Below are 57,671 nucleotides of genomic sequence, written 5' to 3' on the forward strand. Positions count from 1 at the left end.
GCAATTCTGGGAGCTGATCAACCGCATTCGCGGCCAGCGCCCGCAGATGAGCGTGATCGTGGCCACGGCCTATATGGACGAAGCCCAGCGCTTTGACTGGCTGGCCGCCATGGATGACGGCCGGATTCTGGCCACCGGCACACCCGCCGAGTTGCTGGAGCGCACCGGCATGGCCACGCTGGAGGCTGCCTTCATCGCCCTGCTGCCCGAGGAGAAAAAGCGCGGCCATGCCGCCGTGGAGATCCCGCCGCTGCAGACCAGCGATGACGATATCGCCATCGAGGCGCGTGATCTCACCATGCGCTTTGGCGACTTTGTGGCCGTGGACCATGTGAATTTCCGCATTCGTCGCGGCGAGATCTTCGGCTTTCTGGGCTCCAACGGCTGCGGCAAATCGACCACCATGAAGATGCTGACCGGGCTGCTGCCCGCCAGCGAGGGCGATGCCTGGCTGTTTGGCAAGAAGATCGATCCGCATGACGTGGCCACGCGCCGGCGCGTGGGCTATATGTCGCAGGCCTTCTCGCTCTACGGCGAGCTGACCGTGCTGCAGAACCTGGTGCTGCACGCCGAACTCTTCCACGTGGATCCAGCCGATATCCCCGCGCGGGTCGAGGAAATGCTCACCCGCTTCGGCCTTGCCGAAGTGCGCGAGACGCTGCCCGGCAATATCCCGCTGGGCATGCGCCAGCGCCTGTCGCTGGCCGTGGCGATGGTGCACAAGCCGGAGCTGCTGATTCTCGACGAGCCCACCTCGGGCGTGGACCCCGTGGCTCGCGATCAGTTCTGGCGCCTGCTGATCGAGCTCTCGCGCCGCGACCGGGTGACGATCTTCATCTCCACGCACTTCATGAATGAAGCCGAGCGCTGCGACCGCATGTCCATGATGCATGCGGGCAAGGTGCTGGACAGCGACAGGCCGGCAGCCCTGACCGCCAAGCGCGGCGCTGCCACGCTGGAGGAGGCCTTCATCGGCTATCTGGTGGAGGCCTCGGGCGAGGCAGCGCCCGTGCTTGATATCAAAAAAGAAGCTGCTATCGCTTTCTCTGACTCACTTTCAACATCAAAAGTATCTGATATTGATACAGATAAAGCGCAACAAGCTCCTGTTTCCGTAGCACACTCTGGCAGCACCGGCTTCAGCCTGCAGCGCCTGTGGAGCTATCTGTGGCGCGAGTCGCTGGAGCTGCAGCGCGATCCCGTGCGCGCCACGCTGGCCCTGGTGGGCTCGCTGGTGCTGATGGTGGTGATCGGCTTCGGCATCAGCATGGACGTCGAAGACCTGAAGTTTGCCGTGCTCGACCGCGACCAGAGCACCATCAGCCAGAACTATGTGAACAATCTCGCAGGCTCGCGCTATTTCATTGAAATGCCTCCCATCCAGGACTACGCGGACCTGGACCGGCGCATGAAGAGCGGCGAGCTGGCGCTAGCCATCGAGATACCGCCTGGTTTTGGCCGTGACGTGCTGCGCGGCTCGCAGGTTGCCGTGGGCGCCTGGTTCGACGGCGCCATGCCCCAGCGCGGCGAAACCGTCAAAGGCTATGTCCAGGCCATGCACCAGCTGTGGCTGGTGCAGCAGGCGCGCGAGCGACTGGGCGTGCAGCTGGGCAGCCAGGTCAGCCTGGAAACCCGCTTTCGCTACAACCCCGATGTGAAAAGCCTGCCCGCCATGGTGCCGGCCGTGATTCCGCTGCTGCTGATGATGCTGCCGGCCATGCTCACGGCCCTGGCCGTGGTGCGCGAAAAGGAGCTGGGCTCCATCGTGAATCTGTACGTCACTCCCGTGACCCGCATCGAGTTTTTGCTGGGCAAGCAGCTGCCCTATGTGGTGCTGGCCATGCTGAACTTCTTTCTGATGTGTGCCATGGCGGTGTTCGTGTTTGGCGTCCCGATGACCGGCAGCTTCCCGCTGCTCATCGTGGCCGCCCTGCTCTTCAGCGTCATTGCCACGGGCATGGGCCTGCTGGCCTCTGCCGTCACCAGCAGCCAGATTGCCGCCATGTTCTTTGCCATGCTGGGCACGCTGATTCCTGCCACGCAGTTCTCGGGGCTGACCGATCCGGTGTCCTCGCTCGAAGGCGCCGGTCGCTGGATTGGCGAGATCTACCCGGCCACCTATATGTTCGCCATCAGCCGCGGCGTCTTCAACAAGGCGCTGGGCCTGCACGATCTGGCGCCGACCTTGCTGCCGCTGCTGATTGCCATTCCCGTGATCATGGGCGTGGCCATCTGGGCCTTGCCCAAGCAGGAAAAATAATGAAGCGCCTCCTGAGTCGCTACGCGCCTTCCCCCTCTCTCTTCGGGAGGGGGACGACACCTTCGCTGCGGGGCGGCCCTTGCTCGGTGTCCTGGGTGCGGCTATCCCTCTTTTTCGCGGTGGAGAAACGCCATGTGGCATAGCCTGAAAAATATCTGGCGCCTGGGCGTCAAGGAACTGTGGAGCCTGTGGCGCGACCCGGTGATGCTGGTGCTCATCGTCTACACCTTCACGGCCTCGGTGTACACGGCGGCCACGGCCATGCCCGATACGCTGCACAAGGCGCCGATCGCCATCGTCGATGAAGACCAGTCGCCACTGTCCGCACGCATCACCTCGGCTTTCTACCCGCCTCAGTTCATGCCGCCGCAGATGGTCGATTTCAGCCATGTGGATCCCGGGCTGGATGCAGGCGACTTCACCTTCTCGCTGACCATTCCTCCCAACTTCCAGCGCGATGTGCTGGCTGGCAGAAAGGCCGAGCTGCAGCTGAACGTGGATGCCACGCGCATGAGCCAGGCGTTCTCCGGCAGCGGCTATGTGCAGCAGATCGTGCTGGCCGAAGTCAACGAGTTCGTGCAGCGCCACCGGGGAGCCAGCGCACTGCCCGTAGACCTGGAGCTGCGCGCCCGCTTCAACCCCGGACTCAACAAGATCTGGTTCGGCGGACTGATGCAGATCATCAACAACGTCACCATGCTCTCCATCATCCTCACGGGCGCGGCGCTGATCCGCGAGCGCGAGCATGGCACCATCGAGCATCTGCTGGTCATGCCTGTGACGCCTACCGAGATCATGCTGGCCAAGGTCTGGTCCATGGGCGCCGTGGTGCTGCTGGCGGCAGGTGTCTCGCTCAATCTGGTCGTGCGCGGCGCGCTCAAGGTGCCCATCGAAGGCAGTCTGCTGCTGTTCATGGCAGGCTCGGCCCTGTGCCTGTTCGCCACCACGGCCATGGGCATCTTTCTGGCCACCGTGGCGCGCAGCATGCCGCAGTTCGGCCTGCTGATGGTGTTGACGCTGCTGCCGCTGCAATTGCTGTCCGGCGGCATGACACCCCGCGAATCCATGCCCCAACTGGTGCAGGACGTAATGCTGTTGGCCCCCACCACGCATTTTGTGGAGCTGGGTCAGGCGATTTTGTATCGCGGCGCCGGCATAGAAACCGTATGGAAGCCCTTTGTGTGGCTGGCGGGAATCGGCGCCGTGCTGTTCTGGCTGTCGCTGATGCGGTTCAGAAAAACCTTGTCGAGCATGGCCTGAGTTCTGGCCGGGCGCCGCGGCAACCACGGAGGGCGTATCGCCTCTGTTTTTGCTGAAAGTTTTTTCCTTCCCACCTCAAGGCCTCGACCCATGCCATTCACCACTGAAGAACGCCAATCACTGCTTGCCCTCAAGGGCGTCGGCCCAACGGTACTGAGCCGGCTGGAATCCCTGGGCTACGGCTCCTTTGCGCAGTTGCGTCAGGCCAACGCCCTGGACATCGTCGCCAAGGCCTCGGCCCTCACCGGCTCCAGTTGCTGGAAGAACAGCCCTCAGGCACGCGCCGCCATCCAGGCAAGCATCGATGCGGCCAGGCAGTGTCCTGCGCAAGAGAGCGAGGCCATTCGGTAAAGCGCGCAACTGCCGAGCGTCTGCTTGGGGCCGCCATGAATATCTGCATGGCGCCTTCTAGCCCGGCCGCCAATCGGTGCGTGTCAAAAAGACTATGAATCCGCGAGAAGCCGTACCGTATCTCGGGCGGCCACCCACTCCTCGTTCGTGGGCTCCACGCCCACCAGTACCCGGCTGTCTGCAGATGAGATGACCGGTGCATGGGCTGCATTGGCCTGCTCATCCAGCGCCAGGCCCAGCCATGCCAGATCGGCGCAGACGCGGGCGCGGATCTCCTCGCTGTGCTCGCCAATGCCCGCCGTGAACACCAGCATGTCCACCCCACCCAGCGCCGCGACCACAGAACCGATCTCGCGCACAATGCGGCGCACAAAGAGGTCCAGCGCGATGCGCGCCCGCTCGCCAGCCTCACCTGAATCCCGGACATGGCGCAGGATCACGCGCGGCTCGGACGAGATGCCCGACACGCCAAGCAGCCCCGAGTCGTGATAGAGCAGATGCCCCACCTCTTGAAGCGTCAGTTTCTCGATCTCCATCAGATAAAGCACGGCCCCCGGGTCCAGCGCCCCGGTGCGCGTTCCCATCATCAATCCGTCCAGGGCCGAGAAGCCCATGGTGGTCGCCATGCTCTGGAGCTGGTGCATGCCGCACAGACTGGCTCCGCTGCCCAGATGGGCGACGATGGTACGGCCCCTGGCCCTTTCACCATGACGCTCAGCCAAGGCAGTCGCCATATAGGCATACGAGAGCCCATGAAAGCCATAGCGGCGCACGCCGCGCTGCCACCATTCGTAGGGCAGTGGCAGGATCTGCTCCACCTTGGGCAAGCTGTGATGAAACCCAGTATCAAAGCAGGCAATCTGCACGATGTCGGGCCGCTCGCGCAACAGGATCTCGATGGCCTCCAGCGCAAACGGCTGATGCAGCGGTGCCAGCGGCACATAGCTGCGCAAGTCTCGCAACACGCCTGCATCGATGCGCGTGGACTCGAAATACTTGCTGCCGCCATGCACCACCCGATGGGCGATCGCCGCCACGGGCCGATCCTCGAGCCGAGCCGTGATGCGCTCGCGGATGATACGCAGCGCATCGCGATACGGGTGCTCTGCACCCAGCTCGATGGCAAAGGGCGGGACGCCGGTTTCGCCGAAGTCGGGAGCGGGCCCGCCAATGCCCTGCACCTTGCCGTTCCACAGGGGTTTGCGCGGCAGGGGGCTGGCGGCCTCGAAGACGGCGAACTTGATGCTCGACGAGCCGCAGTTCAGGACGATGATGACGGAATTGCTCATGTCAGTGCCTTTGTCTGCCGAAAGAGCACAGACCGCAGCAACTGCCAGCCTGGCGCCATCGGCCATGCTTTTCAGGGCGGCGTCTGCCGGTAGTGATGTGCGAGCAACAGCGCAATCGCACAGGATGCAATGCGGGACTCGCGCGAATCCGCGCGGCTGGTCAGCACGATGGGCACCTTGGCGCCAAGCACGATGCCTGCGCTGGCTGCGCCGCCCAGGTACATGAGCTGCTTGGCCAGCATGTTGCCGCTTTCCAGATCGGGCACCAGCAGGATGTCGGCCTGACCGGCCACTGGCGAAGTGATGCCCTTGGTGCGCGCGGCCTCGATGGAGACTGCATTGTCGAAAGCCAGCGGTCCGTCCAGCACGCCTCCGGTGATCTGGCCCCGGTCTGCCATCTTGCACAGTGCGGCTGCATCCAGTGTCGCGGGCATGTTGGGGTTGACCGTCTCGACGGCGGCGAGGATGGCGAGCCTGGGCCTTGCCACACCCAGAACCTGCGCCAGCTCGATGGCATTGCGCGCGATATCGGCCTTCTGCAGCAGATCGGGGGCCAGGTTGATGGCCGCGTCGGTGACGATGAAGGGGCGTGGGTAGCTGGCCGTCTGCAACACAAAGCAATGGCTTACACGCCTCTTGGTGCGCAACCCGGCACTGCCGGCAACGACAGCCGCCATCAGCTCGTCGGTGTGCAGGCTGCCTTTCATCAGTGCCTCGACTTCGCCGCTGGCGGCGAGTCTGGCGCCAAGCTCGGCTGCTGCATGACTGTGCGGCACGTCTTCGATGCGCAGGCCCTGCAGCTCGAGCCCCTGCGCAAGCGCAACCGCCTCCAGCCTGGCGCGCGGAGCGATCAGGACCGGCTCGATCAGCCCCAGCCGATGTGCGTCAAGCGCGGCGGACAGGCTGGTGGCATCGCAGGGATGAACGACCCCCACGCGAACCGGCGGCAGTTCCTTGACAGCCGCCAGCAGCCGGGTCAGACCGTGATGGGAGGCAACGTCAAGCGGCTGCGCTGCGCCGCCTGATGACATGCAAGCCGCTTGCTGCGAGGCCGGCTGCCGGGGCTGTGCATCGTGGGCGCAGAGCAGCGTCAGCGTGCTCGCGTCACGGGAAGCAACGGTGACGCGCAGGCTGTCGCCGACGGCTATGCCTTCAAACGGCTGCTGCATCATGTCTGGGCTCGGTTGACTCATCGCACTCCTTTCTTGCCGCGTGGTGCGGCCGGTTTACGTCGCGCAGCAGCCGCAGCCCGCTGGGGGGCTGCAGGAGTCTGTACCGGAGCCGGCGCCAGCTCCAGAGGTGCCTGGATCCGGGGCTGCTGCGCCAGCGCGGCCTGCTCGAACAAGGCCTGCACCTGCTGCAAGGCATGTCTCACGGCCTCATCCTCCGCGCCAGGCTCCTTATCGATGGCGGCCATCTGGGTGATGGCCTCGCCGGCCTTGCGGATGGTGTCGGCTGGCGTGCTCTTCAGCAGGCCGGGAATGGCTTCGATGGCGGCGCTGCCGCATTGCCTCATCACCAGGGTCTGCTCGCGGATGGCGGCTCGCAGCTCGGCCAGACTCCAGCTCCCAGGTGCTTGCTGCTCCAGCAATTGCGCAGCCAGGTGGTAGTAGCGCTCGTCCACAGCGCGACGCTGGGACAGCACGCTCAGCAAGCCGCGCAGCGTGGCTTCGAGCACGCCCCCTTGATCCACACTGCTCTCGATCTGTCGCTGCCTGCCCGCCATCAGTGCCAGATGCTCGGGGGTGGAGCCTGGATGCTGGCGCACTGCTGCGCTCTCGCCATAAGCATGCCCTGCCAGCGCCTGCATGAGCGGCAAGCCATAGAGCATGTCGAACCACAAGGCATAGATATGGTCGCGCCGGTCGCGGAAATCATCGAGAGCGCGATCCAGTGCGGCCGAGCACTGCTGCTGCATGTGCAGCCAGGGATTGGCCTCATCCACGGGCTGGCGATGTTCGCGTATGTATTGGGCGCTGCTGCGTATCAGGCAAGCCAGCGGGTGCTGGCTGCTCCAGGCCTCGAATTGCAGGCGCATGGGATGCAAGGTCTGCAACCAGTGCGCCGATTGGGAAGTGCTGAGCGCACGCACCCAGGGTTGCCATATGCTGCGATACAGAGCCAGGTTGATATCGGATACCCGGGCCGCTGCGTCGAAACGGCGATCGGACTCCGGATCGGGCTTGACGATATCGCGCACTTCATCGATGCCGCTGGCACGGATGCTCAACAGATAAGGGTCATGGAGCAGCTTTTGCTCCTGCTTCGTGGCATCGTCAACGCTGGCGCGATAGATGCCTGCCGGCAGCAGATTGATCTGCTCGATGGCACTGGCGAACTTGCGGTGCTGCTTGCTGCCGACGGCGCCCGAAACAAAGATGCCCAGATGCCCGATGCTGTCGTGCGTGCTGAAGATGATGGTCTGGTCATGAGCGCGCACGTCGTCGTCGCTGGCGTACAAGTCGGTGATCCAGCCCAGAGCCTGGGCCGGCGGCGTGATGTTGTCGCCATAGGAGCAGAACACGAGGATGGGCGAGCGGATATTGCGCAGATCGATGCGCACCCCGTCCGATGTCAGCAACTGGGCCGTCGACAGCCTGTTGCCTATGAACAGATTGTCGACGATGTACTGCATCTCCACATCGTTGAGGAAGACATAGCCGCCCCAGTATTTCTCGAAGTCTATATAGCGCTCAGCTTCGGTGTCGACATTCGCATAGACCTTGTACTGCTTGCTCCACAGCGTGTTGGCCGGATCGAGCTGCTCGAAGTTCTGCACCAGATGGGCGCCGTCGAAGCGGCCATTACCCAGATCGCTGGCCAGAGCCGTCATCCAGCTGCCCCCGAGAAGCCCGCCCGAATAACGCATGGGATTGTCACCGGCCCAGTACGACAGGGGCGCTCCGGCAACAATGATGGGCCCGAACAGCTCGGGCCAGACAGCGGCCGTCATCAGGATCTGCCAGCCCGCCTGGCAGTTGCCAATGACCGCAGGCTTGCCCTCACTGTCGGGGTGAAGCTCGGCCACGCGACGCATGAACGCGGCCTCGGCACGCATCACATCCTCCACCGTCTGACCAGGTACGGGATCAGGCAGAAAGCCGACGAAGTAGCAAGGGTGACCGGCCTCCAGCGCCGCACCGATCTCGCTATGGGGCTTGAAGCCACCTATGCCCGGGCCATGCCCGGCGCGTGGATCTATCACGACGAATGGACGCTTGGCAGGGTCGGCAGGCCGGTCTTCGGACGCCTGAATGCGCACCAGGCCATAGTTGACAGGTCTTGGGAGGTCCAGCCCCGACATCACGAGTTCCGCGGGGAAATGCAGCACGTTGGGCATCCTGGCCTCACGCTGGGTCCGGTACTGGTCGCCCACCTGCCGCTCGATGTCGGCATACAGCACGGCACGTTGAGCGGCATCGACCGCATAGGCCCCGGCGGCTCGCCACCATGCAAAAGGATCAACAGACCCGTTGATCGACGGACCGCCCCCGCTGGGTTTGCTCATGTCGTGCTCCCGAAGTCACAATCTTCTTGCTCAAGAAGATTCAAAAACAATAGCTTCCCGCGCTTTATGGATCGCCACAAAACGCCGGAAACATCGGATTTTTTGCAATGGAGAGCCAGCTGACCAGCCGGCCCGCAGGCGGCAGCGCCGCCATCTTTAGCTGAAGCTGTGCCAGCCTGTTGCCTACTTCTGCGCCGCTTTGCCGCTCTTGGCCTGAGCGGGGTCCTCAGTGGCCGGCGTCCAGGCAGACAGCCATTGCTTGAAGATGTCCTGCAGCGGCAAAGCGGGCAGATTGGGCGCGCCGTCTGCACGCAGGGCCTCGGCCACAGATTTTTGCCAGGCCTCCAGGGCCTGCTGCAGACCGCTGGCAAAAGCCTGCTGGTTCTTGATCGCGATATCGCTGGCGCTCTTGGCATCACTCATGCGGTCTTCGAGCCTGCGCATGAGCGCCTCGGCGGGCAGGCTGGCCAGTGATTGCCAGTCTTCGGCACGCAGCAGGCTTTGCAGCTCCGCCGTGGTTTCACTGATGCCAGCAGCACTGGTCTGCTGCGCGGCTGCCAGCCAGCGATGGCCACTTTCACGCATAAGCTGAGCGATGCGCAGTTGCAGCTCGGCATTGGCCTTGAACAGATTCAGGGGGGTCGCTTGAATGCTCATATCGTTCTCCCTATGGTGATGGTGGTGCCTATCGAGAGGCTGGCAGACCGTCCGGCATATCACCGTGACCAAACGGCTTTTGAAAACTCAATGCCCGAGCACGTACTGACCCGGAGCGTCATACAAGGGCCCGACGCCAGTGCCGCCCATGCGCGGCGGAGCTATCGGTGTGCCGGATCTGTTTTTGAGCCACTCGTCCCATGCCGGCCACCAGGAGCCTTGGCGCTGCTCGGCCTCTTGCTGCCACTGCTGGGCGACAATGTCCTGAGCGCCGACAGAGCGCGTGAGCAACTGGTAGCGGCGTCGCGGATGGCCGGGCTCGCTGACAATACCGGCGTTGTGGCCGCCACTCGTCAGCACAAAGGTGATTTCAGCCGCAGTGTGGTGGTGCAGCTTGAATACCGATTGCCAAGGCGCTACATGATCGGTGAGCGTTCCCACACAGAAGATGGGCACTTGCAGATTGAGGAGCGAGACCGGCTTGCCATCGACCGGATAGCGGCTTTCACTGAGATCGTTATTCAGAAACAGACGGCGCAGGTATTGCGAGTGCATCCTGGCTGGCATGCGCGTGGCGTCGGCATTCCAGGCCATGAGATCGCTCATCGGTGCCCGCTCGCCCAGCAGGTATTGATCGACCATGCGCGACCACAGCAGATCATGGGAGCGCAGCATCAGGAACGCGCCTGCCATCTGATCGGCACGCAGATAGCCTTGCTGGGCCATCTGGGCCTCAAGCAGGCTGATCTGCGCTTCGTCGATGAACAGAGCCAGCTCGCCCGGTTCGGTGAAATCGGTCTGCGCGGCCAGCAAGGTCATCGATGCCAGACGCTCGTCTCCATCGCGCGCCATCGCGGCGGCTGCAATGGCCAGCAAGGTTCCCCCCAGACAATAGCCTGCAGCATGCACCTTCTGCCCCGGGACGATGGCCGTGACGGCATCCAGTGCAGCACGCCAGCCCAGCTCGACATAGTCGTCCATGCCCAGATCTCGATCTGCGGCATCGGGGTTCTTCCAGGAGACGCAGAACACCGTATGCCCCTGATCGAGCAGATACTTGATCAGCGAATTGTGTGGCGAAAGATCCAGGATGTAGTACTTCATGATCCAGGCCGGCATGATCAATACCGGCTCGGGATGGACCTTGTCGGTGGTCGGTGCGTACTGGATCAGCTCCATCAGCTGGTTGCGCAGCACCACCTTGCCAGCTGTGACGGCCACATCGCGCCCCACCTGAAACCCCTCGCAGCCCGCAGGCAGCTTGTTTGTGAGCTGCGCATGCACATCTTCCATCAGGTACTGGAAGCCACGCACCAGATTCGCCCCCCCCTCTTTGGCGGTACGTTCCAGAACTATCGGGTTGGTGGCAAAAAAGTTCGCGGGCGAAAGCATATCCAGCCACTGCCTGCCCCAGAACCCGACCAGACGCTCGTGATGCTTTTCAACACCGGCAACGCCTTGGCTGGCAGCCTGCCACCAGCGCTGCTGGGCGACAAATCCCGCACTCATGACCGTGAACGGCCATTGCTTCCATTCAGGAGCCTGAAAGAGACGCTCCGCCTCCTGAGGCTGTGGCCCGCCATAACAAAGCCTGACCCATTCCTCCAGCGCCAGCCTTGCCAGATCCAGACGCTTTGCCGGGCTGATGGCAAGATTGCCGGCCCAATCCATCCAGGCCTGCCATTGGGACTCGGGAGAAACCGACAGCCACTGCTGCGCCCACATCGCACGCACAGCTTGATCAAGCTGCTGGCTGGAACTGAACTGAGCTTCGGCCTTGCGGTCAACCATAGCGGCCCCTTTTTGCTGCATGGCAATAACGCAACATCTTATGCGCTGCAGAAATTGTTGCATAGTCACGAACTGCCGGGAGTTGAGCCACATCAAGCTCCCGCAGCCGGAAGCGATCCGGCATGCGGCAGCTGGCCCCAAATACCGGGCTGCTGCAGCTAAAAGAACTCTGCAGCCTTGCCTGGATCAGGCCTGCCACCGAAGCTATTGGCCATGATTTGCAAGCTGAACGCACACCACCGCCTGCCGACGCGAGCGGCGCAGTTTTCTCATTGTGTGCAATAATGGAGAGCTTTTATGCGGAAAGTACACCGGACAGGCTGGTGCGGCTCCCGCACTTGACCAAAGGAAAGATCATGAAAGAAGGCATTCACCCCAATTACCGCGAAGTTCTGTTCGTTGACATGTCCAACGGCTTCAAGTTCGTGACACGTTCTTGCGTTTCCACCAAGGAAACCGAAAACTTCGAAGGTAAAGAGTACCCTCTGTTCAAGCTGGATACCACTTCTGAATCGCACCCCTTCTACACTGGCACACAAAAGTCGGTGGACAACATGGGTGGCCGCGTGGAGAAGTTCCGCAACCGCTTCGGCAAGAAGTAAATCTTACTTTTTTGCTGAAAAGGCAGCTCGGGCAACCGTGCTGCCTTTTCTTTTTGGGAGCTGACCCGCAGTATCCCAATGCTCCTATCATCGGAGCACCGAGCGCTCCGAACCCGGTCGCTCCCGCCTGATCAGGCCGTGCAGATACGCACCGCCGCTACCGGATTGATTGCGTGAACCAGCCCACACCTGCCATCGTTGCCCAAAGCGCCGTGCGCCGACTGCCGCGCTGGGCCCTGCTTTTGCTGTGCCTGGCCTATGTGATTCCCGGCTTTGTCATGCGCGGCCCCTGGCGCTCCAACGATATGGAGGCCTTTGGCTATATGCGCGAGCTGGCGCAGGGTCATACCGACTGGCTGTCCCCCACGCTTTCGGGTCTGGCTCCCAGCATGGACGGCCTGCTGCCCTACTGGCTGGGTGCCTTGTCGCTGCTGGGCTTCGAGTGGCTGCTCGGCGCTGAAATGGCGGCGCGCCTGCCGTTCATCGCCTTGCTGATCGTGACCCTGGGAGCCACCTGGTGGGGCGCTTACTACCTTGCACGCACGCCCGGTGCGCAGCCCGTGGCCTTTGCCTTTGGAGGGGAAGCCCAGCTGATCGACTATGCCCGCGCCATGGCCGATGCTGCCTTGCTGGCCCTGGTTGCCTGCCTGGGCCTGGCCCAGCTCTCGCATGAAACCACCAGCTATGTCACGCAGCTGGGCTGCACGGCGCTGCTGTTTTTTGCAGCTGCGGCAATGGCCTATCATCCCTGGAAGTCAGCTGCGGCACTGCTATTCGGCCTGCTGGGATTGGCCCTGAGCGGCGCCCCCACTCTTTCCGTGCTGTTCGGACTTGGCGGCAGCGTGATCGCCTTCACCCAGCGCAGCTGGGGCGACAATCCCGGCCGCGCCCACCGCCAGGCCCGCATCTGGGCCGCAGCCTGGCTGGCCGCCACGGTACTGGCAGCCAGCCTGACCACGACCCTGGATCAGTGGGTCTGGCATCTGGTGGACTCGTTCAAGGACTGGGATGCCCTGCTGCAACTGCTGCTGTGGTTCTGCTGGCCCGCCTGGCCCCTGGCCTTGTGGACGCTGTGGGTCTGGCGCCGGCAGATTGCACACCCCGGCCACAACCCGCATCTGTCCATCGCCCTGCTGTTTGCCACTGTCCCTGTGGCGGCCTGCCTGAGCAGCACCCCGGCCGATCGGGCGCTGCTGCTGGGGCTTCCCGCCATCGCCACCCTGGCCGCCTTCGCCCTGCCCACTTTCCGCCGCAGCATCAGCGCACTGATCGACTGGTTCACGTTGCTGTTCTTTACAGCATCCGCGATTGCCATCTGGGTGGTCTGGCTGGCGTTCCAGACCGGATTTCCACCCAAGATCGCTGCCAATATTGCGCGCCTCGCTCCTCAATTCGAAGCAAACATCTCCTGGCCCACGGTCATCGTGGCGCTAATCGCGACTGCCGGCTGGTTTGTACTGGTGATCTGGCGCACCTCGCGCAATCGCGCAGCCATCTGGAAGAGCCTGGTGCTCCCGGCCGGCGGCGCCACACTGAGCTGGGTGCTGCTGTCCACTCTCTGGATGGAGCCGCTGGATCATGCTCGCAGCTATCAATTCCAGATGACACAGCTGGGCGGCGAACTCAAGCACAACGGCGCCACAAGCTGCGTGCTGACCTACGGCCTGGGCCGTTCGCAAATTGCTGCCGTGCGCTACTACACCCACGTGGATACGGCACTATTGCGCCGCAGCAATCCCCGCGACTGCGGCTGGGCACTGGTCGACGCAGACCGCTGGGCGGGCGATCACAATCGCAAACTGCGCCAAGGCTGGAATGAAGTCAGCCGCATCACCCGTCTGGCGGGCCAAAAGGAAGTCCTGGTACTGCTCAAGTACACCGACCCCAAAGCCCCATGAAGGGCGAATTGCAGTACATAGGCCGACATGCAGGCACCGTGCTGGCCGGGCAGCTGGCCGTCATGGCCTTTGGCACCACCGATACCATCGTGGCCAGCCGCTACTCCAACGATGCCGTGGCCGCCCTCTCCGTAGGGTCGGCCATTTTCATCAGTGTCTATGCCTCGCTGATGGGCATTTTTCAGGCTCTGCTGCCCTTGTGGTCCGAACAGCGGGGGGCCGGTCAGGTCCAGGCAATCGGCCATTCGCTGCGCCAGTCCATGTATCTGTGTGCGCTGGCCTGCGTGCTTGGCATGGCGGTGCTGCTCATGCCCGACGCACTGCTGCGCTGGACCGATGTGCCCGACGCGCTGCAGCTGGAGGTCAAGCGCTATCTCGCCGTACTGGCCTGGGGCTTGCCACCGGCGCTGCTGTTTCGCATCTTCAGCGCGCTCAACCAGGCGCTCGGCCACCCCAAGCTGGTCACCTGGCTGCAACTGGTCTCGCTGCTGATCAAGATCCCCTTGTCCATCTGGTTCACCTTTGGTGGACTCGGCCTTGCCCCCTTGGGAGCAGTGGGCTGCGCACTGGCCACGCTGCTGGTCAACTACACCATGTTTGCCGTGGCCCTGTGGCTGATGCGCACCCAGGATTTCTATGCTCCGCTGGCGCTTTGGCAAAGGCTGGAGCGCCCAGACTGGCTGCAACTGGGCCGTTTCTGCCGCCTTGGCATCCCTGCAGGCCTGGCCATTTTGGTGGAAGTCACCTCCTTCACCCTCATGGCCCTGTATGTGGCAAGACAGGGCTCGCTCTCGTCTGCCAGCCACCAGATCGCCGCCAATCTGGCCGCCATCTGCTATATGGTGCCGCTGTCTCTGGCCATTGCCACCAGCGCCCGCGTCAGCTACTGGCGCGGCGCCGGTGATGAAGCCCAGGCCAGCACGCTGATTCAGCAGTGTTTCAAGCTTGCTTTGCTCATCGGCATTGCGACAGCAGCCACGCTTTTAATCGCTCGCACCTGGATTGCAGACATCTACACCGACTCCCCGCAGGTGCTGGCCATGACGTCCTGGCTGCTGATCTGCGTGGCCGCCTACCATGTGGCCGACTGCGTGCAGACCTATTGCATTTTCGTGCTGCGCTGCTATCGCGTGACCGTGGCGCCTTTGGTGATCTATTGCCTGCTGCTGTGGGGCGGCGGCCTGGGTCTTGGCTATTGGCTGACCTACCGATGGCAGGGCGCCGAAGGCTGGCGGGACTGGCAGGCCACGCCCATGCCCTTGTGGGTTTGCAGCGCGGCAGCCCTTTTTGTCACGGCCATGGCCTTCAGCAGCATTTTGCACAGAGCCATACGACCTCTAAAGCCGCAGGCCCGGCCCAGGACCGCCTAATGAGAAAGTGCCTTGGCGGGTAGTTCGGCAGCCGCCCGCACTCGGCTGGGCGGGAAGGTGACGGCGAATTCCGAGCCCTTGCCCAGCTCACTCTCGATACTGAGCCTGGCGCCATGGCGCTGCAGCACATGCTTGACGATGGCCAGCCCCAGGCCGGTTCCGCCCGTGTCGCGTGAGCGGCTGCGATCCACGCGATAAAAGCGCTCCGTCAGACGCGACACATGCTTTTCGTCGATGCCGGGGCCGGAGTCCTTGACGGCAAAGCGGGCCGATCCATCGGGCAGCAGTTGCCAGCGCACATCAATCTGCCCGCCTGCCGGCGTGTAGCGCATGGCATTGGCCAGCAGATTGGAAAACGCACTGTGCAGTTCTGCGCTCGCACCTGCCAGATCTCCGGCCTGCCTGAGCGCCTGCTCATCAGGAAAGTTCAGCACATGAGGTTTGGCCTGCTTGCGCGTCAAGGCATTGGACAGGCCACGAGCCTCGTTCTCACAGCGATTGAGCAGTTGCGCCACCGACACCCAGTCATTGTTGCTGGGCAGCGGGCTTCCCTCCAGGCGCGACAAGGTCAGCAAGTCCTCGACCAGATGCTGCATGCGCTCGGCCTGCTGGGCCATCAGCTCCAGATAGCGCCTTCGCTCGTCTTCCTCAAGCGGCAGGTTCTGCAGGGTCTCGACAAAACCGGCCAGCACGGTCAGAGGCGTGCGGATTTCGTGGGAGACATTGGCCACGAAGTCACGGCGCATGGCTTCGGCCTGCTCCAGCGCCGTCACATCGCGCGCCAGCAGCAGCTTGCGTCCCTCGCCATAGCCATAGAGCTGCACCGACAGCTTGACCGGCCGCGAAGGCGTGCTTTCGCGCCCCTGCATGACCAGATCATGGCTGAAGTCCTGCGCTGCAAAATAGGCACTGAACTGGGGATCTCGCACCAGGTTACCGATGCTTTGCAGCACATCGCGCTCGGCGTCAAAGCCGAATTGCTTGGCGGAAATCTGATTGCACCATTCGATGCGGCCCTGTGCATCGAGCAGCACCACACCATTGGGACTGGCCTGCAAGGCAGACAGAATGTCATTGAGCCGCTGGTCGCCCTGCTGCACCTGCTGCACGCTCTGACGAATCCAGCGGCGCATGCGCACGCTGGCCTCGCCCCAGATACCTGCCAGGTTGGGCACTGCGCCCAGCTCCGACTGACGCAGCCAGTGCAGCAGACGCGCGCCATTCCAGCTGTCCACCAGCCACCATATCCAGCCGCCGATCAAGGCTCCCGTCATGGCCGCCACGCATTGCTGCAGCGCCGTCGCACCGGGTGCAACGAGATAGGCCCACAGCAGCCATACCACCACGGCTGCCGCGAGCTGAGAAGCCAACAATCGAAAACCACGCCACCCCATATTTGCTTTCAGTTGTGATTTTTGACGACCCAGCCAGGCCGGGCCGAGGTTCGGGGGGAAGTGCTGTCAGGCCATGGCCTGGGCGCTGAAACGGTAGCCCGCACCGCGCACGGTCTCAATCAGAACACCCGCCACACCCAGCGATTCTCGCAAGCGCTTGACGTGCACATCCACGGTGCGCTCTTCAATGAAGACATGATCGCCCCAGACCTTGTCGAGCAACTGCGCACGGCTGTGCACACGCTCGGGGTGCTTCATCAGATAGTTGAGCAGCTTGAACTCGGTGGGACCGATCTTGAGCAGATCGCCCTGCCAGCTCACACGGTGGGCCGCGGCATCCAGCACCAGCTCGCCAATGCTGACCTTGTCCTGCACCTGCTCAGGCGCACGGCGGCGCAGCACGGCACGAATTCGGGCCAGCAGCTCCTGAGTGGAGAAAGGCTTGGTGATGTAGTCATCCGCTCCGGCATCCAGGCCCGCCACCTTGTCGGGCTCATCGCCACGCGCCGTCAACATGAGAATGGGCACGGCCTTGGTGCGGCTGTCGGCACGCCATTTGCGGGCCAGAGACAGACCGCTGGCCCCGGGTAGCATCCAGTCGAGCAAGATCACGTCGGGCAGCACGGCATCAAGCTCGCGCTGCGCCGAAACACCGTCTTCCGCCCAGACGGGCTGGAAGCCGTTATGCCTCAAATTGACCGCGATCAACTCTGCAATCGCAGGTTCGTCCTCCACGATGAGGACCATGGGCATCTTCTTCATCCCTGAGTAGCCTCCGTTTTACAACACCGCAGATTCGATTTCAGCCATGGTCTGATGGCGCACATCCTTGCCCTCGACCAGGTAGATGATCAGCTCGGCCACGTTCTTGGAGTGGTCGCCGATACGCTCGATGGCCTTGGCCAGGAACAGCAGGTCCAGACTGGCGGAGATGGTGCGCGGATCTTCCATCATGTAGGTGATGAGCTTGCGCACAAAACCATCGAACTCCTCGTCGATCAGATCGTCTTCACGCAAGATGGCAACCGCCGCCTTGGTGTCCAGTCGGGCAAAGGCATCCAGGGTCTTGCGCAGCAGCTCGGAAGCCATCTGGGCAGCCATGCGCAACTCGCCGCTGGGCAGCGAACGGGCAGCACCGCTTTCGATGATGGACTTGACCATACGGGCCATCTTGCAGGCTTCGTCGCCCATGCGCTCCAGGTTGGCCGTGGCCTTGGAGAAGGCGATCAGCAGGCGCAGGTCGCGGGCCGTGGGCTGGCGGCGCGCAATGATGGACGACAGCTCATGGTCGATCTCGACCTCCATGGCGTTGACGCGCTGCTCGGTGCTGATGACCTGCTCAACCGCCTCGGTGCTGAAACTGGTCAGTGCATAGACGGCATTGCTGATCTGCGACTCGACCAGACCGCCAAGCTCCATGACGCGGGCCGAGACACGATTGAGTTCGGAGTCGAACTGCGTGGACAAATGTTTTTCTGTCATTTTTAAGTCCTTAGCCGAAGCGGCCTGTGATGTAGTCTTCCGTTTCCTTGCGCTGGGGCTTGAAGAACATTTTTTCGGTGTCGCCGAACTCCACCAGATCCCCCAGATACATATAGGCCGTGTAATCGCTGCAACGGGCGGCCTGCTGCATGTTGTGTGTCACGATGACCACGGTGTAGTCGTTCTTCAGCTCCGCAATCAGCTCCTCGATCTTGGCCGTGGAGATGGGGTCCAGCGCCGAGCAGGGCTCGTCCAGCAGCAGCACCTCGGGCTTGATGGCAATGCCGCGCGCGATACACAGACGCTGCTGCTGACCGCCAGACAAGCCCGATCCGCTTTGCTGCAGCTTGTCCTTGACTTCATTCCACAGCGCAGCCTTGCGCAGTGCCCACTCCACGCGGTCATCCATGTCCGAGGCGTTGAGACTCTCGAACAGCTTCACGCCGAAAGCGATGTTGTCATAGATGGACATCGGGAACGGCGTGGGCTTCTGGAACACCATGCCGACCTTGGCACGAATCAGTGCCACATCCTGCTTGCTGGTCAGCAGGTTGTCGCCGTCCAGCATGATCTGACCTTCGGCGCGCTGCTCGGGATAGAGCTCGAACATGCGGTTGAACGTGCGCAGCAGCGTGGACTTGCCGCAGCCCGAGGGGCCGATGAAGGCCGTGACCTTCTTCTCGGGAATATCGAGATTGATGTTTTTCAGCGCGTGAAACTTGCCGTAGTAGAAGTTCAGGTCGCGCACGGCCAGCTTGATGTTGGCGGGAGCAGTGGTTGCAGTCATGATCTTGAACTTTCGAATTACTTCTGGCGGGTGATGAAACGCGCCAGGATATTCAGACCCAGCACAGCCATAGTGATAAGGAAGACACCGGCCCAGGCCAGTTGCTGCCAGTTCTCATACGGGCTCATGGCAAATTTGAAGATGGTGACCGGCAGGCTAGCCATGGGCTTGCTCATGTCGGCATTCCAGAACTGGTTGTTCAGAGCCGTGAACAGCAGCGGAGCGGTCTCGCCAGCAATACGGGCCACGGCCAGCAGCACACCGGTGATCACGCCGGCGCGGGCTGCGCGCAAGGTCACCATGATGATGACCTTCCACTTGGGCGTACCCAGCGCATAAGCCGCTTCACGCAGGCTGGCGGGAACCAGCACCAGCATGTTTTCCGTGGTACGGATGACCACGGGAATCACGATCAGCGCCAGCGCGATCACTCCGGCCATGCCGGAGAAGCTCTTGAAGCGCACCACCACCACGGTGTAGACGAACAGACCGATGACGATGGAGGGGGCCGACAGCAAAATGTCGTTGACGAAACGCGTGGTGGAAGCCAGCCAGCTCTTTTTGTCGTACTCGGCCAGATAGACGCCGGCCATCACGCCGATCGGCGTGCCCACGAAAGTAGCCAGCGTCACTATCATCAGCGAGCCCCAGATGGCGTTGGCAATGCCGCCCTCTTCGTTGGGCGGAGGCGTCATCTGCGAAAACAGGGCGAAGTTCAGACCGCCCACGCCCTGGCGAATGGTTTCCCAGAGAATCCAGACCAGCCAGAAGACACCGAACAGCATGGCGGCCATGGACAGGGTCAGCGCAACCTGATTGAGGTGCTTGCGCTTGTTGTATCTGGCCTGACGCACCGCAGCCAGGTCGGCCGCATCGAGCATCTTGGCGGAGGTAGAGGTCGGGCTCATGAGCGGGCTCCTTCGTTCTTCTGCAGGCGGTTGAGCAGCACCTTGGAGCAGGCCAGCACCACAAAGGTGATGAAGAACAGCACCAGACCCAGATAGATCAGCGATGCCTGATGCAGGCCTTCGCCTGCCTCGGCAAACTCATTGGCCAAGGCCGAGGTGATGCTGTTCGCAGCCTCGAACACGGACAGGGAGTTGAGCTGGTTCATGTTGCCGATCACAAAAGTCACGGCCATGGTCTCGCCCAGTGCGCGGCCCAGGCCCAGCATGACGCCGCCCAGCACGCCGGTCTTGGTATAGGGCAGCACCACTTTCCAGACCACTTCCCAGGTCGTGGAGCCCAGACCGTAGGCCGACTCCTTGAGCAGCGCCGGCGTGACTTCGAACACATCGCGCATCACGGAGGCGATGAAGGGGATGATCATGATGGCCAAAATGATGCCGGCCGACAAAATACCGATACCCACGGGAGGGCCGGAGACAAAAGCGCCCAGATAGGGCACGCCGGTCAGCAGGTTCTGCAAAGGCTGCTGCACATAGGTGGCCAGCACGGGGCCGAACACCATCAGGCCCCACATGCCATAAACAATGGAGGGAACTGCGGCCAGCAACTCGATGGCAGTGCCCAGAGGACGCTTGAGCCAGGCGGGCGAGAGTTCCGTCAGAAACAGGGCAATACCGAAGCTCACGGGCACTGCAATGATGAGCGCGATGGCCGACGTGGCCAGCGTGCCGTATATCATGACCAGGCCGCCGTACCGATTCTGGACAGGGTCCCAGACACTGCTGGTCAGAAAGCCCAGACCATATTCCGCAATGGCGGGCCAGGCGCCGACGATCAGCGAACCCATGATGGCCAGCAGCAGCACCAGCGTCAAAATTGCTGCACTGCGCGCCAGGCCACCAAACAAACGATCCGCCATACGTCCCGAGATCATCGGAGCACGTGGCGGAGAAGGAGAGCGTCGCTTGGCAGCATCGGTGGAGGCAGCAGCCAGCGAACTTGAGGGCGACGTAGTGGACACGTGAGCGCCTTTATTCGCAAAGGGTTGAAACAAGCAGCGGAGATGCCGTCCGGCACGGCAGTCCGCTGCTCACTGATTACAAGGGATTACTTGGCGACAACCTTGCCCGAAGTGTCCTTGATGTCGTTCCAGGACTTGTAGATCACGTTCTTGACGGAGTCGGGCATGGGCACGTAGTCCAGATCGGCGGCAGTCTTGTCACCTTGCTTGTAGGCCCACTCGAAGAACTTCAGCGAAGTGGTGGCCTGGGCGGGCTTGTCCTGAGTCTTGTGCATCAGGATGAAGGTGGCCGAGGTGATGGGCCAGGCGCTCTTGCCGGGCTGGTTGGTCAGGATCTGGTAGAAGCTCTTGGCCCAGTCGGCACCGGCAGCGGCAGCCTTGAAGGTATCGTCGTCAGGAGAGACGAATGCGCCTTCCTTGTTCTGCAGCTGCGTGTAGGTCAGCTTGTTTTGCTTCACATAGGCGTACTCGACGTAGCCGATGGAGTTGGGCAGACGGCCCACAAAGGCGGCAACGCCTTCGTTACCCTTGCCGCCGGCACCGGTGGGCCAGTTCACGGCCGTGCCTTCGCCGACCTTGTCTTTCCACTCGGTGTTGACCTTGGAGAGGTAGTTGGTGAAGCCGAAGGTGGTGCCGGAGCCGTCGGCGCGGCGCACGGGAGCGATGGCGGCGTCAGGCAGCGCCACACCGGGGTTCAAAGCCGTGATGGCGGCGTCATTCCACTTTGTGATCTTGCCCAGGTAGATGTCGCCCAGCACCTGGCCCGACAGCTTCAGCTGGCCGGGAGCCACGCCTTTGATGTTGACCACGGGAACAATGCCACCGATCACGGTGGGGAACTGCAGCAGGCCCTTCTTCTGCAGCTCTTCATCGGTCAGGGGAGCGTCCGAGGCACCGAAGTCCACGGTCTTGGCATCGATCTGCTTGACACCGGCGCTGGAGCCCACGGACTGGTAGTTAATCTTGACGCCAGTGGCCTTGTGATAGTCGGCAGCCCACTTGGAATACAGAGGGGCCGGGAAGCTCGCACCAGCACCTGTGGCTTCCTGGCTGGCGTTGGCAATACCCGCTGCAGACAGAGCACCAGCCACCAGAACGTGAATCAAGGACAACTTCATGAAACGACCTCTTAGGGTTGAAAGATTCGATGGAGTGAACTTTAAAAACCTTTTATGACAAGGTCGTGACACGAAAATTTCAAGGCGCAACCGAGTGAAAGAGCTCCCAAGCAGTCATGCGAGTGTCATATTTCATTCGCAAACTGCTGAGCCTTGAGCCGCAGACTCGACCCGGGTAACAGCTTGTCGCAAGGCTGAAGTCTGATCGCCGACAATGTATGACATAGTCTGTCACACAGCGTGACAGCACCCTGGCGGCCCAACCCGGCAAATACCTGCAAATACCTGACTTGGCAGAGGTTGAACCCAGCGCCCCACAAGCTCGATGACGGCCCGTATTGCATATTCCACTGCCCAGTGCATGTGTCGCCAGTTCCATCACGCTCATGCTCTGCCCGTGCCCCAACCCGCATAACAACAACGCATTGATTGGCTCAGAAATGGCTCCTGAATCGCTGCTTGCCGCCGTAGACCTTGGCTCCAATAGTTTTCGCCTTGAAATAGGCCGCATCGGCTCGCATCAACGCATCGAGCGTGTGGAATATCTCAAGGAAACCGTACGCCAGGGCAACGGCCTGAACTCGCGCCAGGAACTCTCGCGCGAAGCCATGGAACGCGGCTGGGACTGCCTGGCACGCTTTGGCGAGCGCCTCAGGGGCTTCGATGCCACGCATGTCCGAGCCGTCGCCACCCAGACCCTGCGCGAGGCCCTGAATGCCGACGAATTCGTGACGCGCGGCAGCCAGTTGCTGGGCTTTCCCATCGAAGTCATCCCCGGCGAGGAGGAAGCCCGGCTCATCTATCGCGGCGTGGCCAGCTCGCTGCCGCCCAGCCAGCAAAAGCGCCTGGTCATCGACATTGGCGGACGCTCCACCGAAATCATCATCGGCCAACACAGCCAGCCTCTGCAAGTGGCGTCGTTCGCGCTGGGCAGCGTCTCCTGGAGCAGCCGCTTCTTCAGCGATGGCGCATTGAGCAAGGCCAACTTCCAGGCCGCCGTTGCCGCGGCCAAGCAATGCCTGGCCCATGCGCAGTTCGCCTACCCGGGCACGGCCTGGGACTGCGCCTACGCCTCTTCGGGCACGGCCAATGCCGTGGCCGATGCCCTGACGGCACAGGGCCTGGATGGACAGGTGATCACGCCCGCCAAGCTGCGCCACCTCTACGAGATGCTGCTGGACATCGGCCATGTGGAGCGCCTGCGCATGCCGGGCCTCAAGGAAGATCGCCGCCCCGTGGTCGCAGGCGGCATCAGCGTGATGATGGCCGTGGTCGATCTGCTGGGCATTACCGAGCTGGAAGTCGCCCAGGGCGCACTGCGCCAGGGAGCTTTGCACGACCTGCTCGAGCATGAGCCCCCGGCCGACAAGGAAGCGGCGGAAGTCGGCGCCCTGCAGCTGGACTTCGGCGTGGACGTACCCCATGCCCAGCGCGTGCAGCGCATCGCCTGCGAGCTGTACCGGCAAATCCTGCCTGGGGAAAGCGCTACGCAGAACCCCCAGGCCCTGGCCATTGCGGCGCAGCTGCACGAGGTGGGCATGCGCGTGGCACTGAGCAACTACCATCGCCACGGCGCCTATATCGTCGAGCATTGCGGTCTGGCCACCTGGGAGCCCGAGCTGCGCCAGCGCATCTGCCAGCTGGTGCTCGGCCACCAGGGCAAGCTGCGCAAGCTGGAAGACGCCATTGAGCAGCCGCAGCTGGCCCTGCCGCTGATGGCACTGCGCATTGCCGTGCAGTTGAGCCATACCCGCCGCGACCCTGACATGCAGGGCATACAGATCAAGCGCTCGGGCTCGGAATGCAAGCTCTCCACTCCTTCGGGCTGGATGCTGACCTACCCGCAGTCCGCCCGCCTGCTCGAAGAGGAAGCCATTGCATGGAGCAAGACGCCCTGGAGCCTCAAGCTACAGCTGCGCTGATATCACCAGACAGGCCGTCGCGGCCTGCAAAAGGCAAAGGGACTGCGAGGCAGTCCCTTTTTTGCATTCGGTCTTCAAAAAGAGAGCTGTAAGCGCCTATCAGATAAAGATTTCAGCATGAAAAGTATCTGAAATCCTTTACTACCAAGCGCAACCAGCTCCTTATTTGATAACTCAGAGGCTTTTGCCGCCGTAGCGCACCATCAGGGCCTGCTGGGCACCCTTGCCCTCCAGCGGACGCGCGGGCTTTTGGTAAGTGCCCGAGGCGTCCAGCGTCCAGGCATCGCGGTCGTCGCCCAGATAGGCCACCAGGCACTCGTCGATCACGCGCTGGCGCAGCTTTTTGTCCAGCACCGGCCAGGCCAGCTCCACACGGCTGAGCATATTGCGATTCATCCAGTCGGCACTGGACAGCAGCAGCTCTTCTTCCTGGCCCCAGGCAAAGTAGAAGACGCGCGAATGCTCCAGAAAACGGCCGATGATGGAGCGCACGCGGATATTGTCCGTCACGCCCGGGCGCTGTGCCGGCAGCATGCAGGAGCCACGCACGATGAGATCGATCTGCGCCCCCTTGCGGCCGGCCTCGACCAGGGCGCGAATCAGGGGCTCGTCGGTCAGCGCATTCATCTTGAGCACCATGCGTGCCTTCTCGCCGCGCGCCGCTGCGGCGGCCACCAGGCCGATCAGCTCCAGCATGCGGTTTTGCAAGTGGAACGGCGCCATGACCAGCTTTTGCAGCTTGGGCATGGTGTTGTGGCTGGAGAGATGGCGGAACACCGCATCCATATCTGCCGTGATCTCGTCATCGCAGGTCAGCTGGCTGATGTCGGTGTACAGACGCGCGCTGCGGGCGTTGTAGTTGCCCGTGGACAGATGGGCATAGCGCTTGAGCTGGTTGTTGCGCTTTTCACGGCGCGTGATGAGCAGCATCTTGGCGTGGGTCTTGAGACCGACCACGCCGTACACCACCTGCACGCCCAGCGATTCCAGCTTTTCCGCCCAGTTGATGTTGGCCTCTTCGTCAAAGCGCGCCTTGAGCTCCAGCACGGCCAGCACCTCCTTGCCGCGGCTCACGGCCTCGGCCAGCAGGCTCATGATCTCGGAGTCAGTGCCCGTGCGGTAGATGGTCTGCTTGATGGCCAGCACCTGCGGATCGTTCACAGCCTCGCGCAGCAGCTCCAGCACGCCATCGAAACTCTCGAAGGGCTGGTGGATGATGATATCGCTCTTGCGCATCTGCGCCAGGATGGAGCGGCCGGGCACGAGCTGCGTGGGCCAGGCCGGCTTCCACTTGGGAAACAACAGGGCCGGGTCGTCGACCAGATCGATCAGCTGCATCTGGCGCACCAGATTGACCGGCCCCTTGACGCGGAACAGCGCCTCGGCCGGCAGGCCGTATTGCTCCAGCAGCAGATCCGAAAGCACCACCGAGCATGAGGAAGACACCTCCAGGCGCACCGCCTGGCCGTAATGGCGGTGGTGCAGGCCCTGGCGCAGGGCCATGCGCAGATCCACCACATCGTCCTCGTCCACGGCCAGATCGGAGTGACGTGTGGCACGGAACTGCGAGAACTCCGATACTTCGCGCCCCGGGAACAGCTCAGCCAGGTGGGCACGCACCACGCTGGAGATGCTGACAAACAGCTTTTGCTTGCCCGAGATCTTCTCGGGCAGGCGGATCAGGCGCGGCAAGGCACGCGGCACCTTGACGATGGCCACTTCATTGGCCCTCCCGAAGGCATCCACGCCATTGAGGCGCACGATGAAATTCAGGGCCTTGTTGGCGACCTGCGGGAAAGGATGCGACGGATCCAGCCCCACCGGCATCAGCAGGGGCTGCACCTCGCGCATGAAGTACTCGCGCACCCATTTGCGCTGCGCCACGCTGCGCTCGCCGTGCGAGACCAGGCGAATCGCATGCTTGTCGAACGCGGGAATGATGGCCTGGTTGTAGAGCTGGTACTGCTTGGCGACCAGACCGTGGGCCGTGGCCATCAACCGCTCGAAGCTGGCGCGCGAGTAGGTGCCCTGCTCGTCGCCCACCTTGGCGGCCGAGACATGAGGGGCGCAGCGCACCTCAAACCACTCGTCGAGATTGGAGGACACGATGCACAGATAGCGCAAGCGCTCGAGCAGCGGCACATCCTCGCGCTCGGCCCAGCTCAGCACGCGCTCATTGAAGACCAGAATGCTTTGATCGCGGTCCAGCAGCTCCAGAGTCGGCTCGATCACAGGCGGCATGGCTACCTCGTTCTTGGACGCCGCTCGGCGTCGGCGCGGCGCTTTGGCAGGGGCAGAAGAAACCGGTATCGCAGCGTCAGAAACGACACCGGGCACACCATGGTGCCCGGCCGCCCCGGCTTGCGCAACTGCAGCCGGCTCGCTTGCGGAGTTGACGAGCGCTGTCGTCACTGGAGGCACAAGCGAGATGTGCGCCAGCCCCCGGGAGACAGGCCCCGCCTCATGCGCCTGAGCGTCGGTCTGCGAGGTCACTGGGGAAACTGCAGCCGGATCCTGCCCTGAAGAAGAAGTGATGGAAGCGGAAAAAAAAGAGTCGGAACCAGGTACGGATTGGGACATGTGGCAGCAGCCTGCGAAAGCTTGAAGCGCCCCTGAGGGCATGTCCGCAGTCTGCCCATGGTTTGTGACAATTAGATGACCAAAAGATGACTGTCATCGTTGTTCATGACAGTCATCAGGGTTTGCACACCGTCAGCTGGCCCTGACCACCTCGGCCAGACGCTCGGCACAGTTGCTGGCCATATCCGCGCTCCTGGCCTCGACCATGACTCGCACCAGAGGCTCGGTACCACTGGGACGGATCAGCACACGGCCGTCACTGCCCAGCAGCTTCTCGACCGCTGCCTGCTCACCAGGCAGCTTGGCGTTGCTCTTCCAGTCCTGACCAGGCTGCAAGCGCACATTGATCATGACCTGAGGGAACAGCTGCACGGACTCCAGCCACTGGGCAATGGTCTTCTTCGAGCGCACGCAGGCCTGCAGCACCTGCAGTGCGCTGACCAGGCCGTCACCGGTCGTATGCTTGTCCAGCGCCAGCAGATGGCCCGAGCTTTCACCGCCCAGCTGCCAGCCCTTGGCATTGAGCGCTTCCAGCACATAGCGGTCTCCCACCTTGGCACGGACAAAACCCACGCCCTGCTCCTTGAGCGCTTGCTCCACCGCCATATTGGTCATCAGGGTTCCCGCCACCCCGCTGACCACGTCGCCGCGAGCCAGGCGATCGGCCGCCATGAGATAGAGCAGTTCGTCGCCGTTGTAGAGACGGCCTTGCGCATCGACCAGCTGCAGGCGGTCGGCATCGCCGTCCAGCGCCACGCCATAGTCGGCATTGTTGGCTCGCACGGCCCTGACCAGCGCCTCGGGATGGGTCGCGCCGACTCCCTCGTTGATGTTCAGTCCGTCCGGGGAGCAGCCGATTTCCACCACATTGGCACCCAGCTCGTGAAAGACCTTGGGAGCAATCTGATAGGCCGCGCCATGAGCCGCGTCCACAACAACCTTCAGGCCGCGCAACGACAGGCTGTGATCGAAAGTGCTTTTGCAGAACTCGATATAACGGCCGGCGGCATCGGCCAGACGTCGCGCCTTGCCCAAAGAGGCTGAATCCACCCAGACGGGGTCTTCCTTGAGAGCGGCTTCCACATCCTCTTCCCAGGAATCAGGCAGCTTGGTGCCCTCGGCACTGAAGAACTTGATGCCGTTGTCATAAAACGGGTTGTGGCTGGCACTGATCACCACCCCCAGGCTGGCGCGCTGGGCGCGCGTCAGATAGGCCACGCCCGGTGTCGGCAATGGGCCAAGCAACATGACATCGACACCGGCAGAGTTGAAGCCCGACTCGAGCGCACTCTCCAGCATGTAGCCAGAGATGCGGGTGTCCTTGCCGATCAGCACCAGGGGGCGCTCTTGCGTGCGGCGCAACACGCGTCCCACGGCATGCGCCAGGCGCAGGGCGAAGTCAGGCGTAATGGGCGACTTGCCCACCGTGCCGCGAATCCCGTCGGTACCGAAGTACTGTCGTGTCATATTCTCGTTGTCCTTTTCAGATTCAATGCTCTGTCATCAGGCCTGCAGCGCTTGCGCATCATGCATCGCCTGCCAGACTGCCAGCGCAGCCACCGTATCCTTCACATCGTGGACACGCACAATTTTGGCCCCACGTTCGACCGCCAGCAATGCAGCCGCGACGCTGGGCACCATGCGCTGATCCACAGGCAGGCCGCTCACCTGCCCCAGGGAGCCCTTGCGCGACCAGCCTGCCAGCAGGGGGAAGTCTAGGCCCAGCAGCTCACGCTGATGTGCAAGCAAGGCAAAATTTTGTACCACGCTCTTGCCGAAACCAATACCGTAATCCCAGGCAATGCGCGAGCGTGCAACGCCCGCATCGAGCAAAGGCTGCGTCACCTGCAGCAGGAAGTCCCGCACTTGAACCACGGCATTGCCCTGCATATGCTCCAGGTGCATGTCTTGCGGGGTCTTGTGCATATGCATCAGGCATACGCCACAGCTGGCGTGCCTGCTCACCACCTCGAAGGCACCGGGCTGGCGCAACGCCCAGATGTCGTTAATGATGTCAGCCCCCAGATCCAGAGACGCGGCCATGACTTCGGGCTTGTAGGTATCGATGGAGACAGGCACGTTGAGCTTGACGGCTTCGCGCAGCACGGGCAGAACGCGAGCCAGCTCGTCTTCGAGGCTCACAGCGGGCGACCCCGGCCTGGTGGACTCGCCACCTATATCCAGAATATGCGCCCCTTGCTCCAGAAGCAGCTCCGCGTGAGCCATGGCCTGAGATACACCGGCATGCCTGCCTCCGTCCGAAAAGGAATCCGGGGTCACATTCACAATGCCCATGACCTGAGGCTTGTCGAGCTGCAAGAGAAAACGCGAGGTTTGCCACTGTTGCGACATAAATCTTCCGATATCTGAGAGTGCAAAAACAAAAGGCCCCTGAGGGACCTTTTGTGTATGAGGCTTGACGCTCAAGCCGTAGTCGGCGAGGGCTCGGCATTCGATGCGGGATTGCCTCCCGAGGAATTGCCACCATCCGATGAAGGTGGGTTGCGAGGCGTCCAGTCCTTGGGAGGACGAGGCTCCTTGCCGGCCATGATGTCGTTGAGCTGCTCGGAGTCGATCGTCTCCCAGTCCAGCATGGCCTTGGCCATGGCGTGCATCTTGTCGCTGTTGTCTTCGATCAGCTTGCGCGCCAGCGCATATTGCTCGTCGATGATGCGACGCACTTCGTCATCCACCTTCTGCATGGTGGATTCGGACAGATTGGAGCCTCGGCTGAAGGTACGACCCAGGAAAGGCTCGCCCTCCTGCTCGGAGTAGACCATGGTGCCCAGCGCATCGCTCATGCCGTAGCGCGTCACCATATCGCGGGCGATCTGGGTCGCACGCTCGAAGTCGTTCGATGCACCAGTCGTCATCTGGTTCATGAACACTTCTTCGGCAATACGTCCGCCAAACAGCATGGCGATCTGGTTGAGCATGTACTCCTTGTCGTAGGAGTAGCGGTCCTTCTCGGGCAGGCTCATGGTCACGCCCAGCGCACGACCGCGCGGGATGATGGTGACCTTGTGCACGGGATCGCACTTGGGCAGCAGCTTGCCGATGAGGGCGTGGCCCGCCTCATGGTAGGCCGTATTGCGGCGCTCTTCCTCTGGCATGACCATGGACTTGCGCTCGGGGCCCATGATGATCTTGTCCTTGGCCTTCTCGAAGTCCTGCATCTCCACGGTGCGTGCATTGCGGCGTGCCGCCATCAGCGCAGCTTCGTTGCAGAGATTGGCCAGATCGGCACCCGACATGCCGGGCGTGCCACGCGCGATGATGGCGGGGTTCACGTCCTGGCCCACGGGAATCTTGCGCATGTGCACGTTCAGAATCTGCTCGCGGCCACGGATATCGGGCAGCGTCACATAGACCTGACGATCGAAGCGACCGGGGCGCAGCAAGGCGGCGTCGAGAATGTCGGGGCGATTGGTTGCAGCCACCACGATCACGCCGAGGTTGGTCTCGAAACCATCCATCTCGACCAGCATCTGGTTCAGAGTCTGCTCGCGCTCGTCGTTGCCGCCGCCCATGCCAGCTCCGCGCTGACGACCGACGGCGTCGATTTCGTCGATGAAGATGATGCAGGGTGCGTTCTTCTTGGCGTTCTCGAACATGTCGCGCACGCGGGCTGCACCCACGCCGACAAACATTTCAACGAAATCGGAACCCGAGATCGAGAAGAAAGGCACTTTGGCCTCGCCAGCGATGGACTTGGCCAGCAGCGTCTTGCCGGTGCCGGGAGGGCCGACCAGCAGCAGACCACGGGGGATGCGGCCGCCGAGCTTCTGGAACTTGTTGGGGTCCTTGAGGAAGTCCACGACTTCCTTGACCTCTTCCTTGGCTTCATCGGCACCAGCCACGTCGGCAAAGGTGACGGTATTGCTGTTCTCGTCGAGCATGCGCGCCTTGGACTTGCCAAAGCTGAAGGCGCCGCCCTTGCCGCCACCCTGCATCTGGCGCATGAAGTACACCCATACGCCGATCAACAGCAGCATGGGGCCCCAGCTCACGAGCAGCGTCATGAGCAGCGAGCCTTCTTCACGCGGCTTGACGTCGAACTTGACGTTGTTGTTGATCAGGTCACCCACCAGACCGCGGTCGAGGTAGGTGGCTGTGGTGCGGATCTTGCGATCATCGGTGGTGGTGGCTACGACCTCGGTACCGCCGCCACCTTCCTGAATGGTGGCGCTCTTGATACGGTTGTTGCGCACTTGCTCCAGGAATTCCGAGTAGCCAACATGAGAGGCACCGCCAGCACCTCGGGTGTCAAACTGTTTGAACACCGTAAACAGCACCATGGCGATGACCAGCCAGACGGCGACTTTTGAAAACCACTGATTGTTCAAGCGGGGCTCCAATGGAATATTCAGACGTAAAGGCCCGGAGGGGACTCCAGACCTAGTTGAGGTTCATTTTAGGTGTTTCAAGCGCCAACGACGCCTATTTCCCCCTATAGCGGCCATAGGCAAGGTATGACCTTGCTGGCAATCGGCCCTAAGCCTGTGTTTTATCAAGGCTTTGCGCTATCAGTTTCACTGGTTTGCTGCAGCAAACCATGAGGTCAAATGCCCCTATGCAAGCCGGCGACTCCGTCAAGAGCCCTACTTGAGACCCATTCCCACGAGAAAAATCTCGGCAGACCGGTCACGCGAAGCCTTGGGCTTGATAGGCTTGACCACCTTGAAGGTCTGCTTGAACAGATCCACCAGCTCGTTATAGCCGCTGCCGTGGAACAACTTGACCACCAGCGCGCCCTCGGGCTTCATGTTGTTGATCGCAAAATCGACTGCCATCTCGATGAGCACCGCAACCCGCGCCCCGTCAGTGGCGCCATGACCCGACAGATTGGGCGCCATATCCGAGACCACCACGTCGGCCTTGCCGCCGCCCATGGCCTCTTCAAGCTGCGCCAGCACCGCCTCTTCACGAAAGTCGCCCTGGATGTAATGCACGCCCTCGATGGGATCCATGGGCAGCAGGTCCAGCGAGATGATGCGGCCGTTGAGTTCGCCCGCAGCCGCACCGCTGGGCGAGAGACGACGGCGCACATACTGACTCCAGGCGCCAGGCGCGCACCCCAGGTCCACCACGGTGTGACCGGGCTGAATCAGCTTGAGCGACTCGTCAATTTCCTTGAGCTTGTAGGCCGCGCGGGCACGATAGCCATCCTTTTGGGCGGCTTTCACATACGGGTCGTTGATGTGATCGTGCAGCCAATTCTTATTGACCTTCTTGCTTTTGGTTTTCGTTTTCATGCCTGAATTCTCGCAGCCTTGATAATACGGGTATGCCCCAAATTGAATTAACTCCCGCGCAGCGCCGGGAACACCGCGCCGAAGCCCACCATCTGGACCCCGTAGTCCTCATCGGTGGCGATGGTCTGACCACTGCCGTTCAAAAGGAAGTGGACGCCGCACTCAATGCCCATGGTCTGATCAAGGTCCGCGTTTTCGGCGACGACCGTGCAGCCCGCGAGCAGATCTATCAACAACTTTGCGACGAGCTCAACGCCGCTCCCATCCAGCACATCGGCAAGCTGCTGGTGCTGTGGCGCCCGATTCCCGAAAAGGAAAAGGCCTTTGACGAAGACCGCATGCCCGGTCCTCGCGACGTCAAGGTGCTCAAGTTCGGCCGCGCCGGCCAGAAGCCCGAAGTCAAACAGCTGCGAGTGCTCGGCAACCAGCGTCTGACCGCCGGCGGCACCATCAAGCGCGCCAAGCCCAAGCAGAAGTCGGTCAAGAAAGGCCGTCAGGACTGATCTGACGATCCGCCCTGTCTGCCCGCCCACCCGCCTTTTTTCTTCGCCTAGACCACCAAGCCATGGCTCAGACCACACAGCAGCAACGCCACATTCTTTGCATGAAATGGGGCACCAAATACGGCCCGGAGTACGTCAACCGACTCTACGCCATGGTGCGCCGCCATCTCAGCGGAGATTTTCGCTTTGTCTGCCTGACCGACAGCACAGAGGGGATTCGCTCCGAAGTGGAGTGCTTCCCCATCCCCGACCTGAACATTCATCTGGCTCCCGGCCAGCGTGACGGCGCCTGGAAGAAGCTCACCACCTTCGAGCGCGACCTGCACGGTCTCAAGGGTCAGGCGCTGTTCCTGGACCTGGATGTGGTGATTGTGGGCAGCCTCGACGAGTTCTTCACGCTGCCCGGCGACTTCCGCATCATTCACGACTATCCGCGTTTCTGGCGCTTTGGCGAACGCATTGTCGGCAACTCTTCGGTCTACCGCTTCGAGCTGGGTGCCCATGCCGATGTGCTGGAGCATTTCCGTGCACACACCGAAGAGATGCGCGCCAAGTACCGAAACGAGCAGGAGTACCTGTCGCACTTTCTGCACAAGCAGGGCAAGCTTGACTACTGGCCTGCAGCCTGGTGCCCCAGCTTCAAGTACTACTGCATTCCGACCTGGCCCACCAACTACTGGAAGGAGCCGGTGCCGCCGACCGATGCACGCATCGTGATCTTCCACGGCGAAGTGAACCCGCCCGATGCCCTGGAAGGCCGTCGCAACAAGCGCTTTCGCCATATCGAGCCCGCCAGGTGGATAGAAAAGGCCTGGGGCTGAGGAACGGCTGCAGTTGCAAGTTGCAGCCTCAAAAACAAAAGGCGTTGACCGCAAGGTTCAACGCCTTTTTTGTGGCCGCATGATTTCATCAACGAGCGGCCGGCATGCCGAACAGGCTCAGCGGTACCTGGCATCGACCAGCGGATGCCCCTTCATGCGCGAGAGAATGGACAGCGGGCTGGCTGCGGGGTTGTATTCGCTGCCTGGCGGCAGAAACAAGGTCTGCTCCAGCATGTACTGCCCCGACATGACGGCATGCACTGCCTGATCGGAGAAGCACACCCAGGTGGAGCCTGCCGCGAAAGGCACGGTTTCCTGGGGAGCATTTTTCTGATAGTCAGGATCACCCTTCATGCCGTCGTGCAGCTGCAGCATCAGATGATCGTATTCGCTGCGATAGGACTTGGTCACATGCAGCAGCTCCAGCGCCTTGGCCTGCCAGGCGCTGTAGGGCTTGGCACGCGGCACAAAACGCTTGGCGACATCGGTGAACGGCTCGCCCACTCGCCAGACCCGGGGCTGACCATCCGGGTTGACATTGGTGAACACGCGCAAAATGCGCTCGCCATAGTTGGGCCGCGAAGGAAAGGCATCCACATGCATGCGCTTGTCGTCCGCACGCCAGGACTGCGCCCGCGTTTCCACCTGCGAGGGGCGGTAACTGGTGGGTGCCATGCGTACCACCGGCATGTAGGCAGGAAACAGGCCCGCGATCAGCGCCGTGGCCTGCTCGCGAAAGCGCCCGACCATGCCCGCTACCTGGGCCTGCGTGGACTCGTCGCCTGCAACGCCCTTGATCGAGCCATCCACATTGAGGCTGATATTGCGCGTCTTGGGATCGCGCACATCGGGGCGCAGCAGCGCTTTTTCCTGCTCGGAGAGCTGAAAGCTCAGCTGGGGGAAATACAGCACCTTGCCGGCTTCAACGGCAGCAGTCCATTCATCGCGCCCCTGGACCTTGCTCCAGTCGGTCGCGTCGATTTTTACGATTTGAGATTCCATGGCCTGAGCAGTGTACTCCCCGCAACTGGAGCGGGCTTGCACTGGATCAAGCCGGCTTGCGAGCACCCGCCACACGCCACAGCACGACGGCGGCGCACAGCCACTGCAGCGCATACATGCCGGTGCCTACGCTGTGCCAGAGCCTGAGGTTCTCACGCGCCACGATCTTGGGCGACACGCCATACTGCACCAGCAGCGCCAGCAACATGCCGGCGATCACAAAACCGATAGCTGCTTGCGCCCACTGCTCAAGCTTTTCAGCATGTTTTCGCTTTGAAAGCACCAACAGAAAAGCGCAACATGCTATGGAAATCCAAGTCTGCGCCGCAAACAGCTTGGCTGCCATGAAGCCCGCCAGAGCCGGCGCGGGCAGATGGGCAAACAGCATCGGCACGGCCACAAAGCCAATGGAGCATAGGCTGCCCCACCATAAAGCGGCCAGGAAAACAGGCAAACGCTCGTACATAGTCACGAATCCTTGAACGCGGCACAGCGCCCAGGCCAGAAACATCAAGCAAGGGCAGCCCCGCAGCGAAGATGTTGCCCCCTCCGCTAAGCACAGAGGGGGAAGGCGCGCAGCGCCTCAGGGGGTGCTTAGACGTACTTTACGCCCACGATTTCATAGCGACGCTCGCCGCCCGGTGCCTGCACCACGGCGGTATCGCCCTCTTCCTTGCCGATCAAGGCGCGGGCAATGGGGCTGGACACGTTGATCAGGCCGTGCTTGAGATCGGCCTCGTCCTCGCCCACGATCTGGTAGGTCACGGCCGAGCCGCTGTCTTCATCTTCCAGATCCACGGTCGCACCGAACACCACACGGCCGCCGGCATCCAGCTCGGTCGGGTCAATGACCTGCGCTGCGGACAGCTTGCCTTCGACCTCGATGATGCGACCTTCGATGAAGCCCTGCTGCTCCTTCGCGGATTCGTATTCGGCGTTTTCGCTCAAGTCACCCTGAGCACGGGCCTCTGCAATGGCTTGAATGACCGCGGGACGATCCACAGTCTTCAGGCGTTGCAGTTCCACCTTGAGCTTTTCTGCTCCGCGCTTGGTGATTGGGATGGTGGCCATGATCGAGTCTCCAAATTCAGCAAACGCCGCGCCAAGCGCGGCACCTCTCGCACAGTCCTGAGTGACAACGTCAAACAGGGGCCTGTGCCCCAAAAGCAAACCGCCGCACGTTGCCGCGCGGCGGTTCAAATACATTACCGCAGATTATGCCGTGTTTGCTGCGGCACAAATCCGGTAAAAACCCGGCAGCCCTTGCGGGCTGCTTCGGGCGTCAGGCTTTTCAGGCCTTGGTCAGCATGGCATGCAGCTCTTGCACCGAGTGCACGTCCAGACTGCCACGCATGGCCTTCATGCCTTCGACGGCAGCTTCCGCGCCGAAGATGGTGGTGAAGGTGGTCACGCGTGCCAGCAGCGCGCTGGTACGGATCTGGCGCGAGTCGGCGATGGCGTTGCGACGCTCTTCCACGGTGTTGATGACCAGGGCGATTTCGCCGTTCTTGATCATGTCCACGATGTGGGGGCGGCCCTCGGTGACCTTGTTCACGGTCTGCACCTCGACACCGGCCTCGGCAATCGCCGCAGCCGTGCCGCGTGTGGCGCACAGGCTGTAGCCCATGGCAACCAGTTCCTTGGCCACGGCCACGGCACGGGTCTTGTCGTTGTTCTTCACCGACAGGAAGACCTTGCCTTCGGCAGGCAGGTGCACGCCGGCGCCCATCTGACTCTTCACAAAGGCTTCGCCAAAGGTCTTGCCCACGCCCATGACTTCACCGGTGGACTTCATCTCGGGGCCGAGAATGGTGTCCACACCGGGGAACTTCACGAACGGGAACACGGCTTCCTTGACGCTGAAGTAAGGCGGCGTGACTTCCTTGGTGATGCCCTGCTCGGCCAGAGTCTGGCCGGCCATGCAGCGCGCAGCCACCTTGGCCAGTTGCACGCCAGTGGCCTTGGAGACGAAAGGCACGGTGCGCGAGGCACGGGGGTTCACTTCCAGCACGTAGATTACGTCCTGGCCGTCCGCTTCCTTGATGGCGAACTGCACGTTCATCAGGCCCACCACATGCAGGCCTTCGGCCATGGCTGCGGTCTGGCGCTTGATTTCAGCGACGGTTTCGGCCTTCAGGTAGTAAGGAGGCAGCGAGCAGGCGGAGTCACCGGAGTGCACGCCGGCTTGCTCGATGTGCTCCATCACGCCGCCGATGTACACGGCGCCGGTCTTGTCGCGCACGCAGTCCACATCGCACTCGATGGCGTTGGACAGGAAGTGGTCCAGCAGCACGGGAGAGTCGTTGGAGACCTTCACGGCTTCGCGCATATAGCGCTCGAGGTCGCGCTGCTCGTGCACGATTTCCATGGCTCGGCCGCCCAGCACATAGGAGGGACGCACCACCAGGGGATAACCCAGGCCGGCAGCCTTTTCCAGGGCTTCGGCTTCGGTACGCGCAGTGGCGTTGGGAGGCTGGCGCAGACCCAGTTCGTTGAGGAGCTTCTGGAAGCGCTCGCGGTCCTCGGCGGCATCGATCATGTCGGGCGTGGTGCCGATGATCTTCACGCCTTCGCGCTCCAGGCCCAGAGCCAGCTTCAGAGGCGTCTGGCCACCGTACTGCACGATCACACCTTCGGGCTGCTCCACGTCCACGATTTCCAGCACGTCTTCCAGCGTCAGGGGCTCGAAGTACAGGCGATCGGAAGTGTCGTAGTCGGTGGACACGGTCTCGGGGTTGCAGTTGACCATGATGGTTTCGTAACCATCTTCGCGCATGGCCATGGCCGCGTGCACGCAGCAGTAGTCAAACTCGATACCCTGGCCGATACGGTTGGGGCCACCGCCCAGCACCATGATCTTCTTCTTGTCCGTGGGAGCTGCTTCGCACTCTTCGTCATACGTGGAGTACATGTATGCGGTGTTGGAAGCGAACTCGGCAGCGCAGGTGTCCACGCGCTTGAACACGGGACGCACCTTCAGCGCCTTGCGCGCTTCGCGCACGGCCTTGTCGCTGGTGTGCAGCAGCTTGGCCAGGCGGCGGTCCGAGAAGCCCTTTTGCTTGAGGCTGCGCAGGGTCTGCGCATCCAGAGCCGCCAGAGCGCCTTCGCCCTTGGCTTCGTAGAGCGTGTCCAGCTCGAGTTCGATCTTGACGATCTCTTCGATCTGCACCAGGAACCACTTGTCGATCTTGGTGATGTTGTGCACTTCGTCCAGCGACCAGCCGGCAGCGAAAGCGTCACCCACATACCAGATGCGATCGGGACCGGGCTCGCCCAGTTCCTTTTCCAGGATTTCGCGGTCCTGGGTCTTTTCGTTCATGCCGTCCACGCCCACTTCCAGGCCGCGCAAGGCCTTCTGGAAGGATTCCTGGAAGGTACGGCCGATGGCCATCACTTCGCCCACGGACTTCATCTGCGTGGTCAGGCGGTTGTCGGCAGCGGGGAACTTCTCGAAGGCGAAACGCGGGATCTTGGTGACCACGTAGTCGATCGAGGGCTCGAACGAAGCGGGGGTCTTGCCGCCGGTGATTTCGTTCTTGAGCTCATCCAGCGTGAAGCCCACGGCCAGCTTGGCCGCGATCTTGGCGATGGGGAAGCCCGTGGCCTTGGAAGCCAGTGCCGAGGAACGCGAGACGCGGGGGTTCATCTCGATGACGATCATGCGACCGTCCTTGGGATTGACCGAGAACTGCACGTTGGAGCCGCCCGTGTCCACACCGATTTCGCGCAGAACGGCCAGAGATGCGTTACGCATGATCTGGTATTCCTTGTCGGTCAGTGTCTGGGCCGGCGCCACGGTGATGGAGTCACCGGTGTGCACGCCCATGGGGTCCAGGTTTTCGATGGAGCAGACGATGATGCAGTTGTCAGCGGTGTCGCGCACCACTTCCATCTCGTACTCTTTCCAGCCCAGCAGGGATTCTTCGATCAGCAGCTCGTTGGTGGGCGAAGCCTCCAGACCGCGCTTGCAGATGGTTTCAAATTCCTCGGGGTTGTAGGCAATGCCGCCGCCGGTGCCGCCCAGCGTGAAGCTGGGGCGGATGACGGTGGGAAAACCCATCTGCTTTTGCACGGCCCAGGCTTCGTCCATGGAGTGGGCGATGCCGGAGCGCGCGGAGCCCAGACCGATCTTGGTCATGGCGTCCTTGAACTTCAGACGGTCTTCGGCCTTGTCGATGGCTTCGGGCTTGGCGCCGATCAGCTCGACCTTGTACTTGTCCAGCACGCCGTTCTTCCACAGGTCCAGTGCGCAGTTCAGTGCGGTCTGGCCACCCATGGTGGGCAGGATGGCATCGGGACGCTCCTTGGCGATGATCTTCTCGACCGTCTGCCAGGTGATGGGCTCGATGTAGGTGACGTCGGCCGTGGCCGGGTCGGTCATGATCGTGGCGGGGTTGCTGTTGATCAGGATGACCTTGTAACCCTCTTCGCGCAGGGCCTTGCAGGCCTGCACGCCGGAGTAGTCAAACTCGCAGGCCTGACCGATCACGATGGGACCGGCGCCAATGATCAGAATGCTTTTAAGGTCGTTGCGCTTAGGCATTGTTGTGTTTCTCCATCAGCGCTGTGAAGCGGTCAAACAGATAGCCGATATCGTTGGGGCCGGGCGATGCTTCGGGGTGGCCCTGGAAGCAGAAGGCAGGCACATCGGTGCGCTCCAGACCTTGCAGCGTGCCGTCGAACAGGCTGATGTGCGTGGCGCGGGCGTTGGCGGGCAGCGACTCGATCTCCACCGCAAAACCGTGGTTCTGGCTGGTGATGCTGACGCGGCCGGAGTCCAGCTCCTTGACGGGGTGGTTGGCGCCGTGATGGCTGTTCTGCATCTTGAAGGTCTTGGCACCGGAGGCCAGAGCCATGATCTGGTGACCCAGGCAGATGCCGAACAGAGGCATCTTGGCCGCCATGATCTCTTGCGCAGCGGCAATGGCGTAGTCGCAAGGCTCGGGATCGCCAGGGCCGTTGGACAGGAACACGCCGTCCGGGTTCAGGGCCAGCACGTCCTTGGCGGGCGTCTGGGCAGGCACCACGGTCACGTCGCAGCCGCGCTCGGCCAGCATGCGCAGAATGTTCTTCTTCACGCCGAAGTCGTAGGCCACGACCTTGAACCTGGGCGCTTCGAGCTTGCCGTAGCCTTCGCCCAGCTTCCACTCGGCCTCGGCCCAGGGATAGGACTTGTCGGTGGTCACGACCTTGGCCAGATCCAGACCCTTCATGCTGGGGGCTGCCTTGGCGGCGGCGATGGCCTCGTCGATCCTGGCCTGGGTGACTTCTTCACCAGCGGCCAGACCCACAATTGCGCCGTTCTGCGCGCCTTGATCACGCAGCAGTCGCGTGAGCTTGCGGGTGTCGATGTTGGCGATGGCGACGGTCTTACCTTCGCTCAGGTACTCGGACAGCGTCTGGGTGCTTCGGAAGTTGCTGGCCAGCAAAGGCAGGTTCTTGATGATGAGACCTGCGGCATGGATCTTGTCAGCTTCGACGTCTTCAGGATTGACACCGTAGTTGCCGATGTGCGGATACGTGAGCGTCACGATCTGCTGGCAATAGCTGGGGTCTGTGAGGATTTCCTGGTAGCCGGTCAGCGAAGTGTTGAAAACGACTTCGCCAACAGTGGTGCCTTGCGCACCAATCGAGTTGCCAATAAAGACCGTGCCGTCTGCGAGCGCCAGAATGGCGGATGGGAAATTTCCCTTGAGAGACAAAAGCACTGGGTTCTCCGGTTTTTTAATTACGGTTACGCCCAACGAAGCCCCGGCATGTGTGCTGGGACGTTTGTGTCTGCAGGGAATGGCGAGGAAGCGTCGCTAGGCGTATGAAGGAATGCTTGAAAGCCGCCCATTATAGGCTCTGTCCGCTTCACCCCTTTGAAGCGCCCCGGGATTACCCTCTACGGCGTAGCATGCTTACGCTGCTCGCATGCAGGCAGATCGCGGCGGCAGCGGCCACATTGAGTGACTCCTCACCTCCGGGCTGCGCAATGCTGATGTGGTGGCTCGCCATCTCCATCAGCGCATCGCCCACGCCCTGCCCCTCATGGCCCATGGCCCAGGCACAGGGCCATGGCAGGTCTGCCTCATGGATCAATGCCCCCTGATGGGAGCTGGTCACTACCAGGGGCACTTGCAGACCTTGCACATCATCGACCGATGCCGCCTCGACCAGATGCAAACCGAAGTGAGCACCCATTCCGGCGCGAAGCACCTTCTGGCTCCACAGTGCAGCCGTGCCCTTGAGCGCCACGACCTGGGTAAAGCCAAAGGCCGCAGCACTGCGCAAGATACTGCCCACATTGCCGGCATCCTGGACGCGGTCCAGCACCACGGTGGCAACGCCCGGCTGCACCTGCACACCCGCATCCCAGTCCATCACATAGCCCATGCGGGCGGGAGACTCCAGAGCGCTGATCTCGTCGAACAAGGCATCTGCCAGCACCACCACCTTGCTGGCGACCTGCACCCACTCTTGGGGCGCCTGAGGCCAGAAAGACTGCGCAAAAACAGCAACCTTTGGCTTCAGACCCCGCACCAGGGCCGCACGGCAGAGATGGTCGCCCTCAAGCCAGAGCTGCCCCTGTTTGCGATAGGCCGTGCTGTCCTGGGACAGACGGCGCAGTTCTTTGACGAAAGCGTTGTCGCGCGAATGAATGTCCGTGACCTGGGGGCGTGCAGCCATGTCGACCTCTGAGAAAAAACAAAAACCCGGCATGCAAGCGCCTGGCCGAGCTTGAAACAAGAACACGACTTACGCAAAACGGGTTCAGGCAAGACGGCTGCCTCAAAAGGCAGGCCGTTGTGGCATTCCTGTTTGCGTAAGCCCCAAAGAAGATAGAACGCCCGAGGCGGCCCTGCGCTGCACTCGGGAATGCAGACAATGTCGATCAGGCGCGCATCAGACGTAGAGCGATGCCTGCGACATCAGCAAGCTCGAAGTCACCCCCGAGAGTCCGGTCTCGCAGAGCACGGGCTGGGCCATGCCGCCCGCGCACACCTGGCCTGCCTGCAGCACCTGGGCCACGGGCGCAAAGGAGCGCCGGTGCTCGGCCGTCGCACCATGGGCGCGCAAGGCCTGCAGATGTGCAGCCGTGCCATAGCCCTTGTGGCCAGCAAAGCCGTACTGCGGATACTGGGCGTCCAGGCGTTCACACCAACGGTCGCGCGTGACCTTGGCCAAGATGGAAGCCGCCGAAATGGCCTGCACCAGCGAGTCTCCCTTGACGATGGCCTCGGCCTGCACATCGATCTGCGGCAGCTGGTTGCCATCCACCAGCACCAGCACGGGCTTGAGGCGTAAGCCCAGCACCGCGCGGCGCATGGCCAGCAGCGTGGCCTTGAGGATGTTGATCTCGTCGATCTCCTGCACCGAGGCCTGCGCTATGCAAAAGCACAGCGCCTTGGCGCGGATTTCGTCGTAGAGCACCTCGCGGCGATTGGCCGTGAGCTTCTTGGAGTCGTTCAGCCCGGCAATCGGCTTCATGTCGTCCAGGATGACGGCGGCCGCCACCACCGGGCCGGCCAGCGGGCCGCGCCCTGCCTCATCCACCCCGGCGACCAGCCCGGGCGGATGCCAGGGCAGGCAGCCTTGCTCAAGCAGCGGGGGTGGCAATGATTTTTTGGATCGCATGGGCAGCCAGTTCGGCAGTGTCGCGGCGCAGTTCGTGATGTAGCGCGGTGAAGCGCTCAACCAGCGCTTCAATGGTGGCAGGAGAATCCTGGCTGGCTCTGAGCCAGCCCAGCGCGGCCTGAGCCAGTGCCTCGGGCGTAGCCGCATCCTGCAGCAGCTCGGGCACGACAAAATCGCCGCACAGAATATTGGGCAGCCCCACCCAGGGCTGGAGCTGCTTGCGCTTCATCAGGCGCCAGCTCCAGGGGTGCATGCTGTAGCTGATGACCATGGGACGCTTGTAGAGCGCGGCCTCCAGCGTGGCGGTGCCGCTGGCAATCAGCGTGCAGTCGCAGGCCGCCAGCACATCGTGGGACTGGCCCTTGACGATCAGGCAGCGGTCCTGCATGCCGGCCTCGGCCGCAATGCGCTGCACTTCCTCGTAGAGCGAAGGCACGGCAGGCACGACGATGCGGGTCTGCGGCAATGCCTTCTGGACCAGCGCTGCCGCCTTGAAAAAGCCTGAGGCAATGTAGCGCACCTCGGAGCGGCGGCTGCCGGGCAGCAAGGCCAGCACCGGGCCCTCTTCGGCCAGGCCCAGGCGCGCACGCGCGGCCGCTCTGTCGGGATGCAACGGAATCACCTGCGCCAGCGGATGACCGACGTAGGTGGCTTCGATGCCATGCTGGGCCAGCAACTCGGGCTCGAAGGGAAAGATGCACAGCACATGGTCGGCCGCACGGCGGATTTTCTCCACGCGATCGGCACGCCAGGCCCAGATCGAGGGGCAGACAAAGTGCACGGTCTTGATGCCGGCTTCGCGCAAGCTGGTTTCCAGCCCCAGGTTGAAGTCCGGCGCATCCACACCCACAAACACCGAGGGCGGATGCGCAATCAGGCGCTGACGCAGCTTTTTGCGAATACCGAGCAGCTCGGCCACGCGCGCCAGCACTTCCCAGCTGTAGCCGTGCACGGCCAGGCGCTCTGACTGCCACCAGGCATCAAAGCCCCGCTCCTGCATTCTGTCGCCGCCTATGCCCATGGAGCTCGCATCGGGCCAGCGCTGACGAAGACCGTCCAGCAACAGCGAAGCCAGCAAATCGCCCGAGGCCTCACCCGCCACCATGGCAATGCTGGGTGCTATTGAATTTGTAGCTACTTGCGTTTGCTTATCGGGCATTTCAGAGCCATTCACGTCTCAAACTCAGATAGGGACAGCGCGAGCTGCTATCAACGTGTAATGCCGTTGCTTGCCGAGGCCAGAAAGGACTGCATGAAGTCCACGTCCTGCACGGCTTCAGGCGTTGCCGACTTGATCGCATCCATGGCCGCAATGGCATGCTCCAGCGTCAGACCCTGGCGGTACAGCAGCTTGTGCATTTCACGCACGGCTGCAATGCGTGCATCCGAGAAGCCACGACGCTTGAGTCCGATCAGATTCACGCTGCGCGCGGCCAGCGGATTGCCATCCACCGTCATGAAGGGCGGCACATCCTTGTTCACATGGGCCTGAAAGCCCACCATGGCATGTGCGCCGATGCGCATGCGCTGCAGCACACCGGTCAGGCCCCCAATCGTCACCCAGTCGCCGACATGCACATGGCCTGCCAGCGTGGTGTTGTTGGCCAGCGTGGTCTGGTTGCCAATGATGCAGTCATGCGCGATATGCACATAGGCCATGATCCAGTTGTCATTGCCGATGGTCGTCTCGCCGCGATCCTGCGCAGTGCCCGTGTTGAAGGTACAGAACTCGCGCACCGTGTTGCGGTCGCCCATCACCAGACGCGTGGGCTCGCCCGCGTACTTCTTGTCCTGGGGCTGCGCACCCAGCGACGCGAACTGGAAGATGTGGTTGCCTTCACCAATGGTGGTGTCGCCTTCGATCACGCAATGCGCACCCACCTTGCTGCCGGCGCCAATGCGCACCCTGGGGCCGATAACCGCATACGGCCCCACCGACACCGAGGTGTCAAGCTCGGCCGCAGGGTCCACCACGGCGGTGGGATGAATCAAGCTCACAGCCGCCATCAACGCTTATCCCACGTGACGCATGGTGCACATCAGCTGGGCTTCAGCGGCCACTTCGCCATCCACGCTGGCGACGGCGTTGAACTTCCAGATTCCGCCGCGCACGCGGTCGATGGTGATCTCCAGAGCCAGCTGGTCTCCCGGCACCACAGGGCGCTTGAAGCGAGCCGAGTCGATGCCCACGAAATAATAGATATTGTTTTCATCGGGCACCTGGCCCATGGCGTCGAAGGCCAGCAAGCCGGCCGCCTGAGCCAGAGCTTCAAGAATCAGCACGCCGGGCATGACGGGACGACCGGGGAAGTGACCGGTGAAGAACGGCTCGTTGAACGTGACGTTCTTGATCGCCTTGATGCGCGTGTTGCGCTCAAGCTCCAGCACCCGGTCCACCAGAAGAAAGGGATAGCGGTGAGGCAGTTGCTTGAGAATTTCTTGAATATCCATCATCAATTTCCGTTGTTGCTTTGCCGGCCCTCTGCCAGCGCTTGTTCAAGCTTCTTGACGCGCTCGCGGAGCGTGTACAACTGCCTGAAGGTTGCAGCGTTCTTTTCCCATTGCTCGTTCTCTTGCAACGGAAAGATGCCTGTATAAAAACCTGCCTTGGGCAAGGAGCGAGTGACCATGGAGGTCGGCGAAATCACCGTACCGTCCGCAATCGTCAAATGCCCCAGAATATTGGCAGCTCCACCAATCTGGCAGCGCTTGCCGATGCGCGCACTGCCGGCAATGCCGGCATTGCCGGCAATCACCGTATGCGCACCAATGTGCACATTGTGGGCAATCTGCACCAGATTATCGATCTTGACGCCGTCTTCAATGACGGTGTCATCAAGTGCCCCACGATCCACGCAGGTGTTGGCGCCGATTTCCACATCGTTGCCGATGCGCACGCCCCCCAGTTGCTCGATCTTTTCCCATTGGCCCGCCGAAGGCGCGAAGCCGAAGCCGTCGGCACCGATGACCACACCGGGATGCAGAATGCAACGCTCGCCCAGCACACAGCCCTGGCCGATGGTCACACGCGATTTCAGCACCGTATCGGCACCGATGACGGCACCTGCCTCCACCACACATTGCGGCCCCACATAGGCACTTTCATGCACCTGGGCTGTGGCATCCACCACCGCACTCGCATGGACGCCGCGCGGCCTGCCGCCCAGCTGGTGCGCCTTCCACCACTGGGTGGCACGTGCGAAATAGGCATAAGGATCGGCCGCGACAATGCAGGCGCCACGCTGCGCCGCTTCATCACGCATCGTCGGCGCCACAATGACACAGGCCGCCTGTGAGGCGGCCAGTTGCTGGCGATAGCGGGGATTGCTTAAAAAGCTCAGATCACCGTGACCCGCAGAGTCCAGTGGAGCGATGCGCGAGATAGGCATCTCGCGCTCGCCACCGACCAGTTCTCCACCGAGCGCATCGAGAATCTGTCCCAATAGAACGCTCACAAAAGTATCCTTGGGATTACTTTGCGCCGTTCAGGGCCTTGATGACCTTGTCGGTGATATCGAACTTGGGGTTGATATACACGGCCTCTTGCAGGATGACGTCGTACTTTTCAGTCTCGGCCACTTGCTTGACAACCTTGTTGGCACGGTCGAGCACCGTGGCCAGCTCTTCGTTCTTGCGGGCGTTCAGGTCTTCCTGGAATTCACGGCGCTTGCGCTGGAATTCACGGTCCTGATCCACCAGCTGACGCTGGCGCGAAGCGCGCTGGCTCTCGGACATGGTAGTAGCTTCACGCTCGAACTTGTCCGAAGCAGTCTTCAAGGAGTTGCCCTGATCGACCAAATCCTTTTCACGCTTAGAAAACTCCTGCTCAAGCTTGGCTTGGGCAGCCTTGGCAGCGGATGCCTCACGGAAGATGCGATCCGTGTTCACAAAACCGGCCTTGAATTCCTGTGCATGCGCAGAGACGGCCATGGCGCCAAGCAGCACAGCCAAAGAAAGATGGCTAGAGAGAGATTTCATTAGAAAGATGTTCCGATTTGGAATTGCAGTTTCTGGATTCTATCGCCGGTTTCCTTACGGATTGGCTGAGCATACGCCAAACGCAGAGGACCCAGCGGCGAAATCCAGCTGATACCGATACCGGTGGAAGCACGCAAGGTCCCCAGATCCATGCTTTCACCTTCCGCCCACACATTACCCACGTCCACAAAGCCGAACAGACGCAGGGTTCTGTCGTTGCCGGCACCGGGGAATGGAACCATGAATTCACCATTCAGGGTCAGCTTGCGGGTACCACCCAAGGCCAGATTCGTGTTCACGGAATCGTGCTTGCCCAAAGAGCCTTGCTCGAAACCGCGCACCGAGCCCAGACCGCCCGAGTAGAAGTTCTTGAAGATGGGATAGGGATTGCCGCCCAGGCCCTTGCCCCAGCCCAGCTCGCCGTTCAGGGCGATCGTGTACTTCTTGTTCAGCGGGATATATTGCTGAATCTGGTAGTTGGCCTTTGCATAGCGCATATCGCTCATGAACGAGGCTTCCAGATTCACGCGCTGATAGCGGCCGGCATTCGGAGCCAGCGCGCTGTCGCGATTATCACGAGACCAGCCCAGCGTCAGGGGAATGCCGGTCTTGGAGCAGCCGACATTCGCGCCCACGGCCCCGCCGCAATACTCGTTGTAGACCTCGGGCATATACGTGCCAGGCTTGATCTCATTGCCTTCGACACCGGCACCGAAGAAGATGGTGTCCACTTCGCTGAAGGGCACGCCGAAACGCACGCTGGCACCCTTGGTGATGATCTTGTAGGCGCCATCGTCGTAGTAGGGACGGATGGTGCGGTAGTACAGGTCATAGGTGCGCGAGATACCGGTATCCGTGAAGTACGGATTGGTTGTCGACACCACCATGGTGCGGTTGTACTTGCTGGTGTTGATGTCCAGGCCCAGATAGTTGCCCGAGCCGAACACGTTTTCCTGCTTGATGCCGAAGGACAGCGAGACCTTTTCAGCGCTGGAAAAACCTGCGCCCAGCTGGATCGAGCCTGTAGGCTTTTCCACCACGTTGATCATCAGATCGACCTGGTCGGGAGAGCCGGGCACTTCCTGGGTTTCAATTTCGACCTGGGTAAAGAAGCCCAGACGGTCCACACGGTCGCGCGACAGCTTGATCTTCTGGCCGTCATACCAGGAGGCCTCGAACTGGCGGAACTCGCGGCGAATCACTTCGTCGCGGGTCTTGTTGTTGCCGCTGACGCTGATGCGACGGATATAGGCGCGACGCGAAGGCTGTGCCTGCAACACGATGGCCACACGATTGTTGGCGCGATCGATCTCGGGCACGGCCTCCACCTTGGCGAAGGCAAAACCGAAATTGCTGTAATAGTCGGTAAAAGCCTTGACGGTCTCGGAAACCTGGTCGGCGTTATAGGGCTCACCGGGCTTGATCTTGACTAGCGACTTGAACTCGTCGTCACGATCGAGGTAGTTGCCTTCGAGCTTCACGCCGGAGACCACATACTGATTGCCTTCGTGAATATTCACGGTCAGGCCGATATTTTGCTTGTCCGGAGAAATGGCAACCTGTGTGGACTCCACACGGAACTCCAGATAGCCGCGCTGCAGATAGTAGGAGCGCAGCGACTCCAGGTCGGCATTGAGCTTGTTGCGCGCATAACGGTCAGACTTGGTGTACCAGCTCATCCAGTTGCCGGTGTCCTGGTCGAACAAGTCCTTGAGCGTCGATTCCTTGAAGGCCTTGTTGCCCACAATGTGGATTTCGTTGATCTTGGCCGGCTCACCTTCGGAGACGGTGAAGGTCAGGTTCACTCGGTTGCGCTCGATAGGCGTCACCGTGGTCACCACTTCAGCGCCATACAGGCTGCGGTTGATGTACTGGCGCTTGAGCTCTTGCTCTGCGCGATCAGCCAGCGCCTTGTCGAAAGGACGGCCATCGGCCAGCCCCACGTCACGCATGGCCTTGAGCAAAGTGTCCTTGTCGAACTCCTTGGTGCCGGCAAAGTTCACCTCGGCAATGGTGGGGCGCTCTTCCACGACCACCACCAGCACATTGCCATTGGCTTCGAGGCGCACGTCCTTGAACAGACCCAGGGCAAACAGCGAACGAATGGCAGCAGCGCCCTTTTCGTCGTTGTAGTCATCGCCCACACGCAAAGGCATGGAAGCGAACACCGTACCGGGCTCCACTCGCTGCAAACCCTCGACGCGGATATCTTGAACTTTGAAGGGCTCCAATGCCCATGCCGCTTGCGCAGCTAAAACCATAGCAGCCAGGGCAGTTGCAGAGCGCACGCCCAAGCGATTGAAATGTTTTTTCATGAGTGGAAATCGCCGCGAATGCGGCCTACCGTAGCGGTAAAAATTAGCCCCAGAGCCGGTTTATATCGTTGAAAAAGGCGACTGACATCATCAGCAATATGACTGCGACGCCTGCACGCTGCAGTCTTTCAGCCCAGACATCAGAGACACTGCGCCCCGTCAAACCTTCCCAAAGATAATACATCAGGTGCCCACCATCCAGAACGGGCAATGGTAGCAGGTTGAGAACGCCCAGGCTGATGCTGATAAGCGCGAGGAATGACAGGTATTGCACCAACCCCATGCTGGCGGACTTGCCTGCATAGTCTGCGATCGTCAAAGGACCGCTGATATTCTTGAGCGAGGCCTGACCGATCAGCATGCGCCCCATCATGCGCAGTGTCATGGAGGACAGCTCCCAGGTCTTGTGCACACCGGCACTCAAGCCATCCAGAAAGCCATGGCGCACCAGCACCATCTCGGGCTGGCTGCCAATAAAGGCGTTCACACGTGCAGTTGCAGCTTGTCCATCCTTGCCAGGTACTATTTCCGGCTGCACCTGCAGATTCAGACGCTGGCCCGTACGCTCCACAACCCAGGCCTGCGGCTCAACTTGACCGGATGCACCCGAGGCACGAATCGCAGCACGCGCCTGAGCGCCATCCTGAGCTGCCCGGCCATCGATGCTGAGCAACACATCGCCTTTTTGCAGACCCGCCTTTTCTGCCGGGCCACCTGCAACAACCTCTTCTATGACCGGACGACTCCAGGCTCCCTGCAGCCCGACCTTGTCAAAGAAAGCCGCATCTGGTTCCTTTTGTTGCAAAGAAGCGAGATCGAGCGGCACGACACGCGCCGCGCCATGCTCTTGCGCTGCCACCTCCAACTGCAAGGTTTCACCTTCAATGGCAGCTGTCGTCACCAGCCAGCGCAAATCACCCAGAGCACGCACAGGCTGCCATTCCTGGCCACCCACAGAGGCACGCTGCACCCAGTCGCCACTTTGAATACCGGACCGATGCAGCAACGAGCCCTCCGGAGGAGCCGCAAGTCGGGCTGCAGGCTCGTTGGTACCCACCCAGTTGACCACCGTCAGCAGCGCCACGGCCAGCACCAGATTGGCCGCAGGTCCCGCGGCAACAATGGCTGCACGTGAACGCAGGGGCTGGTTGTTGAAGGCCAGATGTTTTTCCTCGGGCCTGACCTCGCCCTCACGCTCGTCAAGCATGCGCACATAGCCACCCAGAGGCAGCGCCGCAATCACATACTCGGTGCCCGACTTCTTGCCGACCCAGCGCAACAGCGGCTTGCCAAAGCCCACGGAGTAACGCAGCACCTTGACACCGCAGGCCACCGCAACGCGATAGTGGCCCCACTCATGTACCGCAATCAGAACGCCGAGCGCCACGATGAAAGCCACAACCGTCAGCAACACCTGAAACTCCTTAATGCCAATCAATGCTTGGAGTGTGCAGCAGGCCGCAAGTTCAACCGCAACGCCTCAAGCACCCGAACTCAACGCCAGATCAGCGCGCCCACTGCCTCGCTATGTCAGCCGCACGCTCGCGCGCTCGCTCATCGAGCACCATCAACTCTTCCAGACTGCCTACGGCACCAGGTTGAACGGATTCCAGCGTCTGCAGATTGACGGCATGAATGCGGTCAAACGACAGGCGACGCTCCAGGAATGCGGCGACCGCCACTTCGTTCGCTGCGTTGAGCACCGTGGTCGTGCCCTCGGGCGCGCGCAGCGCCTGCCAGGACAGATGCAGGCCCGGAAAGCGGTGCGCATCCGCCTCCTCGAAGGTCAGCGCCGCCAGCTTGGCGAAATCCAGCACAGGTGCGCCGCTCTCGATGCGCTCAGGCCAGGCCAGACCGCAGGCAATCGGCACGCGCATATCGGGCGTACCCAGCTGAGCGAGTACGGACGCATCCTTGAACTGCACCATGGAGTGCACGATCTGCTGCGGATGGATCACCACCTTGATCTTCTCGGGCGCCATATCGAACAGCCAGCGCGCCTCGATCACCTCCAGCGCCTTGTTCATCATGGTGGCCGAGTCCACCGAGATCTTGCGCCCCATGGAGAAGTTGGGGTGCGAGCAAGCCTGCTCGGGCGTGATCTCGGACAGAGTCGCCGGATCACGCTGGCGGAACGGACCGCCCGATGCCGTCAACAGCAAGGAGTCGACGCGATCAGCCCATGTGCTGCTGTCTTCGGGAAGGCACTGGAAGATGGCCGAGTGCTCGCTGTCGATGGGCAGCAAAGTGGCGCCATGACGCTTGACAGTATCCATGAACAGCGCGCCGCCCACCACCAAGGCCTCCTTGTTGGCCAGCAGCAGACGCTTGCCGGCCTTGGCGGCCGCCAGACAGGGCGCCAGACCAGCCGCGCCGACAATCGCACCCATGACGGCATCCACATCAGGATGCGACGCAATCACTTCAAGAGCATCCCGCTCCTGAAGAACCTGTGTTTGAAGTCCGTTTTGCTTGATTGCCTCAGCCAGTTGACGCGCATGAGGCGCACTGGCCATCACAGCGAACTGCGGCTTGAACTGCGCGCATTGCCTGAGCATCAGATCCACTTGCGTGGCTGCGCTCAGCGCGAAGATTTCGTATTGTTCAGGGTGGCGCGCCACCACATCCAGGGTATTGGTTCCGATGGAACCGGTAGAACCCAGAACCGTGATTTTCTGCTTCATGGATGCACAAAGGATGAGAGCATCATCGCCAACGGCAGTGTGGGCAGGAGGGCATCAATGCGATCCAGGACACCACCATGGCCGGGCAGCAAGCCGCTGCTGTCCTTGACACCGACGCTGCGCTTGATGAGGGATTCGACCAGGTCGCCCACCACACTCATCGCAGCCATAAACACCGCAGCCAGCAGCAGGAACCAAAGTCCGCGCGACTGCAGCACCGAATAGAAACTGGGAACACCAGCGCTGTAGTGGCGATCAGCCCAGCTCCAGACAAGAGCCAGAACAGTCACCCCCAGCATGCCGCCCCAGACACCCTCCCAGCTCTTGCCGGGACTGATGGAAGGCGCAAGCTTGTTCCTGGTGAACTTCAGGCCGAAAGTGCGGCCCGCAAAATAGGCGAAGACATCGGCCACCCAGACCAGCACCAGCACCGACAGCAGGAAGTTGATGCCGATATTGCGCGCCTGCACCACGGCCAGCCAGGCCAGCCACAATGCCAACACGCCGCCGACCAGACGAACTGCAGCTGGAATATGCGGCCAGCCAGCCACGCCAGCGCGCAGCAGCAGCACGCCCCCCAGCACCCAGAGGGAGCCCGCAATCAGCCACATCGTGGGCAGCGGCTGAGCAACCCAGCCTGCCCACCAGGAGCCGGCGCACAGCGCCGTACAGACAGCCCCCAAGCCCAGCGAGCCTGCCTGTCCAAAACCATTGAGTCGCCCCCACTCCCAGGCACCAGCCGCCATGAACAACAGCATCAGTGCGGCAAAGGGCACGGTGCTGGCCGTATAAAACAGTGCCGGCAGCAAAATGGCCAGCAAAATCAAGGCGGTAATGACGCGCTGCTTGAGCATGGCACCTCTTATGGTTAAACCGTCAAGGTGACGGTAGATGATGGTTGAATCTGCTCGGAAGTCTGGCCGAAGCGGCGCTCACGACCGCCAAACACGGCAATGGCCTCGTCAAGAGCCGCCTCGTCGAAGTCAGGCCACAGGGCATTGCTGAAGAAAAGCTCTGTATACGCAGCCTGCCAGAGCAGGAAATTGCTGATGCGAGTTTCACCGCCGGTGCGGATCATGAGATCAGGATCCGGCACATGGGCCAAGGCCATGGCCCTGTCCAGATTCTCGGGAGTCAGCTCCAAGCCCTGGGCCACCAGCTTCTGTGCAGCCTGGGCAATATCCCAGCGGCCACCGTAGTTGAAGCAGACGTTGAGAACCAGACGCGTGTTGTGAGCGGTGATGCGCTCGGCCTCTGCCAGGCCCTCCCGAACCTTGTCGCTCAGCCCCTGACGGTCGCCAACAAAGTACAGGCGCACTCCGTCGCGGCTGAGTTGAGCGACTTCCTTGGCCAGGGCATTGGCCAGCAGGCTCATGAGGCCCGAGACCTCTTCCTGTGGTCTGCTCCAGTTCTCGGAGGAAAACGCAAACACCGTGAGCACCTGCACGCCACGCTCGACGCAGGCGCGAGCGCAGCGGCGCAGGGACTCTACACCCTGCTTGTGACCAGCAAGACGTGGAAGCAGACGGCGCTTGGCCCACCGTCCGTTGCCGTCCATGATGACGGCGATATGGCGCGGAACCGCGCCGTTTTTCTTGGATGTCAAAAGTGCAAGTCCTTTGAAAAGACTCAGACCGCCATGATGTCCTGTTCCTTGGCCGCCACCAGCGTATCGACCTCGGCAATATGCTTGTCGGTGATCTTCTGGATTTCGGCTTCGGAGCGCTTCTGATCGTCTTCAGAGGCTTCCTTGTCCTTGACCAGCTTCTTCACGCCTTCGTTGGCATCGCGGCGCAGGTTGCGAACGGCAATCTTGGCGTTCTCGCCTTCGTTGCGCGCCAGCTTGGTCATTTCCTTGCGGCGCTCTTCGCTCATGGGAGGCATAGGCACGCGAATCAGATCGCCCATGGAGGCGGGGTTCAGGCCCAGATCGCTCTCGCGAATGGCCTTTTCCACCTTAGCAGCCATGTTCTTTTCCCAAGGCTGCACGCTGATCGTGCGGGAATCCAGCAAAGACACATTGGCCACCTGGGACAGAGGCACCATGGAGCCGTAGTACTCGACATGAATGGCATCCAGCAGCGCGGGATTCGCACGGCCGGTACGCACGCGAGCCAGGTTGTTCTTCAGAGCCTCGATGGACTGACCCATCTTGGTTTCGGTGTTCTTTTTGATTTCAGCGATCGTCATGTTCTTGTTCCTTTGCGGGCATGTGGCGGCAAAACGCTCAAGCGTACACCAGAGTGCCTTCGTCTTCACCCATGACCACGCGCTTGAGTGCGCCGGGCTTGACGATGGAGAACACGCGAATCGGCAGCTTCTGGTCGCGGCACAGCGCGAAAGCCGTTGCATCCATGATGCCCAGATTGCGCGAGATGGCCTCATCGAAAGCCAGCTTGTCGTAACGGGTGGCCGAAGGATCCTTGACCGGGTCAGCCGTGTACACGCCATCCACCTTGGTGGCCTTGAGCACGACTTCGGCGCCGATTTCAGCACCACGCAGCGCAGCGGCCGTGTCGGTGGTGAAGAAGGGATTGCCCGTACCGGCAGCAAACACCACGACCTTGCCCTCTTCCAGGTACTGCAGCGCCTTGGGACGCACATAGGGCTCGACCACCTGCTCGATACCGATGGCGGACATCACGCGAGCCGTCAAACCCTGCTTGTCCATGGCATCTGCCAGAGCCAGGGCGTTCATCACCGTGGCCAGCATGCCCATATAGTCGGCAGTCGCACGGTCCATGCCGACCGAGCCGCCTGCCACGCCGCGGAAGATGTTGCCGCCGCCGATCACCACGGCAACCTGCACACCCACCTTGGTCACTTCCACTATCTCAGCCACCATGCGCTCGATGGTTGCACGGTTGATGCCGAACTGGTCATCTCCCATTAACGCCTCCCCCGACAGCTTGAGCAAGATGCGCTTGTGGGCTGGAATGGCGTTGGACATGGTGTTTCTCCGATGGAAGTTGAATGAGTATGAAAACGGGAGGGGAATAAATCAATCGCGGCTCTAGGCCGCGATTGTTGCTAAGGCTTAAGCACCAGCCTTGGCTGCTGCCACCTGGGCAGCCACTTCAGCGGCGAAGTCGTCAGTCTTCTTCTCAATGCCTTCACCCACGACATACATCGTGAACGCCTTCACATTGGTGTTGGCAGCCTTGAGCATCTGAGCCACGGTTTGCTTGCCGTCGGCAGCCTTCACGAAGACCTGGTCAGCCAGGGACACTTCCTTCAGGTACTTCTGCACGGAGCCTTCAACCATCTTGGAGACGATGTCAGCAGGCTTGCCCGATTCGGCTGCCTTGCCTTCGGCCACAGCACGTTCCTTGGCGATCAGGTCAGCAGGCACGTCAGCGGAAGTCAGAGCCACGGGCTTCATGGCAGCCACGTGCATGGCCACGTCCTTGGCAGCAGCAGCGTCGCCGTCGAACTCGACCACCACGCCAATGCGGGTGCCGTGCACGTAGGCAGCCAGGCCAGCGCCGCTGAAAGCCTTGAAGCGGCGGAAGGACATGTTTTCGCCGATCTTGCCGATCAGGCCCTTGCGCACGTCTTCCAGAGTGGGGCCGTAGCCGTCTTGTTCGTAGGCCAGAGCGCCCAGAGCGTCCAGGTCAGCGGGGTTGTGCTCAGCGACCAGCTTGGCAGCGGCGTTGGCCATGGCCAGGAAGCTGTCGTTCTTGGACACGAAGTCGGTTTCGCTGTTCACTTCGATCAGGCCGCCCTTGCCGCCGTCGATGAAAGCAGCCACAACGCCTTCAGCAGTCACGCGGGAAGCGGCCTTGCCAGCCTTGGTACCCAGCTTGACGCGCAGCAGCTCTTCAGCCTTGGCCATATCGCCATCAGCTTCTGTCAGAGCCTTCTTGCATTCCATCATGGGGGCGTCGGTCTTGGCGCGCAGTTCAGCGACCATGCTTGCAGTAATTGCCATCGTATTTCTCCAGTATCAGTTCGATTCGTTACAGGAATCCGGCTAAAAAAACGGGGCTACCTAGAGCCCCGCTTTTTCTCGCGATGCGGTCGCGCAGCCGGACTTCGCTTAGGCGGCGGACGCTTCCACTTCCACGAATTCGTCGCCGTTGTCACCAGCAGCAGCCTTCACCACGTCGTTCAGACGGGCTTCACGGCCTTCCAGGATCGCGTCAGCGATACCGCGGGCGTACAGCTCGACTGCCTTGGCGGAGTCGTCGTTACCGGGGATCACGTAGTCGATACCTTCGGGGTTGTGGTTGGTGTCAACCACGCCGACCAGAGGAATGCCCAGCTTCTTGGCTTCAGCGATAGCGATCTTGTGGAAGCCCACGTCGATCACGAAAATGGCGTCGGGCAGACCGTTCATGTCCTGAATGCCGCCGATGTCCTTTTCCAGCTTTTCCAGTTCGCGAACGAACATCAGCTGTTCCTTCTTGGACATGGATTCCAGACCAGCTTCTTGCTGAGCCTTCATATCCTTCAGACGCTTGATGGAGGTCTTGACGGTCTTGAAGTTGGTCAGCATGCCGCCCAGCCAGCGCTGGTCAACGAAGGGCACGCCAGCGCGCTTGGCTTCTTCAGCCACCAGCTCACGGGCCTGACGCTTTGTGCCCACCATCAGGATGGTGCCGCCGTTAGCAGTCAGCTGCTTGGCGAACTTCTGGGCTTCCTGGAACATCGGCAGGGACTTTTCCAGGTTGATGATGTGGATCTTGTTGCGGGCACCGAAGATGAACGGAGCCATCTTGGGATTCCAGAAACGAGTTTGGTGACCGAAGTGGACGCCGGCTTCCAGCATCTCGCGCATTGTTACTGCCATGTTAATTACCTCAAAGGTTGGGTCTAAAATCCGGCCCAACGATTGCAGCCGCCTTGAAAAAAGCGATCGCAACACCTTGAATAGGCCGGTTTGCTATTTGCCTTGCAGACTTAAAAGCAATTGTTGCAACACACAAAACGCCATCGCATCAACCACCTTCAGAGCTTTTCAAGTCAATCCTCACGGACTAACCCTTAGCAAAGCCGCAAAATTTTAGCACACTGCCATGCAACTCGACCTCAGTCACGTCGCTCTTGAGATTCGCGAAGGCCGCCAAAGCGCCGCAAACCTCATGCAAATGAGCATCGCTGCCGCGCAAAGCCCCTTGTGCACCAACGTTTTCAGCCAGACTTTTTTTGACGAGGCACGCTGGGCTGCTGCAGAAACGCCATCCACTACGCCCCTGGCCGGCCTGGCCATCTCGGTCAAGGATCTGTTCGACACGCAAGGCACGCGCAGCGCCGCCAGCTCCCTGGTGCTACAGGATGCGCCCGTCGCCCGGGCAGACGCCACAGCCGTCGCCCGCCTGCGCGCGGCAGGCGCAGCCATCATCGGCCGCACCCATATGGTCGAGTTCGCCTTTTCCGGCGTGGGCGTGAACCCGCATTTCGGCACCCCTGCCGCACTGGATGCCCGCCACCCTGCCAATCCCCAGCTGGCACCCACATGGCCGGCGCGCATTCCTGGCGGCTCCTCGTCAGGAGCGGCCGTGTCCGTCGCCAGCGGCGCCGCCTGGGCGGCACTGGGCTCGGACACCGGCGGCTCCATCCGGATTCCCGCCGCGCTCAATGGCCTGGTTGGCTTCAAAAGCACGGCCAGACTGGTCCCCACCGACGGAACAGTGCCTCTATCGCCCACACTGGATACCGCTTGCGCCATCACCCGCAGCGTGCGCGATGCCGTGCTGCTGCACGAGATACTGGCCGGGCGCAAAGTCGCCAAGGACGAACGTAGCCTGAGCCAGTGGCGTCTGGCAGTTCCGCGCCCCCTCTTCTTCGAACAGATCGAGCCTGCCGTGCGCAGCGCCTTCGAACGCAGCATCGCCAAGCTGCAGGCCGGCGGCGCACAGATCGAGTGGATTGACCTGCCCGAGCTAGAGGAGCTGGACGGCATCAACATCATCGGCGGCTTCTCGCCCACCGAAAGCTATGCCTGGCACCGGCGCCATCTGCAGGATCCCGCCAAAGCCGCGCTCTACGATCCCCGGGTGCGCTCGCGCATAGAACGCGGCGCGAGCATGAGCGCTGCCGACTATCTGGATCTGCTGGCCGCGCGCAAGCACTGGATTGCCAGGATGGAGAGCGCCATTGCCGGCTATGACGCCCTGCTCTCGCCCACCACGCCGATCACCGCCCCCACGATTGCATCCGTCGCCCCGGCCAACGGGATCGACGCCGCAGCCGACATCAAGCGTGACGAAGAATTCTTCCGCGTCAACGGCCTGCTGCTGCGCAATACCAGCGTGGTCAATATGCTGGACGGCTGCGCCCTGTCACTGCCGTGCCACAACCCGAACGAACTCCCCATGGGCCTGATGATCTGGCATGCCGCCCTGCACGACGATGCCATCCTGAATATCAGCGGGGACATCGAAGCCGTGCTCAATCGCAACTGACTTCCATTTTTGTAGCAATAACCGCTTATGGTTATTGCTCAACAAAGCAAAAATCATCAAAACCCACAAATGCGCAGCCGGAGGCTATCCTCGGACCATGCTGCGCATCTCCCCCACTGACACCCCGCCCGCCTCCATTTCCGCCGGTCAAGGCTGGCCGCTGTTCAGCACCGCCGCCACGCGGCAGATTGAGAAGGCTTGCGCCGACCGCCTGCCGCCTCACGCACTGATGGAACGCGCAGGCCTTGCCATCGCCAGACTGGCAATGGCAATAGCTCCACACGCACAGCGCATCTGGATTGCCTGCGGCCCTGGCAACAACGGCGGCGACGGCTTCGAGGCGGCGGCGCAGCTCAGGGCCATGCTGCCCCATGCGCAAATCATGGTCAGCGAAGTGCGCGCACCTGCCGAACTTCCGCCCGATGCACAGATTTCCAGGAACAAAGCCTTGCAGGCTGGCGTGCAATGGCTCAATGACGCCTCCGTCGATCTGGGACCACAAGACCTGTGCGTCGACGCGCTGCTGGGCATAGGACTGAGCCCGCGCACTTCCGGCAAGACCTCGACTGCCGATCAGCGCCTGCTGCAGTTGCTGGCCCAGGTTCAGCATTGCGCCTGCAACGTACTCTGTGTAGACGTTGCTTCAGGCCTCGATGCCGATACCGGTCAATATCTGAGGGAATTCGCACCTGGCCATATCGCCGCCGACCAGCGACGCCACACGCTTGCCTTGCTGACCCTGCAGCCCGGTCTGTTCACCGGTCAGGGCCGCGATGCCTGCGGACAAATCTGGTGGGACGACCTGAGCTGCGACATTGCCAGCGCTCCCGACGCACCGAACTCGCCCGCCCCAGCCGCTGCAGCACAGCCCACAGCGCATCTGAGCA

Annotated in this window: 49 protein-coding genes (2 of these 49 cut by a window edge); 11 read left to right on the forward strand and 38 right to left on the reverse strand. The window is 61.7% G+C overall.

Annotated elements, in window-relative coordinates:
• From rbbA to P353_RS07250, 3 genes are all read left to right on the forward strand, one after another.
• A protein-coding gene (gene rbbA, locus P353_RS07240; protein ID WP_034367410.1) for a ribosome-associated ATPase/putative transporter RbbA crosses the window boundary here: on the forward strand, positions 1–2,260 show its 3' portion. Its footprint begins 530 nt before the window's first position; 2,260 of the gene's 2,790 nt are visible here — the last part of the coding sequence; its start codon lies beyond the left edge, outside the window; the stop codon is at positions 2,258–2,260.
• 132 nt (positions 2,261–2,392) lie between these two features.
• The gene (locus P353_RS07245) at positions 2,393–3,520 is read left to right on the forward strand and encodes an ABC transporter permease (RefSeq protein WP_034367290.1); all 1,128 of its coding nucleotides are present in this window, start codon (positions 2,393–2,395) and stop codon (positions 3,518–3,520) included.
• A gap of 90 nt (positions 3,521–3,610) precedes the next feature.
• Entirely contained in the window at positions 3,611–3,871 is a 261-nt protein-coding gene (locus tag P353_RS07250) for a Pathogenicity locus (RefSeq protein WP_034367293.1), read from the forward strand.
• A gap of 92 nt (positions 3,872–3,963) precedes the next feature.
• Here the strand turns inward: P353_RS07250 and P353_RS07255 are convergent, their stop codons facing one another.
• The 5 genes from P353_RS07255 to P353_RS07275 all read right to left on the reverse strand — a co-directional run bounded on the left by P353_RS07255 (position 3,964) and on the right by P353_RS07275 (position 11,116).
• Positions 3,964–5,160 carry an acetate/propionate family kinase gene (locus P353_RS07255; protein ID WP_034367413.1) on the reverse strand — a complete coding sequence of 399 codons (1,197 nt, stop codon included), beginning with the start codon at positions 5,158–5,160 and terminating at the stop codon, positions 3,964–3,966.
• Positions 5,161–5,231: 71 nt separating this feature from the next.
• Positions 5,232–6,353, reverse strand: a complete 1,122-nt coding sequence (locus tag P353_RS07260; protein ID WP_080750468.1) for a bifunctional enoyl-CoA hydratase/phosphate acetyltransferase — start codon at positions 6,351–6,353, stop codon at positions 5,232–5,234.
• On the reverse strand, positions 6,350–8,668 hold the full coding sequence (locus P353_RS07265) for a DUF3141 domain-containing protein (RefSeq protein WP_034367295.1): 2,319 nt from the start codon (positions 8,666–8,668) through the stop codon (positions 6,350–6,352). The genes P353_RS07260 and P353_RS07265 overlap by 4 nt, the downstream gene beginning before the upstream one ends.
• A 183-nt stretch (positions 8,669–8,851) precedes the next feature.
• Entirely contained in the window at positions 8,852–9,325 is a 474-nt protein-coding gene (locus P353_RS07270) for a phasin family protein (protein ID WP_034367298.1), read from the reverse strand.
• A gap of 87 nt (positions 9,326–9,412) precedes the next feature.
• Positions 9,413–11,116, reverse strand: a complete 1,704-nt coding sequence (locus tag P353_RS07275; RefSeq protein WP_034367300.1) for a PHA/PHB synthase family protein — start codon at positions 11,114–11,116, stop codon at positions 9,413–9,415.
• 356 nt (positions 11,117–11,472) lie between these two features.
• Here P353_RS07275 and P353_RS07280 point away from each other — a divergent pair, with 356 nt between their 5' ends.
• The 3 genes from P353_RS07280 (at position 11,473) to P353_RS07290 (ending at position 14,986) form a co-directional block, all read left to right on the forward strand.
• Positions 11,473–11,718: a type B 50S ribosomal protein L31 gene (locus tag P353_RS07280; protein ID WP_003053459.1), complete on the forward strand. Its 246-nt coding sequence runs from the start codon at positions 11,473–11,475 to the stop codon at positions 11,716–11,718.
• Positions 11,719–11,891: 173 nt separating this feature from the next.
• Positions 11,892–13,616: a hypothetical protein gene (locus tag P353_RS07285; RefSeq protein ID WP_034367302.1), complete on the forward strand. Its 1,725-nt coding sequence runs from the start codon at positions 11,892–11,894 to the stop codon at positions 13,614–13,616.
• The gene (locus P353_RS07290; RefSeq protein WP_034367305.1) at positions 13,613–14,986 is read left to right on the forward strand and encodes an MATE family efflux transporter; all 1,374 of its coding nucleotides are present in this window, start codon (positions 13,613–13,615) and stop codon (positions 14,984–14,986) included. The genes P353_RS07285 and P353_RS07290 overlap by 4 nt, the downstream gene beginning before the upstream one ends.
• Here P353_RS07290 and phoR read toward each other — a convergent pair.
• The 7 genes from phoR to pstS all read right to left on the reverse strand — a co-directional run bounded on the left by phoR (position 14,983) and on the right by pstS (position 21,697).
• Positions 14,983–16,359 carry a phosphate regulon sensor histidine kinase PhoR gene (phoR, locus tag P353_RS07295; RefSeq protein WP_034367307.1) on the reverse strand — a complete coding sequence of 459 codons (1,377 nt, stop codon included), beginning with the start codon at positions 16,357–16,359 and terminating at the stop codon, positions 14,983–14,985. The genes P353_RS07290 and phoR overlap by 4 nt on opposite strands.
• An 87-nt stretch (positions 16,360–16,446) precedes the next feature.
• Positions 16,447–17,142, reverse strand: a complete 696-nt coding sequence (gene phoB / locus P353_RS07300) for a phosphate regulon transcriptional regulator PhoB (RefSeq protein ID WP_003053455.1) — start codon at positions 17,140–17,142, stop codon at positions 16,447–16,449.
• Between the two features lie 18 nt (positions 17,143–17,160).
• On the reverse strand, positions 17,161–17,862 hold the full coding sequence (phoU, locus tag P353_RS07305) for a phosphate signaling complex protein PhoU (RefSeq protein ID WP_003067322.1): 702 nt from the start codon (positions 17,860–17,862) through the stop codon (positions 17,161–17,163).
• A 10-nt stretch (positions 17,863–17,872) separates the two neighbouring features.
• Positions 17,873–18,649 (reverse strand): phosphate ABC transporter ATP-binding protein PstB, encoded by a 777-nt coding sequence (gene pstB, locus P353_RS07310; RefSeq protein WP_034367308.1) that lies wholly within the window; start codon positions 18,647–18,649, stop codon positions 17,873–17,875.
• 17 nt (positions 18,650–18,666) lie between these two features.
• A complete protein-coding gene (gene pstA / locus P353_RS07315; RefSeq protein ID WP_034367311.1) occupies positions 18,667–19,557 on the reverse strand; it encodes a phosphate ABC transporter permease PstA in 891 nt (296 codons plus the stop codon).
• Positions 19,554–20,492: a phosphate ABC transporter permease subunit PstC gene (gene pstC, locus P353_RS07320; RefSeq protein WP_034367314.1), complete on the reverse strand. Its 939-nt coding sequence runs from the start codon at positions 20,490–20,492 to the stop codon at positions 19,554–19,556. Before pstC ends, pstA begins: the two co-directional genes overlap by 4 nt.
• Before the next feature lie 173 nt (positions 20,493–20,665).
• Positions 20,666–21,697 carry a phosphate ABC transporter substrate-binding protein PstS gene (pstS, locus tag P353_RS07325; RefSeq protein WP_034367317.1) on the reverse strand — a complete coding sequence of 344 codons (1,032 nt, stop codon included), beginning with the start codon at positions 21,695–21,697 and terminating at the stop codon, positions 20,666–20,668.
• A gap of 440 nt (positions 21,698–22,137) precedes the next feature.
• On the opposite strand from pstS, the gene P353_RS07330 reads away from it, so the two are divergent.
• A complete protein-coding gene (locus P353_RS07330; RefSeq protein ID WP_034367319.1) occupies positions 22,138–23,619 on the forward strand; it encodes a Ppx/GppA phosphatase family protein in 1,482 nt (493 codons plus the stop codon).
• A 174-nt stretch (positions 23,620–23,793) separates the two neighbouring features.
• Here the strand turns inward: P353_RS07330 and ppk1 are convergent, their stop codons facing one another.
• The 5 genes from ppk1 to P353_RS07355 form a co-directional block, all read right to left on the reverse strand.
• Complete coding sequence (ppk1, locus tag P353_RS07335) at positions 23,794–25,860, reverse strand: polyphosphate kinase 1 (protein ID WP_034367321.1); 2,067 nt, start codon at positions 25,858–25,860, stop codon at positions 23,794–23,796.
• A gap of 471 nt (positions 25,861–26,331) precedes the next feature.
• A complete protein-coding gene (gene glmM, locus P353_RS07340; protein WP_034367324.1) occupies positions 26,332–27,666 on the reverse strand; it encodes a phosphoglucosamine mutase in 1,335 nt (444 codons plus the stop codon).
• A 36-nt stretch (positions 27,667–27,702) separates the two neighbouring features.
• Positions 27,703–28,551 carry a dihydropteroate synthase gene (gene folP / locus P353_RS07345; protein ID WP_034367327.1) on the reverse strand — a complete coding sequence of 283 codons (849 nt, stop codon included), beginning with the start codon at positions 28,549–28,551 and terminating at the stop codon, positions 27,703–27,705.
• Between the two features lie 71 nt (positions 28,552–28,622).
• Positions 28,623–30,545: an ATP-dependent zinc metalloprotease FtsH gene (gene ftsH / locus P353_RS07350; RefSeq protein ID WP_034367419.1), complete on the reverse strand. Its 1,923-nt coding sequence runs from the start codon at positions 30,543–30,545 to the stop codon at positions 28,623–28,625.
• A 255-nt stretch (positions 30,546–30,800) separates the two neighbouring features.
• Positions 30,801–31,454: an RlmE family RNA methyltransferase gene (locus tag P353_RS07355; RefSeq protein WP_034367329.1), complete on the reverse strand. Its 654-nt coding sequence runs from the start codon at positions 31,452–31,454 to the stop codon at positions 30,801–30,803.
• Positions 31,455–31,486: 32 nt separating this feature from the next.
• On the opposite strand from P353_RS07355, the gene P353_RS07360 reads away from it, so the two are divergent.
• A complete protein-coding gene (locus tag P353_RS07360; protein ID WP_003067342.1) occupies positions 31,487–31,957 on the forward strand; it encodes a YhbY family RNA-binding protein in 471 nt (156 codons plus the stop codon).
• 62 nt (positions 31,958–32,019) lie between these two features.
• Positions 32,020–32,778 (forward strand): glycosyl transferase, encoded by a 759-nt coding sequence (locus P353_RS07365; protein ID WP_034367331.1) that lies wholly within the window; start codon positions 32,020–32,022, stop codon positions 32,776–32,778.
• Positions 32,779–32,895: 117 nt separating this feature from the next.
• Here P353_RS07365 and P353_RS07370 read toward each other — a convergent pair whose 3' ends face one another.
• From P353_RS07370 to rpsB, 21 genes are all read right to left on the reverse strand, one after another.
• Positions 32,896–33,780, reverse strand: coding sequence for a Kdo hydroxylase family protein (locus P353_RS07370; RefSeq protein WP_034367334.1), 885 nt, complete (start codon positions 33,778–33,780; stop codon positions 32,896–32,898).
• A gap of 46 nt (positions 33,781–33,826) precedes the next feature.
• Positions 33,827–34,246, reverse strand: coding sequence for a DUF4149 domain-containing protein (locus tag P353_RS07375; protein ID WP_034367337.1), 420 nt, complete (start codon positions 34,244–34,246; stop codon positions 33,827–33,829).
• 128 nt (positions 34,247–34,374) lie between these two features.
• Complete coding sequence (greA, locus tag P353_RS07380; protein ID WP_034367340.1) at positions 34,375–34,851, reverse strand: transcription elongation factor GreA; 477 nt, start codon at positions 34,849–34,851, stop codon at positions 34,375–34,377.
• A gap of 220 nt (positions 34,852–35,071) precedes the next feature.
• Positions 35,072–38,323: a carbamoyl-phosphate synthase large subunit gene (gene carB, locus P353_RS07385; RefSeq protein WP_034367342.1), complete on the reverse strand. Its 3,252-nt coding sequence runs from the start codon at positions 38,321–38,323 to the stop codon at positions 35,072–35,074.
• The gene (gene carA, locus P353_RS07390) at positions 38,316–39,488 is read right to left on the reverse strand and encodes a glutamine-hydrolyzing carbamoyl-phosphate synthase small subunit (protein WP_034367344.1); all 1,173 of its coding nucleotides are present in this window, start codon (positions 39,486–39,488) and stop codon (positions 38,316–38,318) included. The genes carB and carA overlap by 8 nt, the downstream gene beginning before the upstream one ends.
• A 172-nt stretch (positions 39,489–39,660) precedes the next feature.
• Complete coding sequence (locus P353_RS07395) at positions 39,661–40,452, reverse strand: TrmH family RNA methyltransferase (RefSeq protein ID WP_034367421.1); 792 nt, start codon at positions 40,450–40,452, stop codon at positions 39,661–39,663.
• A 216-nt stretch (positions 40,453–40,668) separates the two neighbouring features.
• Entirely contained in the window at positions 40,669–41,400 is a 732-nt protein-coding gene (rnhB, locus tag P353_RS07400; protein WP_034367347.1) for a ribonuclease HII, read from the reverse strand.
• Positions 41,363–42,559 (reverse strand): lipid-A-disaccharide synthase, encoded by a 1,197-nt coding sequence (lpxB, locus tag P353_RS07405; RefSeq protein WP_034367350.1) that lies wholly within the window; start codon positions 42,557–42,559, stop codon positions 41,363–41,365. Before lpxB ends, rnhB begins: the two co-directional genes overlap by 38 nt.
• A 50-nt stretch (positions 42,560–42,609) precedes the next feature.
• Entirely contained in the window at positions 42,610–43,398 is a 789-nt protein-coding gene (gene lpxA, locus P353_RS07410) for an acyl-ACP--UDP-N-acetylglucosamine O-acyltransferase (protein ID WP_196354033.1), read from the reverse strand.
• A 15-nt stretch (positions 43,399–43,413) separates the two neighbouring features.
• Complete coding sequence (gene fabZ, locus P353_RS07415; protein ID WP_003053425.1) at positions 43,414–43,854, reverse strand: 3-hydroxyacyl-ACP dehydratase FabZ; 441 nt, start codon at positions 43,852–43,854, stop codon at positions 43,414–43,416.
• Positions 43,854–44,855, reverse strand: a complete 1,002-nt coding sequence (gene lpxD / locus P353_RS07420; RefSeq protein WP_034367357.1) for a UDP-3-O-(3-hydroxymyristoyl)glucosamine N-acyltransferase — start codon at positions 44,853–44,855, stop codon at positions 43,854–43,856. The genes fabZ and lpxD overlap by 1 nt, the downstream gene beginning before the upstream one ends.
• Before the next feature lie 16 nt (positions 44,856–44,871).
• On the reverse strand, positions 44,872–45,378 hold the full coding sequence (locus P353_RS07425; RefSeq protein WP_034367360.1) for an OmpH family outer membrane protein: 507 nt from the start codon (positions 45,376–45,378) through the stop codon (positions 44,872–44,874).
• Positions 45,378–47,693: an outer membrane protein assembly factor BamA gene (gene bamA / locus P353_RS07430; RefSeq protein WP_034367364.1), complete on the reverse strand. Its 2,316-nt coding sequence runs from the start codon at positions 47,691–47,693 to the stop codon at positions 45,378–45,380. The genes P353_RS07425 and bamA overlap by 1 nt, the downstream gene beginning before the upstream one ends.
• A gap of 43 nt (positions 47,694–47,736) precedes the next feature.
• Positions 47,737–49,107 (reverse strand): RIP metalloprotease RseP, encoded by a 1,371-nt coding sequence (gene rseP, locus P353_RS07435; protein ID WP_034367423.1) that lies wholly within the window; start codon positions 49,105–49,107, stop codon positions 47,737–47,739.
• Positions 49,108–49,198: 91 nt separating this feature from the next.
• Positions 49,199–50,377, reverse strand: coding sequence for a 1-deoxy-D-xylulose-5-phosphate reductoisomerase (gene ispC / locus P353_RS07440; RefSeq protein WP_034367367.1), 1,179 nt, complete (start codon positions 50,375–50,377; stop codon positions 49,199–49,201).
• A complete protein-coding gene (locus P353_RS07445) occupies positions 50,374–51,231 on the reverse strand; it encodes a phosphatidate cytidylyltransferase (protein WP_034367369.1) in 858 nt (285 codons plus the stop codon). Before P353_RS07445 ends, ispC begins: the two co-directional genes overlap by 4 nt.
• A 14-nt stretch (positions 51,232–51,245) precedes the next feature.
• Positions 51,246–51,983 (reverse strand): polyprenyl diphosphate synthase, encoded by a 738-nt coding sequence (gene uppS / locus P353_RS07450; protein ID WP_034367372.1) that lies wholly within the window; start codon positions 51,981–51,983, stop codon positions 51,246–51,248.
• Between the two features lie 23 nt (positions 51,984–52,006).
• On the reverse strand, positions 52,007–52,567 hold the full coding sequence (gene frr / locus P353_RS07455) for a ribosome recycling factor (RefSeq protein WP_003067379.1): 561 nt from the start codon (positions 52,565–52,567) through the stop codon (positions 52,007–52,009).
• 37 nt (positions 52,568–52,604) lie between these two features.
• On the reverse strand, positions 52,605–53,327 hold the full coding sequence (pyrH, locus tag P353_RS07460) for a UMP kinase (protein ID WP_003053409.1): 723 nt from the start codon (positions 53,325–53,327) through the stop codon (positions 52,605–52,607).
• A gap of 87 nt (positions 53,328–53,414) precedes the next feature.
• Positions 53,415–54,308 carry a translation elongation factor Ts gene (gene tsf / locus P353_RS07465; RefSeq protein WP_003067381.1) on the reverse strand — a complete coding sequence of 298 codons (894 nt, stop codon included), beginning with the start codon at positions 54,306–54,308 and terminating at the stop codon, positions 53,415–53,417.
• Positions 54,309–54,416: 108 nt separating this feature from the next.
• Positions 54,417–55,169 (reverse strand): 30S ribosomal protein S2, encoded by a 753-nt coding sequence (gene rpsB / locus P353_RS07470; RefSeq protein ID WP_034367375.1) that lies wholly within the window; start codon positions 55,167–55,169, stop codon positions 54,417–54,419.
• Between the two features lie 226 nt (positions 55,170–55,395).
• Between rpsB and P353_RS07475 the strand changes: the two genes are divergently transcribed.
• Together P353_RS07475 and P353_RS07480 are read left to right on the forward strand one after the other, a co-directional pair.
• Entirely contained in the window at positions 55,396–56,784 is a 1,389-nt protein-coding gene (locus P353_RS07475) for an amidase (RefSeq protein WP_034367378.1), read from the forward strand.
• Positions 56,785–56,881: 97 nt separating this feature from the next.
• Positions 56,882–57,671, forward strand: partial view of an NAD(P)H-hydrate dehydratase gene (locus P353_RS07480; RefSeq protein WP_034367425.1) — the start only. It continues 806 nt past the right edge of the window; 790 of the gene's 1,596 nt are visible here — the first part of the coding sequence; it begins with the start codon at positions 56,882–56,884; the stop codon falls past the right edge of the window.

This window comes from Comamonas testosteroni (assembly GCF_000761245.1).
Lineage (GTDB): Bacteria > Pseudomonadota > Gammaproteobacteria > Burkholderiales > Burkholderiaceae_C > Comamonas > Comamonas testosteroni_C.

Coding starts and splice junctions, on each gene's coding strand:
- P353_RS07425 (WP_034367360.1), bottom strand. CDS start 45,378: ATGAAATCTCTCTCTAGCCATCTTTCTTTGGCTGTGCTGCTTGGCGCC.
- P353_RS07270 (WP_034367298.1), bottom strand. CDS start 9,325: ATGAGCATTCAAGCGACCCCCCTGAATCTGTTCAAGGCCAATGCCGAG.
- P353_RS07255 (WP_034367413.1), bottom strand. CDS start 5,160: ATGAGCAATTCCGTCATCATCGTCCTGAACTGCGGCTCGTCGAGCATC.
- P353_RS07365 (WP_034367331.1), top strand. CDS start 32,020: ATGGCTCAGACCACACAGCAGCAACGCCACATTCTTTGCATGAAATGG.
- pstS (WP_034367317.1), bottom strand. CDS start 21,697: ATGAAGTTGTCCTTGATTCACGTTCTGGTGGCTGGTGCTCTGTCTGCA.
- greA (WP_034367340.1), bottom strand. CDS start 34,851: ATGGCCACCATCCCAATCACCAAGCGCGGAGCAGAAAAGCTCAAGGTG.
- P353_RS07260 (WP_080750468.1), bottom strand. CDS start 6,353: ATGAGTCAACCGAGCCCAGACATGATGCAGCAGCCGTTTGAAGGCATA.
- P353_RS07265 (WP_034367295.1), bottom strand. CDS start 8,668: ATGAGCAAACCCAGCGGGGGCGGTCCGTCGATCAACGGGTCTGTTGAT.
- pstA (WP_034367311.1), bottom strand. CDS start 19,557: ATGAGCCCGACCTCTACCTCCGCCAAGATGCTCGATGCGGCCGACCTG.
- P353_RS07370 (WP_034367334.1), bottom strand. CDS start 33,780: ATGGAATCTCAAATCGTAAAAATCGACGCGACCGACTGGAGCAAGGTC.
- lpxB (WP_034367350.1), bottom strand. CDS start 42,559: ATGCCCGATAAGCAAACGCAAGTAGCTACAAATTCAATAGCACCCAGC.
- phoU (WP_003067322.1), bottom strand. CDS start 17,862: ATGACAGAAAAACATTTGTCCACGCAGTTCGACTCCGAACTCAATCGT.
- P353_RS07290 (WP_034367305.1), top strand. CDS start 13,613: ATGAAGGGCGAATTGCAGTACATAGGCCGACATGCAGGCACCGTGCTG.
- ppk1 (WP_034367321.1), bottom strand. CDS start 25,860: ATGCCGCCTGTGATCGAGCCGACTCTGGAGCTGCTGGACCGCGATCAA.
- tsf (WP_003067381.1), bottom strand. CDS start 54,308: ATGGCAATTACTGCAAGCATGGTCGCTGAACTGCGCGCCAAGACCGAC.
- P353_RS07355 (WP_034367329.1), bottom strand. CDS start 31,454: ATGAAAACGAAAACCAAAAGCAAGAAGGTCAATAAGAATTGGCTGCAC.
- P353_RS07475 (WP_034367378.1), top strand. CDS start 55,396: ATGCAACTCGACCTCAGTCACGTCGCTCTTGAGATTCGCGAAGGCCGC.
- P353_RS07375 (WP_034367337.1), bottom strand. CDS start 34,246: ATGTACGAGCGTTTGCCTGTTTTCCTGGCCGCTTTATGGTGGGGCAGC.
- rnhB (WP_034367347.1), bottom strand. CDS start 41,400: ATGCGATCCAAAAAATCATTGCCACCCCCGCTGCTTGAGCAAGGCTGC.
- P353_RS07245 (WP_034367290.1), top strand. CDS start 2,393: ATGTGGCATAGCCTGAAAAATATCTGGCGCCTGGGCGTCAAGGAACTG.
- pstB (WP_034367308.1), bottom strand. CDS start 18,649: ATGACTGCAACCACTGCTCCCGCCAACATCAAGCTGGCCGTGCGCGAC.
- P353_RS07330 (WP_034367319.1), top strand. CDS start 22,138: ATGGCTCCTGAATCGCTGCTTGCCGCCGTAGACCTTGGCTCCAATAGT.
- carB (WP_034367342.1), bottom strand. CDS start 38,323: ATGCCTAAGCGCAACGACCTTAAAAGCATTCTGATCATTGGCGCCGGT.
- P353_RS07275 (WP_034367300.1), bottom strand. CDS start 11,116: ATGGTTGACCGCAAGGCCGAAGCTCAGTTCAGTTCCAGCCAGCAGCTT.
- P353_RS07395 (WP_034367421.1), bottom strand. CDS start 40,452: ATGGCTGCACGCCCCCAGGTCACGGACATTCATTCGCGCGACAACGCT.
- P353_RS07360 (WP_003067342.1), top strand. CDS start 31,487: ATGCCCCAAATTGAATTAACTCCCGCGCAGCGCCGGGAACACCGCGCC.
- ispC (WP_034367367.1), bottom strand. CDS start 50,377: ATGAAGCAGAAAATCACGGTTCTGGGTTCTACCGGTTCCATCGGAACC.
- folP (WP_034367327.1), bottom strand. CDS start 28,551: ATGTCGCAACAGTGGCAAACCTCGCGTTTTCTCTTGCAGCTCGACAAG.
- P353_RS07445 (WP_034367369.1), bottom strand. CDS start 51,231: ATGCTCAAGCAGCGCGTCATTACCGCCTTGATTTTGCTGGCCATTTTG.
- P353_RS07280 (WP_003053459.1), top strand. CDS start 11,473: ATGAAAGAAGGCATTCACCCCAATTACCGCGAAGTTCTGTTCGTTGAC.
- pstC (WP_034367314.1), bottom strand. CDS start 20,492: ATGATCTCGGGACGTATGGCGGATCGTTTGTTTGGTGGCCTGGCGCGC.
- glmM (WP_034367324.1), bottom strand. CDS start 27,666: ATGACACGACAGTACTTCGGTACCGACGGGATTCGCGGCACGGTGGGC.
- pyrH (WP_003053409.1), bottom strand. CDS start 53,327: ATGTCCAACGCCATTCCAGCCCACAAGCGCATCTTGCTCAAGCTGTCG.
- phoB (WP_003053455.1), bottom strand. CDS start 17,142: ATGAAGAAGATGCCCATGGTCCTCATCGTGGAGGACGAACCTGCGATT.
- P353_RS07250 (WP_034367293.1), top strand. CDS start 3,611: ATGCCATTCACCACTGAAGAACGCCAATCACTGCTTGCCCTCAAGGGC.
- bamA (WP_034367364.1), bottom strand. CDS start 47,693: ATGAAAAAACATTTCAATCGCTTGGGCGTGCGCTCTGCAACTGCCCTG.
- rpsB (WP_034367375.1), bottom strand. CDS start 55,169: ATGGCAGTAACAATGCGCGAGATGCTGGAAGCCGGCGTCCACTTCGGT.
- frr (WP_003067379.1), bottom strand. CDS start 52,567: ATGACGATCGCTGAAATCAAAAAGAACACCGAAACCAAGATGGGTCAG.
- fabZ (WP_003053425.1), bottom strand. CDS start 43,854: ATGATGGATATTCAAGAAATTCTCAAGCAACTGCCTCACCGCTATCCC.